Annotated in this window: 46 protein-coding genes and 1 riboswitch (2 of these 47 only partly in view); of the genes, 22 read left to right on the top strand and 24 right to left on the bottom strand. The window is 70.6% G+C overall.

From position 1 onward, the window contains the following. Positions 1 to 206 carry the 5' portion of a hypothetical protein gene (locus C8263_RS04455; RefSeq protein ID WP_107136905.1) on the bottom strand. It extends 115 nt beyond the left edge of the window, so the window shows 206 of its 321 coding nt (coding positions 1–206); its start codon is at positions 204 to 206; the stop codon falls past the left edge of the window. Between the two features lie 67 nt (positions 207 to 273). Beyond that, the gene (locus C8263_RS04450) at positions 274 to 753 is read right to left on the bottom strand and encodes a hypothetical protein (RefSeq protein ID WP_146160589.1); all 480 of its coding nucleotides are present in this window, start codon (positions 751 to 753) and stop codon (positions 274 to 276) included. 439 nt (positions 754 to 1,192) lie between these two features. On the opposite strand from C8263_RS04450, the gene C8263_RS04445 reads away from it, so the two are divergent. Genes C8263_RS04445 through C8263_RS04435 form a run of 3 tightly spaced genes read left to right on the top strand, consistent with a single transcriptional unit; the run spans position 1,193 to position 3,381 of the window. Next, positions 1,193 to 1,495, top strand: a complete 303-nt coding sequence (locus tag C8263_RS04445; protein ID WP_107136903.1) for a DUF2087 domain-containing protein — start codon at positions 1,193 to 1,195, stop codon at positions 1,493 to 1,495. Then, on the top strand, positions 1,488 to 2,846 hold the full coding sequence (radA, locus tag C8263_RS04440) for a DNA repair protein RadA (protein ID WP_107137031.1): 1,359 nt from the start codon (positions 1,488 to 1,490) through the stop codon (positions 2,844 to 2,846). Before C8263_RS04445 ends, radA begins: the two co-directional genes overlap by 8 nt. Continuing rightward, positions 2,836 to 3,381, top strand: a complete 546-nt coding sequence (locus C8263_RS04435; RefSeq protein ID WP_146160588.1) for a PH domain-containing protein — start codon at positions 2,836 to 2,838, stop codon at positions 3,379 to 3,381. The genes radA and C8263_RS04435 overlap by 11 nt, the downstream gene beginning before the upstream one ends. 409 nt (positions 3,382 to 3,790) lie before the next feature. On the opposite strand, the gene C8263_RS04430 is transcribed toward C8263_RS04435, so the two are convergent. Further along, entirely contained in the window at positions 3,791 to 13,624 is a 9,834-nt protein-coding gene (locus C8263_RS04430) for a translocation/assembly module TamB domain-containing protein (RefSeq protein ID WP_107136901.1), read from the bottom strand. A 161-nt stretch (positions 13,625 to 13,785) separates the two neighbouring features. Between C8263_RS04430 and C8263_RS04425 the strand changes: the two genes are divergently transcribed. Next, positions 13,786 to 14,049, top strand: a complete 264-nt coding sequence (locus C8263_RS04425) for an acylphosphatase (protein ID WP_107136900.1) — start codon at positions 13,786 to 13,788, stop codon at positions 14,047 to 14,049. 38 nt (positions 14,050 to 14,087) lie between these two features. Here the strand turns inward: C8263_RS04425 and C8263_RS04420 are convergent, their stop codons facing one another. The 3 genes from C8263_RS04420 to C8263_RS04410 all read right to left on the bottom strand — a co-directional run bounded on the left by C8263_RS04420 (position 14,088) and on the right by C8263_RS04410 (position 16,732). Then, positions 14,088 to 14,789, bottom strand: coding sequence for a nucleoside/nucleotide kinase family protein (locus C8263_RS04420; protein ID WP_107136899.1), 702 nt, complete (start codon positions 14,787 to 14,789; stop codon positions 14,088 to 14,090). 137 nt (positions 14,790 to 14,926) lie between these two features. Continuing rightward, on the bottom strand, positions 14,927 to 15,976 hold the full coding sequence (locus C8263_RS04415) for a serine hydrolase domain-containing protein (RefSeq protein WP_158263740.1): 1,050 nt from the start codon (positions 15,974 to 15,976) through the stop codon (positions 14,927 to 14,929). 318 nt (positions 15,977 to 16,294) lie between these two features. Then, positions 16,295 to 16,732 carry an OsmC family protein gene (locus C8263_RS04410; protein WP_107136897.1) on the bottom strand — a complete coding sequence of 146 codons (438 nt, stop codon included), beginning with the start codon at positions 16,730 to 16,732 and terminating at the stop codon, positions 16,295 to 16,297. 120 nt (positions 16,733 to 16,852) lie between these two features. Here C8263_RS04410 and C8263_RS04405 point away from each other — a divergent pair, with 120 nt between their 5' ends. From C8263_RS04405 to C8263_RS04395, 3 genes are all read left to right on the top strand, one after another. After that, positions 16,853 to 18,997 (top strand): S9 family peptidase, encoded by a 2,145-nt coding sequence (locus tag C8263_RS04405; RefSeq protein WP_107137030.1) that lies wholly within the window; start codon positions 16,853 to 16,855, stop codon positions 18,995 to 18,997. 9 nt (positions 18,998 to 19,006) lie between these two features. After that, a complete protein-coding gene (locus C8263_RS04400) occupies positions 19,007 to 19,846 on the top strand; it encodes an alpha/beta hydrolase (RefSeq protein WP_107136896.1) in 840 nt (279 codons plus the stop codon). Positions 19,847 to 20,194: 348 nt separating this feature from the next. Then, positions 20,195 to 20,992, top strand: a complete 798-nt coding sequence (locus C8263_RS04395) for a M12 family metallopeptidase (RefSeq protein WP_107136895.1) — start codon at positions 20,195 to 20,197, stop codon at positions 20,990 to 20,992. A 115-nt stretch (positions 20,993 to 21,107) separates the two neighbouring features. Here C8263_RS04395 and crtI read toward each other — a convergent pair whose 3' ends face one another. From crtI to C8263_RS04380, 3 genes are all read right to left on the bottom strand, one after another. Further along, positions 21,108 to 22,787 (bottom strand): phytoene desaturase family protein, encoded by a 1,680-nt coding sequence (gene crtI, locus C8263_RS04390; protein WP_107136894.1) that lies wholly within the window; start codon positions 22,785 to 22,787, stop codon positions 21,108 to 21,110. A 61-nt stretch (positions 22,788 to 22,848) separates the two neighbouring features. Then, on the bottom strand, positions 22,849 to 23,682 hold the full coding sequence (locus C8263_RS04385; protein WP_233218653.1) for a phytoene/squalene synthase family protein: 834 nt from the start codon (positions 23,680 to 23,682) through the stop codon (positions 22,849 to 22,851). Positions 23,683 to 23,810: 128 nt separating this feature from the next. Beyond that, positions 23,811 to 24,512 carry a class I SAM-dependent methyltransferase gene (locus C8263_RS04380; RefSeq protein WP_408608033.1) on the bottom strand — a complete coding sequence of 234 codons (702 nt, stop codon included), beginning with the start codon at positions 24,510 to 24,512 and terminating at the stop codon, positions 23,811 to 23,813. A gap of 62 nt (positions 24,513 to 24,574) precedes the next feature. Here C8263_RS04380 and C8263_RS04375 point away from each other — a divergent pair, with 62 nt between their 5' ends. From C8263_RS04375 to C8263_RS04365, 3 genes are all read left to right on the top strand, one after another. After that, positions 24,575 to 25,420, top strand: a complete 846-nt coding sequence (locus tag C8263_RS04375; protein ID WP_107136891.1) for a phage holin family protein — start codon at positions 24,575 to 24,577, stop codon at positions 25,418 to 25,420. Continuing rightward, on the top strand, positions 25,420 to 26,034 hold the full coding sequence (locus C8263_RS04370) for a hypothetical protein (RefSeq protein WP_107136890.1): 615 nt from the start codon (positions 25,420 to 25,422) through the stop codon (positions 26,032 to 26,034). The genes C8263_RS04375 and C8263_RS04370 overlap by 1 nt, the downstream gene beginning before the upstream one ends. A 125-nt stretch (positions 26,035 to 26,159) precedes the next feature. Then, a complete protein-coding gene (locus tag C8263_RS04365; RefSeq protein ID WP_107136889.1) occupies positions 26,160 to 26,555 on the top strand; it encodes a Fur family transcriptional regulator in 396 nt (131 codons plus the stop codon). A 73-nt stretch (positions 26,556 to 26,628) separates the two neighbouring features. Here the strand turns inward: C8263_RS04365 and C8263_RS04360 are convergent, their stop codons facing one another. Next, positions 26,629 to 27,219 (bottom strand): hypothetical protein, encoded by a 591-nt coding sequence (locus tag C8263_RS04360; protein WP_107136888.1) that lies wholly within the window; start codon positions 27,217 to 27,219, stop codon positions 26,629 to 26,631. Between the two features lie 187 nt (positions 27,220 to 27,406). Continuing rightward, a complete protein-coding gene (locus C8263_RS04355) occupies positions 27,407 to 29,479 on the bottom strand; it encodes a zinc metalloprotease (RefSeq protein WP_107136887.1) in 2,073 nt (690 codons plus the stop codon). A gap of 293 nt (positions 29,480 to 29,772) precedes the next feature. Beyond that, a riboswitch (SAM riboswitch) is annotated at positions 29,773 to 29,866 on the top strand. A gap of 141 nt (positions 29,867 to 30,007) precedes the next feature. Here C8263_RS04355 and C8263_RS04350 point away from each other — a divergent pair. The 3 genes from C8263_RS04350 to C8263_RS04340 all read left to right on the top strand — a co-directional run bounded on the left by C8263_RS04350 (position 30,008) and on the right by C8263_RS04340 (position 33,831). Then, positions 30,008 to 31,354, top strand: a complete 1,347-nt coding sequence (locus C8263_RS04350; protein WP_107136886.1) for an O-acetylhomoserine aminocarboxypropyltransferase/cysteine synthase family protein — start codon at positions 30,008 to 30,010, stop codon at positions 31,352 to 31,354. Then, positions 31,351 to 32,385 (top strand): homoserine O-acetyltransferase family protein, encoded by a 1,035-nt coding sequence (locus C8263_RS04345; RefSeq protein WP_107136885.1) that lies wholly within the window; start codon positions 31,351 to 31,353, stop codon positions 32,383 to 32,385. Before C8263_RS04350 ends, C8263_RS04345 begins: the two co-directional genes overlap by 4 nt. A 123-nt stretch (positions 32,386 to 32,508) precedes the next feature. Further along, positions 32,509 to 33,831, top strand: coding sequence for a glycosyltransferase family 2 protein (locus C8263_RS04340; protein ID WP_233218652.1), 1,323 nt, complete (start codon positions 32,509 to 32,511; stop codon positions 33,829 to 33,831). An 82-nt stretch (positions 33,832 to 33,913) separates the two neighbouring features. Here C8263_RS04340 and C8263_RS04335 read toward each other — a convergent pair whose 3' ends face one another. After that, positions 33,914 to 34,795 (bottom strand): bifunctional 5,10-methylenetetrahydrofolate dehydrogenase/5,10-methenyltetrahydrofolate cyclohydrolase, encoded by an 882-nt coding sequence (locus C8263_RS04335; protein WP_107136884.1) that lies wholly within the window; start codon positions 34,793 to 34,795, stop codon positions 33,914 to 33,916. 130 nt (positions 34,796 to 34,925) lie between these two features. Here C8263_RS04335 and C8263_RS04330 point away from each other — a divergent pair, with 130 nt between their 5' ends. Continuing rightward, entirely contained in the window at positions 34,926 to 35,582 is a 657-nt protein-coding gene (locus C8263_RS04330) for a TetR/AcrR family transcriptional regulator (protein ID WP_107136883.1), read from the top strand. 45 nt (positions 35,583 to 35,627) lie between these two features. Here the strand turns inward: C8263_RS04330 and C8263_RS04325 are convergent, their stop codons facing one another. Beyond that, positions 35,628 to 36,299, bottom strand: coding sequence for a hypothetical protein (locus C8263_RS04325; protein ID WP_107136882.1), 672 nt, complete (start codon positions 36,297 to 36,299; stop codon positions 35,628 to 35,630). A 156-nt stretch (positions 36,300 to 36,455) separates the two neighbouring features. Here C8263_RS04325 and proB point away from each other — a divergent pair, with 156 nt between their 5' ends. The 3 genes from proB to C8263_RS04310 are packed head-to-tail and all read left to right on the top strand — an operon-like array spanning position 36,456 to position 39,182. Next, entirely contained in the window at positions 36,456 to 37,547 is a 1,092-nt protein-coding gene (gene proB, locus C8263_RS04320; RefSeq protein ID WP_107137028.1) for a glutamate 5-kinase, read from the top strand. A 19-nt stretch (positions 37,548 to 37,566) separates the two neighbouring features. After that, positions 37,567 to 38,310, top strand: coding sequence for a glucodextranase DOMON-like domain-containing protein (locus C8263_RS04315; RefSeq protein WP_233218641.1), 744 nt, complete (start codon positions 37,567 to 37,569; stop codon positions 38,308 to 38,310). Further along, a complete protein-coding gene (locus C8263_RS04310) occupies positions 38,307 to 39,182 on the top strand; it encodes a DMT family transporter (protein ID WP_233218640.1) in 876 nt (291 codons plus the stop codon). Before C8263_RS04315 ends, C8263_RS04310 begins: the two co-directional genes overlap by 4 nt. A 480-nt stretch (positions 39,183 to 39,662) precedes the next feature. Here the strand turns inward: C8263_RS04310 and C8263_RS04305 are convergent, their stop codons facing one another. Then, positions 39,663 to 40,934: a DUF4127 family protein gene (locus tag C8263_RS04305; protein ID WP_107136880.1), complete on the bottom strand. Its 1,272-nt coding sequence runs from the start codon at positions 40,932 to 40,934 to the stop codon at positions 39,663 to 39,665. Positions 40,935 to 41,098: 164 nt separating this feature from the next. On the opposite strand from C8263_RS04305, the gene C8263_RS04300 reads away from it, so the two are divergent. The 3 genes from C8263_RS04300 (at position 41,099) to C8263_RS04290 (ending at position 44,304) form a co-directional block, all read left to right on the top strand. Next, positions 41,099 to 42,262, top strand: a complete 1,164-nt coding sequence (locus C8263_RS04300; protein WP_107136879.1) for an ABC transporter permease — start codon at positions 41,099 to 41,101, stop codon at positions 42,260 to 42,262. A gap of 16 nt (positions 42,263 to 42,278) precedes the next feature. Then, positions 42,279 to 42,971 (top strand): ABC transporter ATP-binding protein, encoded by a 693-nt coding sequence (locus tag C8263_RS04295; protein ID WP_107137026.1) that lies wholly within the window; start codon positions 42,279 to 42,281, stop codon positions 42,969 to 42,971. A 106-nt stretch (positions 42,972 to 43,077) separates the two neighbouring features. Further along, complete coding sequence (locus C8263_RS04290; protein ID WP_107136878.1) at positions 43,078 to 44,304, top strand: hypothetical protein; 1,227 nt, start codon at positions 43,078 to 43,080, stop codon at positions 44,302 to 44,304. 102 nt (positions 44,305 to 44,406) lie between these two features. On the opposite strand, the gene C8263_RS04285 is transcribed toward C8263_RS04290, so the two are convergent. Both C8263_RS04285 and C8263_RS04280 read right to left on the bottom strand, forming a co-directional pair. Further along, positions 44,407 to 44,826 (bottom strand): hypothetical protein, encoded by a 420-nt coding sequence (locus tag C8263_RS04285; RefSeq protein ID WP_107136877.1) that lies wholly within the window; start codon positions 44,824 to 44,826, stop codon positions 44,407 to 44,409. A gap of 60 nt (positions 44,827 to 44,886) precedes the next feature. Next, the gene (locus C8263_RS04280; RefSeq protein WP_107136876.1) at positions 44,887 to 46,836 is read right to left on the bottom strand and encodes a hypothetical protein; all 1,950 of its coding nucleotides are present in this window, start codon (positions 46,834 to 46,836) and stop codon (positions 44,887 to 44,889) included. Between the two features lie 50 nt (positions 46,837 to 46,886). On the opposite strand from C8263_RS04280, the gene alr reads away from it, so the two are divergent. Further along, on the top strand, positions 46,887 to 47,978 hold the full coding sequence (gene alr, locus C8263_RS04275; RefSeq protein WP_107136875.1) for an alanine racemase: 1,092 nt from the start codon (positions 46,887 to 46,889) through the stop codon (positions 47,976 to 47,978). Positions 47,979 to 48,098: 120 nt separating this feature from the next. On the opposite strand, the gene C8263_RS04270 is transcribed toward alr, so the two are convergent. From C8263_RS04270 to C8263_RS04235, 8 genes are all read right to left on the bottom strand, one after another. Further along, positions 48,099 to 49,232, bottom strand: a complete 1,134-nt coding sequence (locus C8263_RS04270; RefSeq protein WP_107137025.1) for a M50 family metallopeptidase — start codon at positions 49,230 to 49,232, stop codon at positions 48,099 to 48,101. Beyond that, entirely contained in the window at positions 49,229 to 50,416 is a 1,188-nt protein-coding gene (gene dxr / locus C8263_RS04265) for a 1-deoxy-D-xylulose-5-phosphate reductoisomerase (RefSeq protein ID WP_107136874.1), read from the bottom strand. Before dxr ends, C8263_RS04270 begins: the two co-directional genes overlap by 4 nt. Positions 50,417 to 50,525: 109 nt before the next feature. After that, a complete protein-coding gene (locus tag C8263_RS04260; RefSeq protein WP_199188304.1) occupies positions 50,526 to 51,356 on the bottom strand; it encodes a phosphatidate cytidylyltransferase in 831 nt (276 codons plus the stop codon). A gap of 220 nt (positions 51,357 to 51,576) precedes the next feature. Beyond that, on the bottom strand, positions 51,577 to 52,128 hold the full coding sequence (gene frr, locus C8263_RS04255) for a ribosome recycling factor (protein ID WP_107136873.1): 552 nt from the start codon (positions 52,126 to 52,128) through the stop codon (positions 51,577 to 51,579). A gap of 314 nt (positions 52,129 to 52,442) precedes the next feature. Next, on the bottom strand, positions 52,443 to 53,150 hold the full coding sequence (gene pyrH, locus C8263_RS04250; RefSeq protein WP_107136872.1) for a UMP kinase: 708 nt from the start codon (positions 53,148 to 53,150) through the stop codon (positions 52,443 to 52,445). 126 nt (positions 53,151 to 53,276) lie between these two features. Continuing rightward, positions 53,277 to 54,071 (bottom strand): translation elongation factor Ts, encoded by a 795-nt coding sequence (tsf, locus tag C8263_RS04245; protein ID WP_107136871.1) that lies wholly within the window; start codon positions 54,069 to 54,071, stop codon positions 53,277 to 53,279. Between the two features lie 93 nt (positions 54,072 to 54,164). Continuing rightward, complete coding sequence (rpsB, locus tag C8263_RS04240) at positions 54,165 to 54,920, bottom strand: 30S ribosomal protein S2 (protein ID WP_107137023.1); 756 nt, start codon at positions 54,918 to 54,920, stop codon at positions 54,165 to 54,167. Between the two features lie 152 nt (positions 54,921 to 55,072). Continuing rightward, entirely contained in the window at positions 55,073 to 55,876 is an 804-nt protein-coding gene (locus tag C8263_RS04235; RefSeq protein WP_107136870.1) for an aminoglycoside phosphotransferase family protein, read from the bottom strand. 64 nt (positions 55,877 to 55,940) lie between these two features. Between C8263_RS04235 and C8263_RS04230 the strand changes: the two genes are divergently transcribed. Continuing rightward, positions 55,941 to 56,589: the 5' portion of an undecaprenyl-diphosphate phosphatase gene (locus C8263_RS04230; RefSeq protein ID WP_107136869.1), read on the top strand. Its footprint extends 179 nt past the window's final position; the window shows 649 of its 828 coding nt (coding positions 1–649); its start codon is at positions 55,941 to 55,943; its stop codon lies beyond the right edge, outside the window.

Raw genomic sequence — 56,589 nt, 5'->3', positions numbered from 1 at the left:
AGGCAGGTGCGCAGCACATCCAGATCGGTGGGCAGCGTGCCGGTTTGCATGTCCTGCATCCGCGTGCTGTTGGCGATTTCTCCGCAGCGGACGGCGCTGTTCCAGTGGAGATAGCCCTCGAACGTCGAGGCGAAGGCCCGCCAGTCTTCCACGCGGTCCGGAAGATGCTCCGGGCGCAGGTCCGCTGAGGCAATAAGCACAGTCATGGTGTCGCCAGCCTCCTGCGGACCTGCCCCTGCCGTCTGCTCCCTGTGGTAGCTGCGGGCCGTAAGCTCACGGAATAAGGCCCTCAAGGTCCCGGTACGCCGTGGAGTTCACCCGCTGCCCGTCCGCCCCACGGTAGATGTGGCACTTCGAGTAAAAGGAAACAGGCCAGCCCCTGTACGTCCGGTGGTATCTGAGGGTCAGCGTGATCTCGTTGCGCTGAACACTGACCCTGTCCTTGAGCTGGCTCACGTCCGTGAATCCGGCCTCTACCAGCGCCGCGCGGATGGCTTCGAGCTGGCGTGACACGTTGCCTTGTGGGGCCCACACGACCCCACCGCCACTGTACTGGTGACCAATCCCGCCCGAGCAATGCCGCCACCGTCCTCCGGCCTCAAGCCTGGTGGCCCCGGTGGCCCTGGCTGCCAGAATCATGGTGTCCCGGGCGGTGTCGGCTGCGGCCTGCTCTGTGGCCTGTGCGGAGCGGCTGTCGCGCCCCCAGGAGCACCCCGTCAGCAGCGCCGTGAGGCCCAGCATCCCCAGGGGCATGCAAAGGCGCCTGACCCTGACCGGCTGCATGCCGGCATCATAGGGGGCACAGTCCTGGGTACATGTGGAGAGCCTGAAGCCCAGAGCGGCGTTCTGGCCCATTACCGGCCGTAGAAGTGGGCCGCTGCGACGGCCTGCCCCAGCTTTCATATGAGTTCTGAGCAATTCCGTACCACATGACGGCATTGTTCCGACCGGAGGGACTCGCAGCGCTGCCACAGAGACGGATGTCCGGACATTGGACCGCCCCCAGCCGAAGGCGGGGGACATCCCCCTTCTTCCCGGATGTGACGGAAATGGACGGCCGTCCGTCTCAGAGGGGTCCAGATTCCACTGGCCTCACGGCGTTTGGAGCCGCTGCGCCCTCTCATGGTTTCTGGCGGGCTCAGCAGTACCTGCCTCGCTGTTGCCCGGCGGCTGGACCGCTACCATAACCCCCATGACCAAAAGCATTCACGATTTCCAGGACGAACACGGGCGCATCACCGGCTGGCCCAGCGACCGCCGCCGCGCCCACCAGCTGGCCATTCTGGATTACCTGACCGGCCTGTTCGAACCCGGCGTGTCATACGACCCCGCTCAGGTGCAAGGCGTGCTGGCCGACCACAGCACCCTGGAAGACCCGGGCATTCTGCTGACCGAACTGGTGGAGGCCGACTATCTGGCCACCGACGGCCAGGTGTACTGGCGCGCCGATGGCCGCCCCGGCGCGCGGCCCGCCAGCCCAGGTGAGCGTGGCTAAGGTCCGCGCCAGTTACGTCTGCACCAGCTGCGGCTATCAGGCCGCCAAGCCCCTGGGCCGCTGCCCCAACTGTCAGGCCTGGAACTCATTTGAAGAGGAGGTGCCGACGGCCGTCCCCGGGAAGGGTGGGCGCGGCGGGGCCTACGGCGGCGTGGTGGGCGGCAAGCTGACCCCGCTGTCCACGGTGGGGCGCCGGGAAGAACCGCGCACCCCCAGCGGCATTCCCGAGCTGGACCGGGTGCTGGGCGGCGGGCTGGTGGCCGGCGGCGTGACCCTGATTGGCGGCGAGCCCGGCATAGGCAAGAGCACGCTGCTGCTGCAGGTGGCCGACCGGGTGGCCCGCACCAGCGGCCCCGTGCTGTACGTGGCCGGCGAGGAATCGCTGGAGCAGATCCGGTTGCGCGCCGACCGCCTGGGGGTCACGGCCGACATTCAGCTCACCCGCGACACCCGCGCCGAGCATGTGGCCGCCCTGATGGCCGAGCACAGGCCCGCGCTGTGCATCGTGGACTCCATTCAGACGGTGACGGTGGAGGGTGAGGGAGCGCCCGGCGGCGTGGCACAGGTGCGCGACGGCACCTCTCTGCTTACCCGCGCGGCCAAGGAAACCGGCACCGCCACCGTGCTGGTGGGCCACGTGACCAAGGACGGCACCGTGGCCGGGCCCAAGGTCATGGAGCACATCGTGGACACCACGGTGTTTCTGGAATCGGTGGGGGCCTACCGATTACTGCGCAGCGTGAAAAACCGCTTTGGGCAGGCCGGGGAACTGGGCGTGTTCGAGATGCGCGGCGAGGGCCTGATCGCCGTGGAAAACCCCAGCGCCGCCTTTCTGGCCGAGCGGCCGGTGGGGGTGCCCGGCAGCGTGGTGGCCTCCACGATTGACGGCCAGCGGCCCATGCTGCTGGAGGTGCAGGCCCTGGCCAGCAAGACCCCTTATCCGAATGCCCGGCGCGTGGTGGTGGGCCTGGACCCCCGGCGCGTGGATGTGGTGCTGGCGGTGCTGGAACGCCGCCTGGACCTGACGCTGGGTGGCCTGGACATCTACGTGAACCTCGCCGGCGGCCTGAAGGTGCCGGACCCGGGGCTGGACCTCGCGGTGGCGCTGGCAGTGTACTCGGCGGTGGTGGGACGCGCGCTGCCCGGCAACGTGGCCGTGTTTGGCGAGGTGGGGCTGGCGGGCGAGGTGCGCAGCACCCAGGCCGCCCTGCGCCGCGCCGAGGAAGCCCGCCGCGCCGGCTACGAGCGGCTGGTGGTGCCGCCGGGCGTGGACGGCAGCCCCGGCGTGAAAAGTGTGGAGGAAGCCGTGGGACAGGTCTGGGGCGGGGGCGAGCGCAGCCGTGAGCGCTGAACAGCGGTTCGCAGGTGGCCCAGAGGTCGCCGTTCCCCTGGCCCCGGCGCACTCGCCGCTGTGGTTCCGGGGACTGGTCTGGCTGGCGCCCGTGCTGCTGGCCGCCACGCCCTGGCTGCCGGACGGCGAGGGCGCGGCGCTGCCGCTGGCCGGTCAGGTTTTGCTGACCTTGCTGGGGCTGGGGCTGTTCCTGGCGTTTCTGCTGGTGCCCCGCCGCCTGGCCTACACGCTGACCAACACCGGGCTGCGGGTGCGCCGGGCTTCAGGCACCTTTGAGTGGCCGTACCGCGATTTGCGGGCCCAGGCCACGGGCGGCGGCCTGGGGTTGAAGGTGGGCGGGGTGGGCCTGCCCGGCTATTACAGCGGCAACTATGCCTGGAAAGGCGAGGGCCCCCGCGCAGTGCAGGCCCTGAGCAGCAATACAGGCCAGGGGGTGCTGCTGGACGTGCGCGGCGTGCCGTATTTCCTGACCCCGGCTGACCCGGAAAGCTTCCTGCAGGCGCTGACGGAGCGGGGCGTGACTGTTCGGGCCTGAACGCCTATCGCCGCGCCTGATCATTTATACGGACTGCCGTCCATTTCCGTCACATCCGGGAAGAAGGGGGATGTTCCCCGCCTTCGGCGCTGTTCCAGCCCAATTCCCGGAACTCCGTATTTGTTCCTGCTCCCTTTGGTCGGAAAAATTCCGGAAGCCGTATTAAGTAGCTCGCTGTTGATCTTTAGATCAACCGAGCGGAGCGAGTATCGAAAAAAGTACGTTGCACCGGGAGTGGAGACTTTGCGGTGCTCTCCTGCAAAGTCGTAACGTGAGGTGCAACGTACTTAGCGCCAGAACGGCAGGTGGCAAGACGCCCCGCTGAATCCGTTTCCTGGGACAGAACAACGCGCCGCTTCCCTTGGCCTGGAAGCGGCGCGTCTGACGTTCGCTGGTGCGGCGTGGGCCCCTACCGGCCCCCAATCCGGTATGTGACCCCGAAGCGCAGGCGGGTGCTCTGGTCGGTGGTCTGCACCCCCAGGCTGACGTTGGTGCGGGGGTTGACGTTGTAGCCGGCGGTGAAGCTGGGGCGAATGGACTGCAGGTCCAGCCCGCGCAGCGGCGTGGTGACCTTGAAGGTCAGGCGGCCGTCCGGGGTGCTGTATTCGGCGTTCAGCAGGCCCTGACCCGTCAGGTCCACCTGATACTGCAGGTACAGGTTGCGCGTCAGGTACGAGCCCAGCGTGATTGTGGCGCCCAGGCTGTCGCCCAGCAGCTGCGGCGTGAAGCGGAAGACATCCAGCCCGAACGCCTGCGCCACCGTGCGTTCCAGTTCGCCCAGCACAAACACGTTCAGGGCCGTTTGCAGCGCGCTGCTGCCCAGGGCCGCCAGATTATTGGGCAGAGTGGCCAGATTGGGTACGCCGGTGGCCACCAGCGCGTACAGCTCGGCCTCGCCGTAGGGCACGCCGGTGGCCGGGTCGGCGCACTCGGCGGTGATTTGCGTGCAGGCCAGCGTGGTGTCGAGGTCCAGCGCGGCCTCGCCGCCCGCGCGCGTTACGAATTCGCCGGCCAGTGTCAGCGTGATGGGCACCCGCTGCGTCACGGGTGTGTCGCCCCGGGCCGCGCGCCCGGTAACGGTGCCGCTGGCGGTGATGTTGAATTTCGGGTACACGCTGTCGCCGGTGAAGGTCACGGCCGAGTCGCCCAGTGTGAACTCGTTTTCGCGCAGGTAGATAAAGCCGCGCTGCGAGCGGATTTCGCCGCTCAGACGCGGGCGGTCGCCACTGCCCGAGAGCACCAGGCCGCCCGTGAATTCGGCGCGCACCAGATTTTCATCCACCCGGATGCCGTTGACCGCGCGAATGGGAATGTCCTCGAACACCACCCGCTCCAGGAAGGGGAGGGTGGGCGCCGCCGGCGCCGTCTCGGCCTGCGTGGGGCGGGGAAAGGTGGTGTATTCGGCGGGCAGGGGGCTGGCGTAGTTGTCGGTGGCGCGGCCCTCTCCCCCCGCCGCACTCTGGCCAGGGGCCGGAATGGTGGCCGGGGCATTCACGCGCCCCAGCACCAGCCGGGTAAAGTCCGCCGCGCCCTGCACCCGGATCACGCTGCCGTCATCGGCGGCGCGCAGGTCGGCGTTCAGCACGCTTTCGCGGCCGTAGATGGCGTTCAGGGGCAGGTTGTAGTTGCGGGCACTCAGGGTCAGGTCCACGCGGGGGCTCACCTCGCCGCCCAGGGTGAGGCTGCCGGGCCCCGCCGGGCCGGTGCTGGCGCTGCTCGCCGTGACTGTCCAGCGGTCATTGGGCTGCTGCTGCACGGTCACTGTGGCATTCGGCAGGGCACCCAGCGCCTGCGGCGCCAGCAGGCCCCGAAAAGTGGCCAGTGTGCCGCTCAGGCGCCCCAGGGTCAGCTGGCCACTCAGCTCCACCACCCCGTCGGCGCCCACGGTGCCGCCCGTCAGCACCTGCCCACCGGCGCGGAAGGCCCCACTGTCGGGCAGTTCGCCGCTGAAGTCGGGAATCTGCAGGCTCAGGCCCGCCAGGGTGCCGGTCAGGGTGCGGGCCCGCAGGGCGGCGCGCGGGCGGTCGTAGGTGCCGGCCGCCGAGAGGGTCACGGTGCCCTTCAGGCTGGGTTCCATGTCGGCCAGGCCCGGAATCAGGCGCAGGACCGGGGTAAAGGTGGTGTTCGTGAACTGCGCGGTCAGGTCCACCCGTTCGCGGGTGTAGCCGCCCCGCACGTCCCAGGTGCCGGCGCCCGAGAGCTGCACATTGATGCCGCGCAGTTCGCGCGCCGCGTAGTCCAGGGTGCCGGTGCCGGTCAGGGTCTCGGTCACGGCGGCTGTGCCCTCGCCGCTGCTGGCACTCACGCGGATGCGCTCGGCCACCACGTTCACCCGGCCCGCCAGGGGATCGGCCAGGGGAAAGCGGAAGCGGGCCACGCCCGTGACCACGCCCTCGCCGGGCACGGTGCCGGTGGCGGCCCCCAGCACGGCGCCCACGGGCAGGGCGCGCAGGGTGCCCTGCCCGAACACGTCGCCGCCGCTGAGACCCGCCGTGAAATCCGACTCGCCCAGGAAGCCGCGAATGCGCCAGTCGCCCGCCACCTGCGTGCCTTCCAGGCGGGCGGGCAGGGTGCGCGTGCCCAGAATCAGGTTGTCTGAGCGCAGCACAAAGGTGCCGCCACCGTCGCGCAGCGTGGCCTCGCCACTCACCCGGCCGCGCAGGGCGGGGGCCGCCACCACATCGCCCAGTTCCACGTCATCCACGGTGGCCCGCAGCGCGTAGCCCTCGCCGGTGGGGGCCAGGGCCAGCGGGCCGGCCAGGGCGGGCACCAGATCGGCCAGTCCGCCCGAAGCGGTCACGATGACCTGCCCCACGTCAGCGCGGCCGATCAGATCGGCGCGGAAGGTCTGCCCGGCCAGCGCCACGCTGCCACTGAGCGCCAGGGGCTGTCCGGCCACCGCCAGCGGCAGGCGGGCCGCCTCCAGCCGGCCCTGCACGCCGCTCGCGTCGGCGCGCAGGTTCACGTCCAGCGTGCCGCCCCCCTGGGCCACGCGCCCGGTCAGGGTGCCGGTCCAGGTCCGGGGGCCCTGGGCCGCCTGCAGGTTCAGGGTGCCGCTGCTCAGGGCCAGGGCCGCCTGCACGGCCGGCCGGCCGCCGGTCAGGGTCACCTCGGCGTTCAGGCGCCCGTCCAGAGGCAGGTCCACGTAGGGCAGGGTGTAGGGCGTGCTCAGGTCGGCCACGCTCAGGGTCAGGCGCCCATTGCCCGCGCCTGGGGTCAGGCGGCCGGTGGCGGTCACGGTACCGCCCACGCCGCGCACGCCCAGGCGGCCCAGGTTCAGGCCGGGCAGGTCGGCGTCCAGCTCGGTGCCGTTCCAGCGCACGCGCCCGGCCCGCTCTCCGTCGGACACGCTCAGGTCGGCGGCCTGCAGGCTGGCCACGCCGCTCGCCCGCCACTCGCCCCGGCGCACGCTGAGCTGCGCCTGTGGACTGGCCACGGTGCCGCCCGGCGTCACGCTCAGGGAGAGTTCGGGACGCGTCAGGCTGGCCGCGCCCAGCAGCGCCCAGGGGCCGGTGCCCTGGGGCCGCGCTTCCAGCACGCCGCTGGCCTGGGCGCCGGGGCCGTCCACCAGGCGCAGTTGCACGCCCCGGGCGTCGGCCACCACGCGCACGCCCGCCCCCAGCAGGCCCGCCTCACCTTCCACCAGGGGCCGCCCCAAGGGACCCCGCACCGTCAGCAAGGCCGGCCGGGTGAGCACGCCCGCTGGGCCGCCGGTCAGGCGCGCCGTGCCGTGCCAGCCGGTCAGGCGGTCGGCGCGCAGATCGGGGCTCAGGCGCAGGCCCTGGGGGCCGCTCAGGGCGCCGGTCAGGCTCAGCGCCTGGGCCCGCCACGTGGCGTTCAGGCGCCCGGCCAGCGTGCCTGCCGCGTCCAGCGTCAGGGCGGCGTCGCCGCCGAGGCCCGCCTGCCCCGAGACACTCAGGGTCGAGCCAGCTGCGCGGGCCTGCAGGCCACTGAGGGTCACCGTCTGGCTGCTCAGGGCCAGCACCGGGCGGCTGCCCTGTGACAGGGCGGCGCGCAGGTCGGACCCGACCAGGGTAACGGTGCCGCTCAGGTCGTCCAGGGCCACCCCCAGCGCCTGGGCGCCGCGCGAGGTCACCGTGCCCGCCACGCTGGGCGCGGCCAGGGTGCCGCCCAGGGTCAGGCGGGCGGTCAGTTCGCCCTCGCCGTTCACCAGGGGCAGCGGGGTGAGCGCAGCGGCGCCACTCAGGGTGGGCACGAAGCCCACGCCGCGCCCCAGGCTGAGGGTGCCGCTGCCCAATGCGCCGGCGTTCAGGGTGTAGCGGCCCTGGCCGCCACTGCCCGGGCCTTCGCCGCGCAGGGTCACGGGGCCGGGCAGGCCCGGCACGCGGGCGCTGACGGTGCCCGAGAGCGCCGGCCACACCCCCTGCAGGTTCACGTCGGCGCGCGCCTCGCCCCGGGTGAGGGTGCCCTGCACCCGGGCCCGCACCCGGCCGGCGCTCAGGTCCAGCTCGCGCGCCTCGGCGTACAGAGTGCCGCCCAGGGCGCCCCGGGGCGACAGGCGCGCGTTCACCACGGCCGCTCGCACCCGGCCCGCCACGGTGGCCTGCGCGCCCAGCCGCGCGCTGTCCAGGGCGACGGTGCCCCCCACAGCGGGGTCACGCACGGCGCCGCGCAGGGTCAGGGCAGCGTCCAGCGTGCCCCGGCCCAGCGAGGCGGCGCCGACCAATTCGGTGCTCAGGCGGCGCACGCTCACGGCCAGGCCACCCGGCAGAGCGCCGCGCGCCGTTACCACACCGTCACGCAGGCTGCCGCTCAGGTCAGCTTCCAGGGTGTCGCGGCCCGGTTCGTAGCGGGCCCGGCCATACAGGCTGAAGGAGCCCACGTTGCCCTGAACGCCGCGCAGCGCCAGATTCTGGGCATCCAGGGCCTCCAGCCCGCCCGCCAGGGTGCCCCGGGCGGCCAGGGTGCCGCCCAGGGTCAGGGCGTCCATGTCCAGCCCCGGGGGCAGCAGCCGCGCGGCGCGCAGGGGCTGGGCCTGCACCTTCAGGTCGTACCGGCCCGCCAGCAGCGTGGCCTGGGCCTGGGCGCGCGGGCCCTGCAGGGCAGCGCGCAGGTCGCCGCCGCGCCAGTCGGCGTTCAGGGTGCCGCTCAGGTCGCCGCCCTCGTCGGTCAGGCGGCCCGCGAAGGTGGCCGCCAGCGCCGACCACGACGGGCCGCCCAGCGTGGCCTGCCCAGTCGCGCGCAGTTGCCCGGGGCGGCCCCACAGCGCGCCCACGTCGAAGGCCGCAAGGTCGGCGCTGCCCCCGGGGCGCAGCGGCAATGAGGCGGGAAAACGGCCGCTCAGGCGGGCCTCGCGCGTGCCAGTGCCGAACAGGGCCGTGGCCCGCAATTCTCCCTGGCCGTCCAGCAGGGCGTCCAGGGGCCCGCCCGGCGTGTCGCCCACGACGCGCAGGGTACCGGTAAAGCCGCTGCGCGCATTCCAGCCCAGGGGCCCGCGCAGGCGCAGGTCGGTGTCCGGGGCGGCGTAGGCCGCGTTCAGGGTCAGGGCGGCGCGTTGCAGCCCGGCCAGGGCGCCGCTGCCCAGGCGCCCGCGCACCTCGCCGGCAAGTGCAGGCCCTGCCAGGGTCAGGCGGTAATCGGGGCCCAGCAGCCGCCCGCTCAGGCGGGTGCCGGCCGCGCGCAGGCCGCTCAGGTCGCCGCGCAGCGTGCCGCTCAGGCGCAGGTCGGGTTTCTGAACGCTTCCCCCAAGCTGCCCGGCGTAGGTGCCCGGCAGGCCGCTGGTCAGGTTGACCTTGGCACTCAGGGCCAGGGTGGGGAAGAGGGGCCCACTCAGGCGCGCACTGCCCTGCACCGGGGCAGCCGCGCCCAGGGTGGCCTGCGCGCCCCGGGTGCGCAGCACGCCGCCCGCGAAGCTCAGCGGGGCCGTGAAGGTCACGCCTGAGACCTCGCCCGTGGCCTGGGCGCGCACGTCGGCCAGGGTGCCGCCCAGGGTCAGGGTCGCCCGGCCCGGGATCCCGGCCAGTGGGCGCAGGTCAGCGGCGCTGGCCACGCCGCTCAGGCGCCACGCGGTGAGCCCCTCGCCGGCCCCCTGCAGGGCACTCAGGTTCAGGGCGGCGCCGGCCAGGGTGCCCTCGGCACTCACGCGGGCAGCCGGGCCGGTCAGCGCGGCCCCCACCACGGTCAGATTCACGGCGCGGCCCTCCAGCGTGCCGCCCACCCGCAGGGTCAGTGCGTCGCGGGCGCTGGGGCCAGCCCGGCCAGTCAGGGCAGCGCGCAGGCGGTCCAGGGTCAGCGTGGCATTTGCCTGCGGGTACAGGGGCCCGCGCAGGCGCAGGTCGCGGCCAGCCAGCGTGCTGCGCAGATCGGCCCAGACCTGCCCGGCGCGCAGGGTCACGCGCCCGCTGGCGCCCTGTCCGGCGGCGCGCAGATTCACGGTGGCCTGCCCGGCGGCGCGGTCCAGGCGGCCGTCAGGGACCGTCAGGGTCAGGGTGGCCCGGCCCTGGGCCCCGGGCAGCACGGGGGCCAGCACCCGGGCGTCCAGCGCGGCGCCACGCACGGTCAGGGTGCGGCCGTCCAGGCTCAGCGGCAGGCGCGAGCCGGGGTGGCTCAGTGTGCCGCGCGCCCGCAGGCCGCCGGTCCAGCCCACCTGCGCGTCCAGGGTCAGGGGGTCATTCAGGTAACGCGTGCCCTGCAGGGCCAGCCGCGCGCCGCCGGGCGAGAGGGTGGCCACCACGCGGCCGGGCACCAGTTCGCGCCGCACGGCGCCGGGCAGCCCTCCCGTAAAGGGCGCCAGCGCCGTGCTGAGCTGGCCGCCCAGGGCCGGCAGCAGGGTCACTTCCCCGCTTAGGGGGCCCTGGGGCCGCGCCAGCAGGCTCTCGCCGCGCCCCAGCAGCAGCGCGGTGCCGGTTCTGGCGCCCAGGGCGTAGCGCAGGCCCAGCGTCCCCGACCAGCGCCCCGAGGCGTAGGTCAGGTTGCCCAGGCGCAGCCGCGCGCCCGTCAGGCTGCCGCTCAGGGGCAGGGTCTGGGTGGGCAGGCGCAGCTGGGTGTCGCCGCTGCCGAACGCCTGCGGCTTCAGGGTCACGCGGCCGCGCAGGTTGGCCACGCCGCCGCTGGCCTGGGCGCTCAGATACGGCCCGGTCACGCTCAGCCGCAGGCCCGACAGGGTGGCGGGCAGACTCAGGCGCCCGCTGGCGCGCAGGGTGTGGCCCGCCACGGTGCCCGAGGCCTGCACGCCGCCCCCCGCCGCCTGCAGGGTGAACGGCCCGGCCTGCAGGCGGCCACTGAGCACGCCGCCCCGGGCCTGCAGGGTGCCCTGCAGACGCTGGCCGCCCAGGCTCAGCCCCCGGGCCTGCACCGCCAGATTCTCGAAGCCGCGCAGGGTCACGTCCGCCCGGCCGCCCTGGGCGTCGGTCACCACCACCCGGCCCTGGGGCGAGAGGCCGGTGCCCTGCACGTTGCCGTCCACATACAGGCCGCCGCCCAGCGGCCCGCTCACATCCACGTCGTAGCGCCCGGAAGGCAGCGAGGCTGTGCCCTGGGCCCGCAGGCCCTCGCCGTCGGTCACCAGCAGGTCCAGGCCGTTCCAGGGGCCGCGCAGCGCCACCGTGTACTGGTCCAGCACGCCGCGTGCGTTCACCGCGCCCCGGAACGCGCCGCCCGGGCCCAGGCCCCAGCTGGCCTGCCCCTGAACCCGCCCAGTCTGGCCAAAGGCGGTCAGGGTCTGGGTGCCGCTGACCTGGGTCAGGCCGCTGGCGCCGTCGTAGGCCAGGGTCAGGTCGCCCCAGCGTCCGGTCGCCTGCAGGCGCGGGGTGAGGGTGCCGCGCACGCGCACGGCCTGGGCCGGCACCGTCACGCCGCCAACGGAAAGTTCGCCGGTGCGGCCGCTGGCCTGGGCCCGCAGCGCCCCGTACGGGCCCTGCACCGCCACGTTCAGCGTCTGCCCCCGGGCACTCACCCGGCCAGTGACGGCCACGGCCGGAAACACCTGCCCGCTCAGGCGGGCCCGCGCGCCGCCCTGCAGCGCCAGCAGGCTGGCCTGCACCGTGCCGGCGCGGCGGGTCAGGGTACCCTGCACGGCGGCGCCCTGTGCCCGGGCGTCCACCTGGGCTGTGCCGCCCCCACCGCTCAGGTTCAGATCAAGGGTGCCACTCAGGTCCGGCACGCGCGCCAGGGGGCGCAGGGCCCCCAGATTCACGCGGCCGGTGGCGGTCACGTTGTCCCCCTGCACCACGCCGCGCGCTGTCTGTCCGCCCGAACGCAGGGTAAAGGCCACAGCGCCGCTGCCCTGCAGGTTCAGCGTGCCGCGCAGATTCGTGCCCTGCACCCGCACCGCCGTGCGGTAGGGGGCCTGCAGGGCGGTGTCGGCCAGCAGGGTCACGCCGCCCACCTCGCCGCGCAGCGTGGCAGCGGTGCCGCGCCCAAAGGCGCTGATGTCCACGCCGCGTCCCCGGGCGCGCAGGGAACCGAAGGCTTTCAGGGTGGTGGTCAGCGTCACGTCGCCGGTCACGCGCAGGTCGCCCGCCACCGCGAGGTCGCGCGCACGCACGGCAAAGCTGTCGCCCTGCCAGGTCAGCGTCTGTCGCCCCGAGGTCAGGGTGCCGCGCTGCTCCACGTAATTCAGGTTCAGCGGTCCGCTCAGGGGCTCCTGCAGGCCGGGCACGGCGGCACTCAGGGTGCCACTCACGTCGCCGCCAGTGAGGTCAATGCGCCCGCGCCCATCCAGGGTCAGGCCCGCGCCCTGCAGGTTCTGCAGGGCCCAGGTGCCCCGGAACTGCCGGTTCAGCCGCAACTGGGCGGCGCCCAGGTCGGCGCGCAGGCCCTGGCCATCCAGCACGGCGCTGCCCGACAGGGGAAAAGGGCCCGCCACGCCGTTGGTGACCGTGGCCCGCAGATTCCGGGGCGTGCCGCTCAGGGCAATCCGGGCGCGCGCGGCGCCGTAGGTGGGGTTCAGGCGGGCCTGCAGGCGCTGGCCCTTCGGGGCAAACGTGCCGGCCAGCGGCCCGCCCAGCCCCAGCCCCTGCACCCTCACGGCGTTCTGGGCGTCAATGCGGGCCGTGAGTTCCAGCGGTTTCTGGGCCAGCACCCCGGACACGGCCACGCGGCCCTCGCGGCCAATGGCCCAGCGGCCCTCCACCTGCTGATCGGCGCCGCCCAGACTGGTCCGGGCGCTAAAGGCCAGATCGTTCGTCTGCCCGGCGGTGTTGCCGTCCTTGTTCAGAAAGGTGTATTCCGCGCTGGCGTCGCGGAACTTCACGCCGGCCAGTTGCCCCGCCCCCTGCGCATAGGCCTTGACCCGCACGGTGCTCCAGCCCCCGGCCGTCACTCGCAGGCGCAGCGAGCCCTGGCCGGTGGTGCCCAGCGCCTGGGCCAGCCCGGCGACCGTGGGCGCAGCGTCGGCCGTCACGCGCCAGTTTCTGGCCGCCGTGTCCACGCGCCCCTGGGCCGTGACCGGGCCGTTCCAGCCCTGCCCGGCCAGTTGCAGCGTGACCACCTCGCCCCGGTGGCGGGCTGTGCCGCTCAGATTGGTCACGCGCACCACGGGGGCCTGGGGCACACGCAGCGCGCCGCCGGTCAGGCGCAGGTCACCGCGCACCGGGCCGCCGCCCAGCAGGTAGCGGCCTACAATGCGCCCCGCCGTCACCCCGGGCCAGTAGTGGTTCAGGACCCGGGCGTCGGCGTCCAGGTCCACCGCGTAGGTGGTGCCGGCCGCGCCCTCGCCCAGGCGCACCACAGCGTTCAGGTCGCCGTCACGGGTGGCGCCGCGCACCTGCAGGCTGCCCTGGTTCTGGCTGAGGGTGAACTGGCCGTCGGGCACATTCACGCCGCTGCCGTCCACCGTCAGGCGGGTGCGGGCCACCTCCACGCGCCCCAGCACCACGCGCCAGCCGCCCTGGGGACCGGCCGGGCCGCCCACAAGGTCTTTCAGGCGCAGCGCCACTGCCGCGTCGGCCACGCGCACGTTCAGGCGCAGGGTCCGGTTCAGAGCGTTTACCCCGGCCACCTGCACGTCCAGCGTGCCGGCCTGGGCCTGCACCCCGGGCACCTGAAAGCGCGCGCCGTCCAGCCGGGGGGCCCACAGCGGGCCGCTGACCCGGTCAGCACTCAGGCCGGCTTCGGCCCCAAAGCGGGCCAGCAGTGCGCCGCCCAGCAGCGTGGGCAGCAGCGCCAGCACCAGCAGCGCGGCCCCCAGCAGGCCCAGCACCCACGGCCACCAGGGGCGGCGCCGGGCGGGCGGCGGGGGCACCGGGTCCGGGCCCACGCCCTGCGGGAGGTCGCTGGTCATGGTGTGGGGGGGGCTCCGGGGCCTGCCCTGTGCTGTCTTAATGCTCCTGGCCGCATTCTCAGCATTCTACGGCGGGGGGCGTGAACGCCGCACCCGCCCGGTCCTCATGCAACCGTCAGAGAACAGCGCACCCGGGCGGCGCGCCGGGTAGGATGCAGCCCATGCGTCTGACTGCCCTCGTTTCTGGCACTGTGCAGGGCGTCGGCTACCGGCGCTACGTGCAGCGCCACGCCCGCGACCTGAATCTGGCGGGCTACGCCGAGAACCTGAGTGACGGCCGGGTGGAGGTGGTGGCCGAGGGCCCCCAGCCCGAGCTTGACCGCCTGCTGCACTGGCTGCGCCGGGGCCCGCCCCACGCCCGCATTACCGACGTACAGACCCAGGCCAGCGAGGCCACCGGCCTCCAGGACTTCCACCTGTACTGAGGGCCAGGGGGAGAGGCCCCCAGCACGGTGTCTGCCGGTCACGCCTCCTGGTGGCCGCTCCGGGCAAAATGAACAATCCGCCGCGCGGCCTCATCCGGGTGCAGTTCGGCGGTGTTCAGCACGAGCGCGTCCGGGGGAGGGGCCAGGGTGCCGCCGCGTTCCAGCAGGGCGCGCAGCAGTTCGGGGTCGCGCAGCTTCAGGCGCTCGGTGCGTTCGGGGCGGCCCATGCGGGCTTCCAGTTCGGGCTGCGGGCAGGCCAGCCACACCGGCACAAAGACCACGCCCCGTTCGGCGGCCAGGGCGCGCAGCTGGGCCACCACCTCGTGCCCGCGCTCCTCGCCGCTCAGGTGGTTGGTCAGAATATGCGATACGGATTCCGTCCATTTCCGTAACATCCGGAAAAGAGCCGGATGTTCCTCCAATTCCCGGAAATCCGCCGTCTTTCCTGCTCCCTCTGGTCGGAAAAGTTCCGTAACACGTTGCGGAACTTTTCGGAACCCGTATGAGAGGTGGCGCGGCGCCAGCCGCAGCGCGGCCAGCCCTGCCTGGCGCACCACCTCGGCCAGCTCAAACAGTTCGTCGGGCAGGGGGCTGACGCCGTCGGCGCCGTAGGCCCGGAAAATGGGGTCGTTGAACAGGTGGTTGTCCAGCAGGGCGGCCCCGGTCCGCGCCGACAGGGCCAGCCCCACCGTGCGTTTGCCGGCGCCCGGTGGGCCCACGAGGTAATACAGATGACTCATGTGGGCCAGTCTGCCGTGCCGGGGCTGCGCCCGCCTGCCGCATGTGCCGGCGGGCTGACGTCGTGCGGCCTGCGGGGGCACCGGAGGAGCCCGCCTCGGCCGTGTGGGCGCTGGTCAGAACCCCCCTCTGGCCCTCCTCAGGGCGCGGTCAGCAGGCGCAGAAACTCGTCGTCGTTCCAGGGCCCGCCCCGGCCAAAGCGCACCACCACGGCGTCCAGGCTGGGCAGCACGTACAGGCGCTGGTTGCCCAGCCCGGCGGCCATCACCACGTCGTCCGGCTGCGAGGGCATCAGGCGCTCGGCGCCCGCCTTCAGGGCCGCCACCGGCACGCTGTCGCGGGGGTCCAGGGTGCCCCGCAGCGGCAGGTTCAGCCACAGGCCCAGGCCATAGGCGTTCAGCGCCGCGCTGCCCTGGCGGCAGCTGCTCAGCCCGGCCGCACTCAGCAGCTGCCGGCCCTCCCACTCCCCGCCGCGCCGCAGCAGCTCGCCAAAGCGCGCCCAGCTCCGGGCGTCCAGCCGCGCGCCGCCCGCCAGGCTGGCGTTGCCGGCGTTGTCGCGGGCCCAGGTGGGGTGAATGTTCAGGGCGTCCAGCACCCGCCGCTGCAGCTCGACTTCCGGCGCGCGGCCGGTCTTGCGGCTCACCCAGGCACTGAACGCTGCCAGATGCGCGTTGCCGTAGCTAAAGCGCGCACCCGGGGTGGCCCGCAGCGGAGCGCGCAGCGCGGCGGCGTTCAGGTCGGCATTCTGGCCGGGCACTGGCTGGCCCACATTGCCCGGCAGGCCACTGGAAAAATTCAGCAGCTGGCGCAGCGTGATCTCGCGCCGCGCGTCGCCGGCCCATTCGGTCAGGGTGTCGGCGGCCCGCTCGTCCAGGCGCAGCACGCCCGCGTCCTGCAGCGCCACGGCCAGCGCGCAGGCAAAGGTCTTGCTGCCGCTGGCCAGCGCGTGGGGGGTGTCCAGGGCAAAGCCGTGCTGTCCCTGGGCCAGCACCTCCCGGCCGCCCTGCAGCACCACCAGCGCGTCGCCCCGGTGCTCGGCGGAATAGGCGGCGGCCCGCGCCAGGCTGGCCGGTGCCGCGGTGGGCGCAGGCCGGGTGGGTGCAGCCTGCGCGAACACCTGGGAGGCGGCCAGGGCCTGAGCCGCCTGGGCCGAAACCCACAGCAGGCCCACCAACACAGAGGGGCGCATGGCGTTCAGCATAGACCGCCCGCAGGCTCCCCGGCCCCCTTCAACAGCAGAGGGGTGGGGGTCCCCCGGATTGTCCCAGAGAAAGCCCCCACCCCACGGCCCCGCGTTCAGACCGGGGCCGAGTCCAGAATCACCGCTGATACGGACTGCCGTCCAGTTCCGTACCATCCGGGAAGAAGGGGGATGTTCCCCGCCTTCGGCGCTGTTCCAGCCCAATTCCCGGAACTCCGCATTTGTTCCTTCTCTGCTGCGCAGCTCTTCGAGTCCCTCCGGTCGAAAAAATTCCGTAATGTGTTCCGGAATTTTTCGGAATCCGTATTATTCCAGAATCGCCTCGTGAACGATCTCCACGTTGCCGGCCATCACGCTGCTCAGGGGGCATTTCTCGGCAGCGTCGCGCACGTGGGCCTCGAAATCCGCCTGATCGCTGCCGCTGATCTTGCCGCGCACTGTCAGGCGCATGGTGCTCACCTTGAACCCGGGGCCGTCCTTGACCATCTCGCAGGTGGCCTGGGTGTCCAGCGCTTCAACCGTGTGGCCGTGGTTGGCCAGCAGCGCCGAGAGCTGCATGGTGAAGCAGCCTGCGTGGGCGGCGGCCAGCAGCTCCTCGGGGTTGGTGCCCTTGCCGTTCTCGAAGCGGGTGCCAAACGAGTACTGGGCGCCTTCGAGCACGCCGCTGCCGGTGCTGACCGTGCCCTTGCCGCTTCTCAGGTCGCCTTCCCAGTGGGCCGAAGCCTTCCGTGCAATATCTGCCATACCGCCCAGTGTGCGCCCTGGGGGGGCAGGCGCTTTTGTGCCGGGGCTTGAGCTGCGCTTAAGAAATCCGGCCTCCACCTGCGGCCACCCGGGCGCGGCCGGGCCCCTATGCTGGGCGCCATGCCCACCCCGCCGCGCGCGCCCCGCAAGCTCCACCTGCACACCCTCCACGGCCACGAGCGCCCGGACAGCTACCACTGGCTCAGGAGCCAGGGCAAGGCCGACCCCGAGGTGCTGGCGTATCTGCAGGCGGAAAACGACCACCTGGCCGGGGTGATGGCGCCGCTGCGCGCCGAGCAGCAGGCGATTTACCAGGAACTGCTCTCGCACGTGCAGGAGCGCGACGAGCAGCCGGAGGTGGTGCGCGGGGCCCACGCCTACTTCACCCGCACGGAAACGGGGCAGGCGCACCCCCTGTATCTGCGCCGGCCCCTGGCGGGCGGCGAGCCCCAGCTGCTGCTGGACCTGAACGTCCTGAAAGCCGAAGAGGGCCTGGACAATGTCTGGGTGTATGCCACGGCGCCCAGCCCCGACGGCCGTTTCTGGGCTTACCTGCTGGACACCACCGGCCAGGAGGTCTTCGAGCTGCGGGTGCTGGACACCGAGACCGGCGGGCTGGCCCAGCCCCCCCTGCGCGGCCTGAACGGCTGGGTGCCGGCCTGGAGCGCCGACGGCCGCGCGCTGCACTACGCCACCGACGACGCCACCCAGCGCTCGTATCGCCTCTGGCGCCACCAGCTGGGCCAGCCGCAGACCAGCGACACCCTGCTGTTTCAGGAAGACGACCCCACCTTCCGGGTGGGTGCCTGGGTGAGCGAGAACGGCCAGACCCTGCTGATTTGCAGCGCCAGCACCCGCGCCCAGGAGTGGTGGGCCCTGTCCGCCCACGACACCCAGGGCCAGCCCACGCGGCTGCTGGCCCGCGAACGCGGGACCGAGGTGCCGGTCCTGACTGACGGGGGCGACCACTGGCTGGCCCTGACCAACCACGGCGGCGCCGAGGAATTCAAGCTGGTGCGCTGGTCCAGGCGGGCGGACGGCGCCCCCCTGGCCTGGGCCGACGCGGCCGACGTGCTGCCCTACGACGAGGGGCGCCACCTGCAAAGTGGCTGTCTGTTCCAGGGGCACCTGCTGCTGGCCGGGCGCGAGGACGGCTTTACCGCACTGTGGGTGTTGCCCCGTCAGGGAGGCGGCTATGGCCCCGCCCAGCGCGTGCCCTTTCCCGAGGCCAGCGTAACCGTGGGCATCGGCCCGAACTACGTCTATGACAGCGCGGTGGCCCGCATCACCTACACCAGCCTGACCCGGCCCCTGGAACACCTGAACCTGAACCTGAAAACGCTCGAAACCACCCTGGTCAAGGCCGCGCCAGTGCCGAACTACGACCCGGCCCTGTACGTCAGCGAACAGGTGTGGGCCACGGCGCCCGGCGGCGAGCGCATTCCAGTCAGCCTCCTGCGCCGCCGGGACACGCCGCTGCCCGCGCCCACGCTGCTGTACGGCTACGGCAGCTACGGCCTGAGTGTCAACCCCACCTTCGTGGCGGGCCGGTTGCCGCTGGTGGACCGGGGCTGGGTGTGGGCCATTGCCCACATCCGGGGCGGCTCGGAGCGGGGCCGGCGCTGGTACGACGGGGGCCGCCTGGGGCAGAAGATGAACACGTTTACCGACTTCATCGCGGCGGGCGAGGCGCTGCGGGCGCAGGGCGTTTCGCGCGAACTGGTCGCCATGGGCCGCAGCGCCGGCGGCCTGCTGATGGGCAGCGTGGTGAATCTGCGCCCGGACCTGTGGACGGCGGCCTTGGTGGGCGTGCCGTTCGTGGACGTGCTGAGCACCATGCTGGACGACACCATTCCCCTCACCACCGCCGAATACGACGAGTGGGGCAACCCGAACCGCCCGGAGGACTACGCCGTCATGGCGGCCTACAGCCCCTACGACAACCTGAAAGCGGCGCGCTATCCCCACCTGTTTGTCAGTACCGGCCTGAACGACCCACGCGTGGCCTACTGGGAGCCGGCCAAGTACGCCGCGCGCGTGCGCGACCTCGCGGCGCCGGACAGCGGCACGGTGGTCCTGAAAACCATCATGGGCGCGGGCCACGGGGGCTCCAGCAGCCGGTACGAGGCCCTGAACGAACTGGCCGAGGAATACGCCTTTGTGCTGGCGGCAGTGGCCGGCCAGTTGCCGGCAACGGCTGCGTCAGTCCACCCCGGTGAGGGGTTGCAGGGTGGTGAGGCGCGCGCCCACCCCAGCCGGGCTTAGACTCGGGGCATGCAAAGTCAGATCTGGACGGTGCCCGGAGCGCCGGTGGAGGGCTACGTGTGGCCGGCCCAGACGGCGCGCGGCGCGGTGCTGCTGGCGCACGGCTTCGGGGAATACGCCGGGCGCTACGTGGCGCGCTACCACGCCCTGATTCCCACGCTGGTGGGGGCCGGGTTCACGGTCTATGCCTACGACCAGCGCGGTCATGGGCGTTCGGGTGGGCGCCGGGCGGTGGTGGACCTGTTTCAGCTCGTCGAGGATCACTTCAAGGCCAGAGAAGCCCTGCGCGGCCTGTCAGCGCCGCTGTTCTTGCTGGGGCACTCCATGGGCGGGCTGGTGACGGCCGCCAGCGTGGCGCGTGATCCGCGTGGGGTGGCCGGCGTGGTGCTCACCAGCCCCGCGCTGCTGGTGGGCGAGAACGAGCGGCCCTGGCTCAAGCGGCTGGCGCCCGTGGTGGCGCGCGTGGCCCCGGGCCTGAAAACCGCCGCGCTGCCCACGGGCGGCCTGTCGCGCCTGCCCGACGAGGTGGCCGCCTACGAGGCCGACGAAACGATGTACCACGGCGCCGTGCCCGCCCTGACCGGCGCGAGCATGCTGCGCCTGAGCCAGAGCCTGTGGCCGCACTACCCGCGCTGGCAGGTCCCCACCCTGGTGCTACACGGCAGCGAGGATCAGCTCACCGATCCACGCGGCAGTCAGCGCTTCATTCAGGCCCTGGGTGCCCAGGACAAGACCCTGCACCACGAGCCGGGCGGCTACCACGAACTGCTCAACGATGAACCCCGTGAAGACATCCGGCGCCTGATCGTGGCGTGGCTGCAGGCGCGCACCGGAGAGGGGCAGGGCTGATTTCAGTCCGGGGCCCCTGGCGGTGAGTGGAGCCACAGGGGTCCACAGGGATGCAGGGCGCAGGTCAAAGAGAGCAAGGCCCGTGCACTTGTTCCCGCCCCGGCGCTGCAGACTCTTTGCCAGAGGCAACGGTGTGCGGCCCTGGGCCTCTGGCACTCTGTAGCGCTGACCCGCCTTACATTTGCTCTATTCTGCTGTCAGCTTCCGGTCAGATGAGAGGAGTTGCGGGTTGTGGCATTCAAAAAACATTGTTCTGCACGATGTCCAAACAACTTGAGGTGCAGGGCACTTTACAAGCGGCTCAGGAGGCTCTAACCTCGGGGAATCACACAACGGAGGTGCTGTTCTATGCTGAGATCCACGCCGGTTCTGCTGCTGTCCCTTTTCCTTGCCGCCTGCTCCACAGCGCCGAACCTCGCGCCCGAGGCCCGCACCACCCCCAGGACCCAGCCTGCCACGCTGATCATGCCTGACGGCACCCGGCAGCAGGTCATGGGCTTCGAGCAGGACGGTTACCTGATGCTCGAAGAGGACATCATCCTGGCTGACCTGAGCGAAGCCGCCCCGCAGGGCACCTATGTGGTGGACACCCGCTACCGCTGGACGGGCCGCACCATTCCCTACACCTTCGCCAGCAACGTGCCCCAGGCCATTCGGGACCGCGTGACGGCGGCGGCGGCCAACATCCGCAGCAACACCAACGTGATTGTCACGCCGCGCACCAACCAGGCCAACTACGTGCAGATCACGTACAACACCGGCACCAGCTGCGCCTCCAGCCTGGGCATGGTGGGCGGGCGCCAGACCATCACCCTGGCCGACCGCTGCACGACCGGCACCATCATTCACGAGTTCGGCCACGCCATGGGCCTGTTCCACGAGCAGACCCGCCCCGACCGCGACAGCTACGTGCAGATTCAGTGGAGCAACATCCCCACCGACTGGCACAGCCAGTACCAGATTCGCAGCGGCTCGCGCGGCTACGGCGCCTACGACTTCGATTCGATCATGCACTACCCCGCCTACTTTGACGGCAAGCTGGCCATCAAGCCGCTGAACAGCAGCGTGGACCTGAACCGCATGGGCCAGCGCAACGGCTTTTCTACCATTGACAAGAGCACGGTCAACTTCATGTACCCCCGCTGAGCACAGCAAACAGCACCAGCCGCCTGGACTTCGGTTCAGGCGGCTGGTGCTGTTTGCAGCACAGTCAAAGAGGCCGGAACATCCTGTCCGGCCTCGCCCTGGATTGCCTTTCCGTTCAGTCGGCGGCGCCGCTCACGCCCTCGCCCAGCAGATCGGGGTGCAGGCCGAAATCCTGGGCGATCAGGCGGGCCGTCATCTTGGCCGACATCATCACGCTGGGGGTGCCGCCGCCGGGCTGCGCGCCCGCCCCCACCAGATACAGGTTCTTCACGTCCTCGCTGCGGTTGTGCGGGCGGAAAAACGCACTCTGGGTCAGGCGGGGCTCTGGCCCGAAGGCGTTGCCCAGGTGGCTGTCCAGCGTACTTTCAAAGTAGTCGGGGGTAATAAATTCCTGGTGCGTCAGGCGCTCACGCAGCCCCGGGATATACCCGCGTTCGTCCAGAAAGGTCAGCACCCGGTCCACCAGCTTCGGGCCCTCCACGCTCCAGTCAATACCGCTGCCGTTGTGCGGCACGGGCACCAGGGTATAGGCCGCGTGGTGGCCCTCCGGGGCCAGGCTGGGGTCGGTCAGGGTGGGCACGTGCAGGTACTGGCTGAAATCCTGGCTCAGCACCTTGCGCCCAAAAATTTCGGTCAGCAGTTCCTCGTAGCGGGGCCCCAGGATGATGTTGTGGTGGCGCAGCCCCAGGTCCGTGCCGTCGTGGCGGAAGCCGAAGTAAATGACGATCAGGCTCATGCTCTGGCGCGCGGCCTTCACGCGCAGGTCGCTGTTCACCAGCCGGGCGGCGGCCGGCACCCGCCTGAGGTAGGTGTTGGCCCAGTCGCCGTTGCTCACCACCAGATCGGCGTGCAGCTCCTCACCACTCTCCAGGCGCACGCCCCGCGCCACGCGGCGGCCCAGCGGCGCGCGCACCGGGCGGCCCCGGTCATCGGTGACGAGTACCTCATCCACCCCGGCCCCGTAGCGCATCTGCCCGCCCAGTTCTTCGAACTTCTGTACAAAGGCCCGCACCAGCGCGCCGGTGCCGCCCATCACGTAATGAATGCCCCAGGTTTTCTCGACAAAGTGAATCATGGCGTAGATGGCCGGCACCGACAGCGGATTGCCCCCCACCAGTAGCGTTTCAAAGGAAAACACCTGCCGCAGCTTGGGGCTCTGGAAATACTTGCTGGTAAAGGAAAACAGCGTGCGCACGGCGTCCAGTTTCAGCAGGTCCGGCACCACGCGCCACATGCTGCCCATGTCCCCGAAGTGCGTGTAGCCCAGCTCCAGAAAACCGCGCTCGAAGATCGCCTGCGCGTCGGCATGAAAGCGTTCGTAACCGTCCAGGTCCCCGGGGGCCAGGGCCAGAATCTGGCGCCGGGTGTTCTCGGGGTCGCCGTCATAGTCGAAGAAGGTGCCGTCGTCAAAGTAAATCCGGTAAAAGGGCAGGATGGGCACCAGCCGCACGTACTCGCGGGTGCGCGGGCCGCCGCTCTCGCCCTGGGTCACCCGCGCGCCCGGGGCCAGCACCTGCGCCGGGTAATCGGGGGTGCTCAGGCCAGCGGCGCCGCGCTGCAGTGCGAACAGCTCCTCGATAAAGTGCGGCACGGTAATGACCGTGGGGCCCATGTCGAACACGTAGCCGTCCGGGGTGCGTTTCTGGTAGGCGCGCCCGCCGGGGGCGTCCAGGCGTTCCAGAATCGTGGTGTCAAAGCCCATGCTCTGCAGGCGAATGCCCAGGCTCAGGCCGCCAAAGCCGGCGCCGATAATCAGGGCCGTCTTGCGGCGGGGGTGGGTGGGGGAGAGGGTCATGGTTGGGGGCCTCCCGCTGGGGCGCAGGCCCCAGACGACAGAAAATGAAGAAAGAAGGAAATCAGGACAGCGGGGCGGGCGCGGCGCGCAGTTCCCACCACGCCCGGGGCAGCAGCAGCAGCTTGCGCGTGCCGCTCACGTGGGCCCGCCGCCCGAAGTTGTCAAAGCCGCCGCGCGCCAGATCATCCAGAATGCCCTCGTAGGCGCGGGCGGCGGCGGCCACCGCCAGCCGGGCGCTGCCGTGCAGGCAGGGAATGCCGGTGCGGCCCTCGGCGTACCACGACCGGGCCAGTTCGGACAGGTGGCGCATCAGCGCGCGGTACTCGGGCGTGACCTCGCCGCGTTCCAGGTCGGCGCGGCTCACGCCATATTCGGCCAGCAGGCCGGCCGGCAGGTACACGCGGCCCCGGGTCAGGTCCTCGCCCACATCGCGCAGGATATTGGTCAGCTGCATGGCCTGCCCCAGCTTCAGGGCGTGGTCCAGCGTGCGCTCGCCGCCCTCAAAGCCGCTGATGGGCGCAATCATGAAACCCACCACCCCCGCCACCCGGCGGCAGTACAGGGTCAGGTCCGCCATATCGTGGTAGGCGCGGGCCTCCAGGTCCATGCGCAGCCCCTCGTGCAGCTCGGCAAAGGCGGACAGCGGAATGGGGTAGGTCTGGGCGGCCCAGGCCAGCGCCACGTCGGTGGGATGGGCCCCGGGCTGCCCGGCAAAGGCCGCCTGAATGCGTGTCCACCACCGCTCCAGACCTGCGCGGGCCGCCTCACCACTGGCCTCGTCCACAATGTCGTCGCCGTCGCGGCAGGCGGCGTACACCGCCCACACGGCCCGGCGCTGCTGGACCGGAAAAAAGCGCGAGCCCAGGTAGAAGGTCTTGCTGTGCGTGCGTGTCACGTCCCGGCAGTGCGCGACCGCCCGGTCGAGGTGCGGGGCACGAAAGGAAGAGAGGGTGGCATCAGTCACGTTGGCAGTCCTTGAACACCGAGTGTAGGGGGCGGGCACGCACAGAACGTCACGCATTCTTACAGAGTTCTTGTGGCGGCCCCGGGTGCGGCGCTGCTTCCCTTCGCAGAGCGCTCAACCTCATAGCGCTCGAACCGCACCGCGCCGGTGTTCAGGCCGTGGGTCAGGCGCAGCCCTGGCAGGGCGCGCGCCACCCAGGCGGGATCGGGAAACGTCAGGCCGCCCAGGGCCGCCCGCTCCAGCGCCGCCTGCAGCGGGCCCCCTGTGCGGCGCAGGTACATCAGCCACAGCTGCCCACCGGGGCGCAGCAGCCGCGCCAGTTCGCTCAGCAGGCGCGCGGGGTCGTGCGTTTCGTTCAGGGTGGCCCCCACCGTGACGCCGTCAAACCCGGCGGCCGGCAGCCCACTGCGTTCCAGATTCAGCTGCCGCCACTCAATGCCCAGCCCCCGCTGGCGCCGCCCGGCTTCTTGCAGCATGGGTGCGCTCAGGTCGGCGGCCAGGACCTGCGCGCCGGCGCGGGCCAGCACCCCGGCGTAAAAGCCGCTGCTGGTGCCGGCGTCCAGCCAGCGCTGCCCCGGCCCCGGGCGGCACAGGGCCGTCATCAGGTCAGCCTCGCGCGCCAGGGTCAGGCCACGGGCGCCCAGCAGGCGCAGGGACCCGGCGCGCCAAGCGTGATAGCCCCGCGCAGTGGGCGCCCACAGATTTGAGCGCTGGGCCAGGGTCAGGTTCAGATTTTCTTGGTGCTGGGGCGGGCCGGGCATCCGGTTCATTATGCTGGGGGCGTCTGGCCCTGTCCGTGTGCAGGGCCGCGTTGGAGGGAAGCATGGAAGAACGCAAGAGTCTGGGTGGCGCGCTGGTGGATGTGTTTGATGCCGGCATGACCCTCGTAAAGGCGGAATTGAGCGCCGTGGCCCGCAAGGCCGGGCAGGTGGCCAAGGCCAAGGGGATAGGCGCCGTGTTGCTGCTGGCCTCGACCGGGCCGCTCATCATGGGGCTGGTCTTTCTTATCCTGGCCGTGTTCTACGGCCTGATGCGGCTGGGGCTGGGACCCTGGGCCGCCGCACTGCTGATCGCGCTTCTGAGCTTTGCCGTGACCGGCGCGCTGATCATGATGGGCCTGAAGAAACTAAGCGCCGAGGTGCCGAACGACGAGCCCCGGTTCCGGAGGGACCGCATGGACGACCAGCTGGCCGATCACGAAGAGCGTCCTGCTCCCACTGCGCCCCGCCCAGCGGGTTCGCAGGGTGCCGGGCTGCAGACGAACCGCCCCACGGCCAATGCGCGCATGGGCAACGTGCCCGCCAGCCGCGACAACGCCGAGCGCGACGCCTACAACCCCAACGGCCCGCGCGTGGAGCTGCGCCGCGACCCCACCGAGTACGCGGCGGGTGAAACCCGCGTGATGGGTGAGCAGGGCGGCGTGGCCACGGTGCGCGTGGAACACGGCACGGTGACGGTCCCGGTGTACGAAAGCAAGCCGGGCGGTGAGCCGCAGGAGTACAGCAGCGGCCTGAACAAGAAGATTGATGGCAGCGAGGTGGGCAAGCACAGCCACGGTCATCACCACGACCCCAACCTGCAGGAGCCCGTGGTGCTCAAGGACGCCCCCGGCATTCCCGTGAGCACCGAGCCTACCTTCCGGGGCGACATGAAGCGGGGTGGCCGCTGATGACCACAGAACGCGTGTACATCACCGAACGCGAGGAAGCCCGCGAGCGCCTGAAGGCCAGCGTGGACGCCCTGACCCGCGAGGCCAGCCTGCAGGTCAAGATGCAGCAGGAGCCGCTGAAGATGCTGGGCGGCGCCTCGGCGGTGGGGGCGGTGCTGGGGCTGGTGATCGGGCGGCAGCTGCGCCGCAGCCGCAAGGTCTACGTGGACGCCCAGAGCCCGGTCAAGCACCAGAAGGCGCTGGTCAAGGCCCAGCAGAAGGGCAAGGGCGGCGGGGGCGTGGGCGGCGCCCTGGTGGCCACCGTGGGCACCCTGGCCTTCAAGACCCTCACCGACAAGGTGATTGCCCCGCGCCTGGAAACCCTGGCCGACAGCCTGATGACCCGCGCCGGGCAGGCACAGGGCGCTGCCTCGCCGGTCAGCAAGGCGCCGGCCAGCGCGGCCACCGCCACCCGCAGCTACGCGCAGCAGGCCCCGGCCGAGCGCAGCGCCCCCCCCGCCATGCCCCCCCAGGCCCACGCCGGGCAGGTGCCCACGCCGCCCAGTCAGGTGCAGGCCAAGGCCGAGGGCAGCGCCATTGCTCCCGAGGAGATGGCCAACCCCAACCAGCGCTGAGTGCGCCCTTTCCTGGCCGCCCCGAACGTGGGCGGCTTTTTGATTGTGGTGCCGGCGGGGTGCTAGCCTGCCGGGCAGATGAGCCGGGGCCACACCTTCTTTCTGTCCGGTCTGCCGGGGTCGGCGTGAGCGCCGCGCGCAGCACCCGGCAGCGTGACGTGATTGCCCGCGTGCTGCACGACGCCGAAGGGCCGCTGGCTGTGGGGGACGTGCTGGCACGCGCCCGCACCGACCTGCCGGCCCTGGGCGTGGCGACCGTGTACCGCACCCTGAAGCTGCTGACCGAACAGGGCCGCATTCACCCCGTGACGCTGGACGGTGAAACCCGTTACGAACCCAGCGGCAAGGGCCACCACCACCACTTCAGCTGCACGGGCTGCGGCCGGGTGTTTACCCTGCACACCTGCCCCGTGGCCCTGCCCAGCGGCACGGTGTATCCCGGCGGTTTTGTGGTCGAGGCGCATGAGGTGACCCTGTACGGCCGCTGCCCGGAGTGCGTGCAGGGCCAGCGCGCCGGGTAGCGGCTGAAGCGGGCGCCGGCTGGCGGCACTGCTCCACCCCGCCGACAGGGGCCGCCCCGGGCCCCTGCGTCCGCTACTTCAGCAGTTCCAGCAGGCTGCTCAGAATATCGGTGTTGGCGGCGTTGCTGCGGTAGGGATTCAGGTCATCCTGACGGCCCAGGCGGTCCACGACCGAGCGCCCGCCCGGCACCAGCAGGTACAGCACCGCCTGCACGCCGCTGACCGGCCCGGCCGTGCCCGCAATCCGGGTCTGCGAGGCCAGCATGCGCGCGCGGTCCTCACGGCTTTGCATGTTGCCCTCCACGGCCCGGCGCTGCTCCGGGGTCAGGGCGGCCAGCAGGTTGGTCACGGTTTGCCCCGCCGTATCGGGCCGCAGGGTGGCGCCCGACGACAGCGGCGCCAGCAGGATGCGCAGTTTCAGTGCCGTGTTGGGCGTGAGTTTCACCGTGCCGGCGCGCAGCACCTCTCGCAGACTGAGGTTGAGCAGCATCAGCCGCAGGACGGGGCGCTCGTTCAGCGCCGCCTGAACCTGGGCCGCCGAGACGCCCGCCGGACTGGTGGGGGCGCCGGGCCGGGGGGGCAGGGAAGGTGCCGGCTGCGCAGCCGCCGAAACGGGCAGCAGCCAGGAGGCCAGAAGCAGGGCCAGTGCGCGGGGGGATGCCATGCGGGCACTGTAGCCACCCCACCCGGGCAGGACCGGCGACCGGCTTACCATCTGATGACCAGCTGATAGAACAGGCAGAACGGTGAGGGCCGGTGCCCCAGTTCACTGGTCCCCGGACCCATGAAAAGGGCCCCAGCCGGGACAAGGCTGGGGCCACCGATAGGCGCTGTGTCTGCTGGACCTGCTCTTACTTCTGCAGGCGCAGCTGGCGCTGCAGCGGGGTTTCTTCGGGGAAGATCACCAGACCCTGCTGGGCCTGGAAGGTCTTGCTGACCCGGGGCTTGGCAGCGGCGCTCTGGGCCTGCAGGCCGTTGAGGTTCTCGTACCACTTGTAGCCCTGCACGCTGACGCCTGCGGTCTGGGCAGCCCCCAGCACGGCGCGGTAGCCCTGGTGGGCCAGCTGCGCGGCGCCCAGGTAGTCCAGGGCGTCGTACTTGGTCTTGGCCTGCGTGAACAGGCTGTCGGCGTTCACGGCGGCTGGGCCCACGCCACTGGCCTTCCCGGCGCGGCGGGTGAGTTCCAGAATGGCGTTGGTGTTGTTCAGGTAGGCAGCCGTCAGGTAGCGGTACTGGCTGTCCAGGTTGAACTGCCCGAAGGTGCGCGACAGGTCGTTGTAGGACATGATCGTGGCGCTCTGGTCCCCGGTGTTCACGAAGAAGAAGTCGCCGCTGGGTCCATACGACAGGTTCTGCTCGCTGTCATAGCCGTCGTGCGGGTGCGACAGGCTGAGGTGGTGGCCGACCTCGTGAACGGTGGTGTCGGTAAAGCCGTAGCCCGCGTCAATCAGATCCGGGGTCAGGAACGAGTAGACGAAGCTCTGGGTGCCCGTCTCGCCGTCGTCGTAGGCGATGCCCAGCAGGCCGCCCTGGCTGTTCTGGGCGTCGTTGAACAGGTAGATGGGCAGGCGGTACTGCTTGGCCGGCGTGGTCAGGTAGTCCTTGCGCAGTTCGCGCACACCGTACTGGAACAGCGCCTCGCCGCTGAAGTCGGCGTAGTTGGGCGAGCAGATGTCGTCGGCTTCCACCGGGAAGAAGCACTTGTAGACATCGGCCAGGTTGCCGTCCAGGGGCGTTTCCTTGATGACCGTGCTGAACTTGGCAAACGGCTGCAGCACCGAAACGCGGTCCTGAAGCAGCTGCGGCTTAAGCACCGTGGCCGGGGCAGCGGCGCCCGCGCCCTGCTCCACATGGGTGTCCAGCAGGATTTCCTCGGGCATCTGCGGGGGCGTCAGGGCCGCGCGGTAGATGGGGCTGGGCGTGAACAGCAGGTTGATGGCGGTGTAGCGCGCCACGAGGGCCAGATCGGGGCTGACCTTGCGGCCGTAACCGATGCTGGCCTTGCGGGTGCCGTATTCCCAGATGGGCGGCATGCGGTAGTCGGGTGCGCCGTCGCCGTCCGTGTCGGGGTTGGTCACGTCAAAGGCGCGGGTCCAGGGATCGGGGTTGGCGGACAGGTCGTAGAACCAGACGCGCTGCGCCGCGCTGCCCTGGCGGGTGCTGCCACCCCAGGCGATCAGGCGGCGGCTGCCACGCGCGCCGAAAGTGGTGCCCGTGTCGGTGTCAGCGGCCGCAGCGCGGGTGTAGCTGTGGAATTTGAAGTCGGGGCGGTCAAACCAGTTCACGAAGTAGATGGTGTACTCGCCCGGCTTGGCGCCCACGCGCGACACATTGTCGGCCAGCCAGTTTTCCGTCTCCAGCGCGTCAATCTCCAGGTTGCCGGTAATGGGGCGGTTGATGTTCCCTGCAGGCGCCGTGCAGGCGGGGTCTTCCACATTGGGGTCCGTCTGGCAGTTGTAGCTACGCTGCTGCACCGTCAGGTTCTTCTCGGTGCCCTTGCTGGTCAGGAAGCGGAAGAAATCATTTTCAAACGCCTCATTGGCAAACACGTAGTTGTAATCGAAATCGAAGGTGTTGCCTGTCTTCTCCAGGCGGCCGTAGGCGCTGGGAATGCGGTTGACCGCGTCGTAGGTCTTGGGCAGGGTCTGCGCGAAGTCCTGGGTGCTGATCTGGCGGGCCGTGGCCACCTGACCGGGCAGGGTCTGGCGGTAGCCCACGAACACGATGTTCACCTTGAGCTTGGTGCGCACGGTGTCTTCCTGGCCGGGTTTCAGGGTCTGCAGGCGGCCAAAGTCGGTCTGGGTGCCTGGGGCCGGCGTGGGCGTGGGTGTCGGGGTGGGCGTGGGTTCGGGGGCAGGCGAGGGGGTGCAGGCCGCCAGCAGGGCAAGGCTGAGCACGGCGGTGGCCAGGGACAGGTTACGCATGGGACTCCTCTGAGGGGCGGATCAAACAGAAAAAGGGTGTTCTGGGCGCCTGGTCTGGGGGAGAGCAGGAGAGGGGCAGGCGCGCCACTCATGAAATGTTCCGACGCTGTTCATCCTAGCGCGTGGGCCGTCCCGGGGAAAGCGCAGGTGCGCGGGGCGAAGCAGTTGTTCCTCACGCCGTTGCGCCCTTTCGCCCCGGCCCTGTCTGGACGCCCACCCCGGGCGCCGGGCAGGGCCGCTTGACCCGCGCCTGCCTGCGCCCTTACCCTGTCAGGCAGCTCCCGCGTGGAGCGACCCACTTCAGAGCGCCCGAGAGACCTGGCTCGTAGACGGCGCGGCAACCGGACCTCATCGCGTCACGGTGCCAAGGCCAGCCCGCAGGCGGGTCGACGATGACCGCCCGGCGGGACCAAGAGGGAAGGTCACGCGGACGATTTCACGCTCAGCGCCCCTTCTCACCGTTCCAGAGCAGGGGCGCGCGCCATTTGGGTGTGCCTCCACCGTTCCCACCCCCAGGAGGCGTTCGTTATGGCGCACCAGTTTGAAACGTTGCAGGTTCACGCCGGCCAGAAACCCGATCCCACCACCGGCGCGCAGCAGGTGCCGATTTACTCCACGAACAGTTACGTGTTCCAGTCGCCGGAGCACGCCGCTGACCTGTTTGGCCTGCGGGCCTTTGGCAACATTTACAGCCGCATTCAGAACCCCACGACCGCGGTGCTGGAAGAGCGCGTAGCGGCCCTTGAAGGCGGCGTGGGGGCCCTGGCCGTGGCCAGCGGGCACGCCGCGCAGTTCCTGGCCATCACGAACATCGCCCAGGCCGGGGACAACATTGTCTCCACGCCCAACCTGTATGGCGGCACGGTCAACCAGTTCCGCGTGACCCTGCAGCGCCTGGGCATCGAGGTGCGCTTTACGGGCCGCGAGGAGCGTCCGGAAGAGTTCGCCGCTCTGATTGACGGGCGCACCCGCGCGGTGTACCTGGAGACCATCGGCAACCCGGCGCTGAACATTCCCGACTTTGAGGCCATTGCCGCCGCCGCGCACGCCCAGGGGGTGGCGGTGATCGTGGACAACACCTTCGGCGCGGGGGGCTACTACTGCCAGCCGCTGCGGCACGGCGCGAACGTGGTGCTGCACTCGGCCAGCAAATGGATTGGTGGGCACGGCAACGGCATTGGCGGCCTGATCGTCGACGGCGGCAACTTCGACTGGGGCAACGGCCGCTACCCCCTCTTCACCGAGCCGAGCCCCAGCTACCACGGCCTGAACTTCTGGGAAACGTTCGGCGCGGGCAACGCGCTGGGGCTGCCGAACGTGGCCTTTATCGTGCGCGCGCGTACCGAGGGCCTGCGCGACCTGGGGCCTACCCTGGCGCCGCAGCAGGCGTGGCAATTCTTGCAGGGCCTGGAAACCCTGAGCCTGCGCGCCGAGCGCCACGCCCACAATGCCCAGGCGCTGGCGGGCTGGCTGGCTGCCCACCCCGACGTGGCGCGCGTGACCTACCCTGGCCTGAGCAACCACCCCCACTACGACCGCGCCCAGCATTACCTGCCGCGCGGCGCGGGCGGAGTACTGACCTTTGAACTGCGCGGCGGGCGCGCGGCTGGCGAGGCGTTTATCCGTTCGGTGGCCCTGGCCCAGCACGTGGCGAATGTGGGCGACACCCGTACCCTGGTGATTCACCCGGCCAGCACCACCCACAGCCAGCTGGACGAGACCGCGCAGCGCTCGGCCGGGGTCACGCCGGGGCTGGTGCGGGTGTCGGTGGGCATTGAGCATATTGACGATATCCGCGAGGACTTTGCCCAGGCGCTGGCTGCCGCGCTGGTGGAGGGTGAGCCCCTGGAGGCCGCCCCTGGCGAGGAGGCGTGACCGCCCTGCCCCACCCTGCCCCCCTGCGGCCCCCACCCCCGGAGGACACCCCGGCGCGATGTTCCCCGGCCCCCCGGCGCCAGACCGCCCACCTGTTCCGTGCCGCGCCGCTGCTGCTGGACTGCGGCCTGCCGGTCAGCGACCTGCGCGTGGCCTACCACACCTACGGCGAGGCGCGCCAGGAGGCCACGCTGGTGTTGCACGCCCTGACGGGCACCAGCGCCGTGCATGAGTGGTGGCCGGACTTTCTGGGCGAGGGCCGGCCCCTGGACCCCACGCGCGACTACATTGTCTGTGCCAACGTACTGGGCGGCTGCGCGGGCAGCACCGGCCCCGGCGAGTTGCCCGGGTGGCGCGGGGGCGACGCGCCGCTGACCCTGCGCGACATGGCGCGGGCCGGGCGGGCCCTGCTGGAACACCTGGGCGTGCGCCGGGTGCGGGTGGTGGGCGCCAGCATGGGCGGCATGCTGGCCTACGCGTGGCTGCTGGAATGCCCCGATCTGGTGGAGCGCGCGGTCATCATCGGCGCGCCCGCACGGCACTCGCCCTGGGCCATTGGCCTGAACACGGCCGCGCGCGGGGCCATCCGCGCCGCGCCCGGCGGCGAGGGCCTGAAGGTGGCGCGCATGGTGGCCACGCTCTCCTACCGCAGCCCGGACAGCTTTGCCCAGACCCAGAGCGGCCTGCGCGCACCGGGCGTGCCCGCCATCACCTCTTACCTGCACCACCAGGGCGAGAAGCTGCAGGCCCGCTTCTGCGAGCGCTCGTATCTGGCACTCACCGGGGCCATGGACGCCTTTCAGCCCACCGATGCCGAACTGCGGACCATTCAGGCGCCGGTGCTGGTGGTGGGCATCTCCAGTGACGGGCTGTACCCGGCGGCCGAGGTGGCGGCCGGCGCCGGGCACCTGCCGCGCGGCACCTACTGGGAGCTGCGCAGCGTGCATGGCCACGACGCCTTTCTGATGGACCCGGGCGGCCTGCCCGGGCAAGTGGCGGCGTTTCTGGACCAGTCCGGCCCCCCGCCGTAGATCCCCGGCGCCCGGTGGGGGCATCTCATGTTTCCCCTGGCGTTCTCAGGGTGAAGCGGGCATAGTAACAGGGTTGCAGCGGCGGCCCCCGGCTGTCCGCCGCCCGAGGTGACCTTGAGATACGTGCTGATCGCCATTGACCTCATTGGCCTGCTTCTCTTTACCCTGTATGCCACCCAGCAGCTCCTGAGCGCCGCGCAGCGCCGCCTGCGCCCGCCCGAGCGCGAGGACGGCGTGCGCCTGACCTTCCTGATTCCCGCGCTGAACGAGGCCCAGGTGATCGGCGCGACCCTGGCCAATCTGCGCGCCACGGTGCCCGGTGCCCGGCTGGTGGTCATTGACGACGCCAGCGACGACGACACGGCGGCCATTGTGGCCCGCGTGGCCCGGCAGGACCCCCTGGTGACCCTGCTGCGCCGCCAGCCTCCCGAAGCCCGCCAGAACAAGGGCCGCGCCATGAACTGGGCCGTGCGCCAGTTGCTGCGCAGCTCCTTCTTCCCGGACCCGGCCCAGGATGTCCTGGTGGTGCTGGACGCCGATGGGCGGGTGGGCGCCGACTTTCCCCGGCAGGTGCGCGGCGCCTTTGCCGACCCCAATGTGATGGCCGCGCAGGGCTGGATGCGTTTTCGCCAGACCGGGGCCCCGGCGGGCGCACGCGGCGCCCTGGGCCGCACCCTGCTGCTGCAACAGGACATCGAGGCGTTTATCACCGGTCACATCCAGCGCTACCGGCACCGGGGCGGCACCGCCTCGCTGACCGGCAATGGCCAGTGCATGCGCGCCAGCTACGTGGCCGATCAGCTGGCCCGGGGCGTGGACCCCTGGCCCGAGGTGCTGCTGGAAGACTTTGCCAGCGCCGTGGAAATTCGCCTGCACGACCCTGCCCACCGCGTGGCGGCCCTGACCGCCCACGTAAGCCAGCAGGGCCTGATTGAGGTGCCCGGGTTTATCCGGCAGCGGGTGCGCTGGACGCAGGGTGCCATGGAATGCCTGGCCTACCTGCCCCGGCTGTGGCGCCGCCCGGGGCCGCTGGTGACCCGGCTGGATTTCAGTTACTTCATCCTGGGCCCGTGGCTCAACGCCCTGCTGATTCTGAGCATCGCCAGCCAGGGCCTGCGCCGCATGTTTGGCTGGGAGGGCCTGCCGCTGTCCCCGGCCGCCGGGCTGGTGCTGACGGTGTTGCCCCTGCTGTTCCAGCTGAACTGGGCGGCGCGCTACTGCCTGGAGCGCCGCCTGCCCTGGACCATGGTGCCGGTGATTCTGCTGGGCTTGCCGGTGTATTCCTTCGTGCTGCTCACCAGCCTGCCGCTGGCGTATTTCAACCACTTCACCGGGCGCCGGGGCTGGTACAAGAGCGTGCGCCACGATGACAGCGAGCCCGAGGCCCCCGAGGACACCGCCCAGGCGGCCTATGCCGCCCAGGACCCAGACCTGTCGTTCCGCTGAGCGGAGAGGAGAAGCAGAAAAACAGAAAGGGCGCGCCCGGCCAGCGGCGCGTCCTTTCCCATTGGGCGTGGGCCCCTGGTCCCTACTCCACCGGTTCGCCGCGCTGCAATTTGACCGCGCGCACCAGGTTCTGGTACATCAGGGCGCTGGTGAGGGGGCCCACGCCGCCGGGCACCGGGGTCTGGGCCTGCACCGGCAGATCGGCCTGGGCGTCGCCCACCACGCCGCCGGGCTGCACGTTGATGCCTGCGTCAATCACCACATGGTGGCCCTGCACGTGCTGGGCGCGCAGCAGCCCCGCGCGGCCCACGGCCACCACCACGGCGTCCTGGGGGGCCAGCACCGCGCCCAGATCGCGGGTGTGTTCGTTACACAGCGTCACCGTTACGCCCCGGTTATTCAGCATGAAGGTCAGCGGGCGGCCCACGGTGCGCCCCGGGCCAATCACCGCCACCCGGCGCCCACGCAGGTCGTCACCCAGGGCCGAGCGCAGCAGAAAGCGCACCGAGCGCGGTGTGGGCGGCAGCAGCGCCTCGCTTTCGCGCCCGGCGGCAATCAGGGCGAGGTTGGCCGGGCTCAGGCCCTCAATATCCTTGCGGGCTGGAAGGCGCAGCAGGGCGGCGTCGGCGTCCAGGCCGGGGGCCAGGGGCAATTCCAGGACGACGCCATGCACCGTATCGTCGGCCGAGAGGTCATCCAGGGTGCGGTGCAGCGCGGCCTGGGTGGGGGCGTCGCCCAGGTCGCGCACGCTGAACTGCACGCCCAGCCGCTGGGCCCGCCGGGCCTTGCTGTCCACGTACACCCGGGAGGCCGGATCGCCCGAGGCCAGCACACTCACCAGATGCGGCTCGAAGGCCCAGGCCCGCAGCGCGGCGCGCACGCCGGCTGTCACCTCGTCGGCCAGGGCCTTTCCGGCCAGGGGGTGAGAGGCGGGGGTGGGCTGGGCAGGGTCAGGTCTGGGCATGGGCGCGTCCGTTCAGGCAGGAGTGTACCCCGCCGGGCGCCGGCCCCGGCGCGAGGCTGCATCCCCCCCCTGGGGATAGCGTGAACTGGTTCACAGCGCAGCTGACCGCAGGCCACTATGGTTTTGTTCGATGTCAAGCACTTCTGCCCGCCCCGCCCGCGCCCGTAGCGCGGAAGAGAAACACCAACGCCGCGACGATATTCTCCGCGCGGCCGAGCGCCTGTGGACCACCACCAGCTACGCCGAACTGAGCATGAACCAGGTGGCGCGCGAGGCCGGCCTGGCCAAGGGCACCCTGTACCTGTACTTCGACACCAAGGAAGAACTGTTCCTGGCGCTGCTCAGTGAACACCTGCACCGCTGGATCAGTGCCACCGCCGACCTGTTTCTCGAGCGCCAGCCCCGCACCCCCGAGGGCGTGGCGGCCGTGCTGCTGCACCACGCCGAGCACCTGACGCCGCTGCGCCGCCTGCTGGTGCTGCTGGGCACGGTGCTGGAGCGCAACGTGCGCCCCGAACTGGCCCTGGAATTCCGCCGCGACCTGGACCAGCAACTGCGCCGGCTGGTGGGCCACATGCCCTATGCCCCGGATACGGCCATGCGCGTGCTGCGCCACCTGTACGCCATGACCATCGGCTGGCAGCAGCTCAGCGAGTCGCTGCCGGGGACCGATCCGGTGACGGCCCAGCTGCGCGCTCCGCAGGACACGGACCTGTACGGTGAATTTGAACTGGCCCTGCGCGCCATTGTGGGTCAGCTGGCGGCGGGCACCCTGGTCGCCAGCTGACCCGGCCGCCCACCCCCCGCCCTGGCGGAGCGCAGCGGCCACCCCCTACCAGCCAAACTTCCCGGCCCCCGCCTGCCAGTGCAGGCGCAGGGGCCGGGTTGCTGTGTTCAGGTTGACCCCGGCCGCCGCGCAGGCCCGCGCCGCGCTGGCCGGCAGCACCGGCAGCACATAGAGCGCGGTGCCCTGGCGGGCGGGCCGGTAGGCCACCCCCAGCGTGACCCCGCGCAGGCAGGGCACCGCGCTGCCAGGGAAAAAAGCCGCGTCCCGGATCAGGGGAATCAGGGCCTGCTCGGTGGTGGGGCGCAGGCCCCCCGGGCCCAGCCACGCAAAGGCGCTGCGCTCCTGGCACTGGCCCTGCACGCACCACTGCCGGCTCAGCACCAGCAGCGCCTCCTGGCCGCGCAGGTAGGTGGCGGCGCGCACGGTGGTGAACACGTTGCCGGCCGGGCCAAAGCTGTGCCCGCGCCAGTCCAGAAAGTGCGCGGGTTCGTCGGTCAGGCGGCTGGAAAAGAGGTTCTGGGTGGCGCGCCAGTCCAGGGCCTCGCGCCGGGCCAGGGCCAGCAGCGACAGGTCCTCGGGGGGCGGGGCAAAGGTTCGCATGAACGCTTCCAGCGCCTGCACGGGGCCCAGGTCGCGCGCGGCGCTGGCCTGAGCCCCGTTCAGCGGGGCCCACGCCCCCGGCCCACCCAGCAGCGTCAGCAGGGCGGCGCCCATCATCACCCCGGGCCAGCGGCGGCGCGTTCGGTCTCCTCGTCTTGAGCCTGTTGCCATAGCGTTCTCATTCTGATGCAGGGCGCTGCCCGCCTTCGCGCAAAATCCGGCATCTGCACAGCGCGCTGCGTGCGCCGGGCCCAGCCCCGTATGCTGGCGCCTGTGCGCGTTGTCCTGAAACTGGGTACGAGTGTGCTGACCGCCGGCACCGACCGCCTGCACCGCCCCCGGCTGGTGGACCTGATGCGGGGGCTGGCCGCCGTGCGCGCCGCCGGGCATGAGGCGGTGCTGGTGACCAGCGGCGCGGTGCTGGCCGGCTGGGAAGCGCTGAACTTTCCTCCCAGAAGCCGCACCCTGGCCGAAAAGCAGCTGCTGGCGGCCGTGGGCCAGGGCCGCCTGATGCACCTGTACGCGCAGCTGGCCGACCTGTACGGCCTGCCGGTGGCGCAGGTACTGCTGACCGCCGACGATTTCCGCAACCGCACCCGGTACCTCAACGCCCGCACCACGCTGACCGGCTGCCTGTCGCGCGGGGTGCTGCCCATCATCAACGAGAACGACGCCGTGGCCCTGGAGCAGCTGAAAGTGGGCGACAACGACACCCTGTCGGCCTTTGTGGCCAACCTCGTGGAGGCCGACCTGCTGGTGATCCTGACCGACGCCCCGGGCCTGTACACTGCCGACCCGCGCCTGGACCCCCACGCCACCCTGATCCCGGTGGTGGAACGGGTGACCCCGGAAGTCTGGGCGCTGGCGGGGGGCGCGGGTTCGCACCGGGGCACGGGCGGCATGCACACCAAGATTCAGGCGGCCGAGGTGGCCACCCGGGCCGGCACCCCCGTGGTGATTGCCCCCGGCGACGCCCCGGACGCCCTGCGCCGCATCGTGGCGGGCGAGGCGCTGGGCACCCGGTTTCAGGCGCACGGTTCCCGGCTGGAGGCCCGGGGACGCTGGATTCTGGCCGAGGTGGCCACCGGCAGCCTGCGGCTGGACGCGGGCGCCGCGCAGGCGGTGCAGGAGCGGGGTGCGAGCCTGCTGCCCGCCGGCATCACGGCGGTGGAGGGCCGCTTTGAGCGCGGCCACACGGTGCGCCTGCTGGGCCCCGACGGCACCGAGCTGGGGCGGGGGCTGGCCCGCTACGCCTCGGGGGACCTGGGCCGGCTGCTGGGCCGCCACTCGCGCGAGATTGAGGCCGCGCTGGGATACACCCACGGCCCCGAAGCGGTGCACCGCGACGATCTGGTGCGCCTGTAGCGCGCCTATACTGCCGGGCGTGCTGGCCCTGCTCGCCCCGACCACCACCCTGTCTGACCCCGCCGGCGACGCACGCGGGGACGGCGGGTACGTGCTGCCCACCCGCCCTGCCCTGAGCCCGGACATGCTGGACCTGCGCGCCTTTTCTGCCCAGCCGCAGGGGGAGGGCATGCGCTTTACCGTCAGTTTCACGGCGCTGGGCAATCCCTGGAACCTGCCTTCGGGCTACAGCGCAGGGGTGACCGATATTTTTGTGAAAGGCCCCCTGGGCGGGCAACAGGTGCTGGCCGACACGGGTCTGCGGGTGCGCGGGCAGGGCGGCTGGGCCTACCACCTGCGGGTGACCGGCAACGGCGCCACCCTGGTGCGGGCCGACAGCCAGGGCGCCCTGACCCGCCTGCCGGCCCCCGGGGTGCAGGTGTCCGGCACCAGTCTGGTGATCGACGCGGCGGTGCCCCCCGGCACCCACGGCTACTGGGTCACCAACAGCGTCTTTACGCCGCTTTCGGCCAGTGGCGTGCTGCGCCCGGTCACCCAGAGCGGCCCCACGCTGCTGCAGGCGGGACGCGCGCAGGCCCCCACCCCGGTGGACGTGCTGGCCCCGGCCGGCGACGCGCAGGTGTACAGCGCCCTGACCCTGGCCCCGGTGGGTGAAACTCGCGACTGGGTGAGCCTGACCCTGATTGGCCTGGGGGTAGGGGGCCTGCTGCTGACGGTGCTGGCCACCGTGACCGTCTGGCGGCGGTTGGCCGGGCGGCCGTGAGCCCCGCCCGGCGTGCGCCGCTGCTGATTCTGGCCGCAGCGGTGCTGTGGGGCCTGCTGGGCATTCTGGGCAAGCAGGCCCAGGCGGGGGGACTGGCGCCGCTGGAGGTGGCCTTCTGGCGCGCGGCGCTGGCGGGGGCCCTGTTTGCCGCACATGCCGGTTTCACGCGCGCCCGCTGGCCGCGTGGGCGCGACCTGCTGGTGACGGCGGCTTTTGGGCTGGTGGGCGTGGCGGTGTTCTACGGGGCCTACCAGCTGGCCGTGCAGGCCGGGGGCGCCAGCCTCGCCAGCGTGCTGCTGTACACCGCCCCGGCGTTCGTGGCCCTGCTGGGCTGGGGGGTGCTGCGTGAGCGCCTGGGTGCGCGCGAGGGGCTGGCCATTGCGGGCACCCTGGCCGGCATTGCCCTGATCAGCCTGGGCGGCGGCCAGGGCGTGACGGTCAGCGGCCCGGCCCTGGCCTGGGGGTTAATCGCCGGCTTCACCTACAGCCTGTACTACCTGTACGGCAAGGCATTTTTTACCCGCTACGACCCGGCGGCGCTGCTGGCGGTGGCCCTGCCGGTGGGGGCGCTGGCCCTGCTGCCTTTCGTAACTTTTACGGCCAAGACGCCGCCAGTGTGGAGCAGCCTGGGGGCCATTGCTGTACTGTCCACCTATCTGGCGTATCTGGCCTACAGCGCGGGCCTGCGGCACCTGAGCGCCACGCGCGCCAGCGTGATTGCCAGCCTGGAACCGGTGGTGGCCGCGGCCCTGGCTGCCGCGCTGTTTGGCGAGCGGCTGGCCGCCCTGGCCCTGCTGGGCGCGGCCCTGGTGATCGGCGCCGCCCTGCTCCTGAGTCTGAGCCCGGACGAAACCCATCCGCGGGCAGAGTAGGAGAAAAGGTGGGCAGGGCGCGGGGCCGGCACGGGCGCCGGTCCTTGCTGGCGGGTCGCCCCGGAAGGAGCGCCGGCCGAACACCCTGAGCCCCTCTGCCCCGGCAAGCAGGGGCACGGCTTGCTCTCTGGGTCAGAGGGGCGCCCGCGGTGAGGCGTTCATACGGGACTCAGGTGAGCCGAAGGCGAGGGATGAGCAGAGCGGAGCAGAGCAAAGAAGGGTTTCCGGCGATAGAGCAGCACCCCTGCGCGCTTCCCAGGAGGCTTTGGCATCATACGGATTCCGTCTGTAACGCCCACAATCCGGAACAGAACCGGATTGCCAACTCCACGCCCGGAACCCGTTGTTCTCCTCCTCGCACTGCTCGGATTTCATCCGGCAGAATGCTGGATTCAATCAGAGTCCGTCTCAGAGGCGTCCCGGATCACACCGCACTTCTCCGGTCGTTGCTGGGCCCGGGAGCACCGCCTTTCGCCCTCTCTACTTCCTGTCTTCCTGCTGTTCCAGCGTGAAATCCCATTCAAAGGAGCGGCCCCAGGGCAATTCGGCGTCGTCCAGGGTGTAGGTGTTGCCCATGCGAAGCGGGAAAAAACCCTCGGCCGCCTGCTTCAGCGCGGCCTGCCCTTCAGGGGTACTGAGCTGCGCTTCAGGAATCAGGGCGCGCAGGCGGGCGCGCACCTGGGCAGAATAGATCACGTCGTTGGCAAATTCGCGCGCCAGCAGGGCGTCCTGGCGAAGAGGATCGGCGCCGCGCAGGCTGAGTTTGGCGTGGGCCAGCGCCGAACCCAGGTTGTTGCCCGGGGTGCCCCAGGCCGCCAGGGCGCGCAGGTTGGCGTGCTGGCGCAGGGTGCGCAGGTCGCCCCAGAAGCGGGTGTTGCCCAGGTTCACCTGCGCCACGTCGGCCACCGCCACAGGACCCTGACGCAGCAGGGCGCTCACCCGCAGGGCCGCCCGGCGCGGGTCGCCGCCGCTATACACGTACAGGGTCAGGTCGGCCCGGCCGCCTTCCACCACCGTGAACCCGGCGCCCTGCGCGTGGTTCAGCGCGCTCTGGGTCAGGGGAATGCCCTCGTACTTCATGACCGCCTGAGCGGCTGCGGGGTCGCTGTACTCCAGGCGCACGGTGGCCGCTTCCGGGGCCAGGGCGCGGGCGGCCAGCAGGCTCAACACCTCGTCGGCGCCGGGGTAGACGCGCACGTTGGCTGGGGCCTCCTGGGCCAGCGCAGCGCCCTCACCTGGGGCCGGGCTGCCGGGCAGGGCGTCGTCCCAGGTCACGTGCAGTTCTTTCAGGCGGCCCTCGCGCGCCCAGCCCATCACCGCGCGCACCACGGCCAGATTACGCGCGCGGTTGGTCGCGTCCGGCTCGCGCGGCAGGGTGATAAAGGCGTACACCGGCTGCCCGGTGCGCCCCTGCCAGGTGCGCAGGGGGGTCAGCCGCGCCAGGGCCGCTTCGGCGCTCAGCGGGCTGGTGCGCGACTGCACCAGGCCGCCGTAGGCCAGCGCGTCCAGCGCAGCAATCAGCGGGCCCGTTGTTGGCTGGGCCTGCAGCCACGCCTCCAGGGCCGCCGGGTCGGCCCCCGTGGTGGCATTGCCCAGCAGCCCGGCGGGCGGCACCTGCACCGGGGCCCCGCGCAGGCCGGCGATCAGGGCCGGCAGCACCCGGGTGGCGGGGCGGGAATCCAGCGGCAGCAGGGTCTGGGCGTGGGCCGCCGGAAAGGACAGCAGCAGGGCCAGGGGCAACAACGCGCGCATGGCTGCCACCCTACGGGGCCCCCATGAGCGCGCCTTGCGGCTGGGGTGTGGGTGCGGCCTGTCCGGGTTCATGAGGCCCGTGCGGTTAGCTGGAGGGGAAAGGGCCCCTTTTCCCGCTGGCCCGTGCCGCCATGTCCCGCCCGGCACGGCGTAGCCTGGGGGCCATGACGGCAGCTGACCTCTGGAGACTCGCGTGGCGGGGGCTGACCCGGCGCCGGGTGCGGACCCTGCTCACGGCGCTGGGCATCACGGTGGCGGTGGCCAGCATGGTGATTTTTCTGTCGCTGGGCGAGGGAATCCGCAAGGTGTTCGTCTCGGAACTGGGCGGCATCGGCCCGGATATTCAGGTCAGCCTCACCCCGCTCTCGCAGGGCATGTCGCTGCATCCCAACCTGCCCCAGAGCACCGTTCAGGACCTGCAGCGGCTGGCCCCGGAACTGGGGATTCAAAGCGTCACCCCGGTCATCATGGCGGTGCGCGGCAGCCTGGACCCCACCCAGAGCGCGGTGCTCTACGGCCTGCCCGCCGGGGGCCTGGGCATTGGCGCGGTGTTTCCCAGCGCCGCCGTGGCCCGGGGCCGCACCCTGCAGGCGGGCGACAACGCGGCCGGCGCGGCGGTGGTGGGCGCCAAGGCCGCGCAGAACCTGCGGCTGGACCTGGGCAGCCGCCTGAACCTCAACCGCCGCTCCAGCGTGAAGGTGGTGGGCGTGCTGGCCCCTGAATCGGGGCTGGTGGACAACTTCATCTTCCTGCCACTGGACACGCTGCAGCGGGCCGAGGGCGCCCAGGACCGCGTGTCGCTGGTGGCGGTCAAGCTGCAAAACCCCCGTGAGGCCCGGGCGGTGGCCACCCAGATTGCCCAGAAGCTGGACCTGGAAGCCGCCACCCAGTCCGACTTCCTGAGCTTCATTGAGCGGGCCCTGCGCATCAGCGACGCGGTGCGCTTTGGCATTTCCCTGATTGCCCTGATCGTGGGCGGGCTGGCGGTGGCGAACACCGTCATGATGGGCGTCTTCGAGCGCACCCGGGAATTTGCCACCCTGCGTGCCATCGGGGCCCGGCCGGCTTTCGTGCGCGCGCTGGTGCTGACCGAATCACTGCTGCTCTCGCTGGTCGGTGGGGTGTTTGGGGTGCTGCTGGGGCTGCTGGGCATCGCCGTGGTGAACGTGTACACGCAGGGGCTGGCGGGTATTGACGCGGCCGCCCTGACCCCGCGCCTCGTGGCGCTGGCGCTGGGCATCTCCTTTCTGCTGGGGCTGCTGTCGGGTCTGCTGCCCGCGCGCAGTGCCAGCCGCCTGAACATCACTGAAGCGCTGGGGCGGGTCTGAGATGAACGGGTCTGAGATGACGGTGCATCCCTCCGCCCACCCCCTGACCCTGCGCGTTCAGGACCTCGCACGCGTGTACCCCAGCGGCGACGGTCAGGTGCAGGCCCTGGCGCCCCTGACCCACACCTTTGCCCCCGGCCTGACAGCGGTGGTGGGGCCCTCGGGCAGCGGCAAAAGTACCCTCCTGAACCTGCTGGCGGGTTTTGACACGCCCACCACCGGGCAGGTGACGGTGGGGGGCACCACCCTGACCACCCTGTCCGAGGCGGCCCGGGCCGATTTCCGGCTGGCCCACTACGGCTTTGTGTTCCAGAACCACAACCTTGTGGGCATTCTGAGCGCGCAGGAAAATGTGGAGTTTCCGCTGGCCCTGGCCGGGCGCCCACCCCGGGAGCGGCGCGAGCGCGCCCGCGAACTGCTGGCCCTGGTGGGCCTGGAGCGCCGCGCTGGGCACCTGCCCGGGCAGCTCTCGGGCGGCGAGGCGCAGCGGGTGGCCATTGCCCGCGCCCTGGTCGGCAACCCGGAGGTCCTGCTGGCCGACGAGCCCACCGGCAACCTGGACACCCGTACCGGCGAGCGTGTGCTGGAGCTGCTGCGCGGCGCGGCGCAGGCTGGGCGCACCGTGGTGCTGATCACCCATGACCGCGATATCGCCGCCCAGGCCGACCACCACCTGAACGTGCGCGACGGCGTGGTGACCCCGGGGTAGATTCAGCGGGAGCCCGGAGCGTGTGGGGAATGCAGGAGAACTTGCGGCTCAAACGTGCCGCTGGCCCCTGAGTTCACTGCGCCCTGAAGGCCACGGAGGCCCCCTCATGTTCACCGAGCTGTTCCGCCAGTCTCTGGCCTTGATCGCTGCTGCGCCTGGGTCCCTGTGGCCCGGATTCACACCGGCCCAGGTGCCCTATCTGACGTACGACGGCCACGACACCCGCCTCTGGAACGCTGACCCCGGCGAGCCGGGCTGGCAGGTCGCGGGGGACGGCTGGCTTTTTCCTGGACGTCACCCCTGTGTCACGGCCAATTCGGCAGCGTCTCTGGCGAACGGCACCGGGGTGGCCACCCTGCTGGGCCGCAGCTTTGCCGAGGCGCCCACGCCCAGGATGCTGGCGGCCCTGGCCGTGCATGAGGCGTTTCACGTATATCAGCAGCGCGCGGCGCCGGAGGTGTGGCAGGCCAATGAACTGGACGCATTGACCTACCCCACAGCCGACCCGGCGGTGCTCTCAAGTCGGGCGATGGAAACGGCGGCGCTGCAGCGGGCCCTGGCTGCCACCGGCGAGGCGTGGCAGATGGAAGCCGGGCGCGCTCTGGCCTGGCGCCGGGCGCGCTTTGCACACCTCGCCCCCGAGCACGTGACCTATGAGCGGGCCATGGAACGGCGCGAGGGGCTGGCCCACTTCGTAGAACTGCGGTTTTTGGGCGAGTCGCCTGTCTTGCCTGCCGCCGACTGGTCTGCCGGGGCGGTGCGGGCACGAACCTACGTGACAGGCGCCGCCTACGCCACGCTGCTGGACCGGCTGGGGCCCGGCTGGCCGGCAGCGGTGCTCAACCGGGTGGCCCTCGACGAGCTGCTGGCAGCGCAGGTGCCCGCCAGGCAACTAGATCCGGTCACGCCAGCGGTGAGGGCCTGGGTGCAGGCTGAGGTGGAACGCGTCGCCAACCACCGGGCCGAGGCCCGGCAGTCCTTTGCGCGTGCCGAGGGGCCACGGGTGGTGGTTCAGTCCACAACTCCTCTGAGCCTGCAAGGATTTGATCCGCTCAACATGATTGTGCTGGGCGACGGCCTTGTGCTGCACCAGCGCTTCTTGCGCTTTGGTCACGACAGCGTACAGGCAGAGGTCTTTGGCCGCGCATGCCTGACGCTCAGCGCGGGTGACCATCCCCTGATGTCGGGCTTGGGGGAAGTGGTGATGCTGAGCGGCGCGGACCTTCGCGTGTCCCAGGAGGGCCGGCTGCTGCAAGGAGAGGGACTGACCCTGCGCAGCCAGCAGGCGCCGGTAGAGGCTGTGGAGGGCGGATTTCGCCTGAAGCTGGCCTGACCGGGGGCCTATATCCAGCCTGGAAAACAGGGAGAACCGGCGCTGGGATTCAGCCTTTCCTCTCTGGTCCTGGCCGGGCACAGGGTCGCGCTGCGCCCAGCGTCAGGGCGCCTGACCCACGCGGGTCTGGGGGCCGCGCAGCCACAGCACCCGGCCCCGGTCATCACGCAGGCGCACAACCACCTGCACGGGCTCGCCGGCCTGCAGCCCCGCCGCGTTGCGCCCCCACACCGCCGCCTGGGTGCCCGCGCCGCGAATGGGGGCTTTCCACAGGCCCTCGCCGCCCACCACGAACACGCCGTCCAGCTGCACCGGGGGCAGGGGACGGCGCGCCGAATTCAGCTGCACGCGCACGCCAAACCCCTGGGCACTGGCGGCCGGCACCGCCCCCACCGTCACCATCTGGCCGTTCACGTTCAGAGCAGTGGGGGCGCTCAGCAGGTCGCCCACCTGCGGCGGGCCGGGCTGCGCGCCACAGGCCGCAAGCCACAGGCCCAGCAAGGCTGGCACAAATCGCTTCATGACCCCCAGCCTACCTGAGAACGGTTTGGAAGGCGTGAACCTTTCGGTGGAGACCGGGGGCTACCAGCCCAGGTCCGGCGCAGTCACCACGCGGTCGGCCGGCTGGTCGGTGAACAGGGTGTAGCTGAGGGTATAGGTGCCGGGAATCACGCGGGTCAGCACAATCGCGTCGCCCTCGAAACGCGGATTGGTGTTGGCCAGACTGGGCCCCTGGACCTGCAGCGGCCCGCGCACGGCCGGCTGCGCGCCGCCGGTGGGCAGGGGGTCAGTCAGGCGCACATTTTCCAGGGTGCTGTCCACCGTCAGCACCAGCGTCACCTGATAGCCCTGCGCGGCGGCCTCCACACTCTTGTGCAGGCTGGCCCGCGCGCCGCCTTCCACGGTGCGGGTCACGTTGGCGCCGCCGGGGTTGCGCACCCGCGCCTGCCCGGTCACGCGCAGGCCAGCCGGGTCCAGCGTGGCCTCGGCCGTGTCAGTGCGGCACACGCGCACGGGCACCTTCAGGCGCAGCGGCTGTGCGGCGTTGAACTCCCCGGCCACCTCCAGCGGGTAATCACTGGTCCAGCCGCCCGGCAGGGTCAGGTTCAGGCGGCCTGGCAGGCGGTAGGGAAACTCCGTCTTGGCCAGGGCGGTCAGCTGCGTCACGTCGCACACGTTCAGGATGTCCGGGGCCGTTACCAGCGTGAGATCGGTGCGCACGCGGTACTCAATCGTCACGCGGCCCGCCGCGCCGTCGCTCACGCGCCCGGGCAGGGGCGGCGTCACCGCGCTGCCGGGAATGGGTGTGGGGGTCACCGGGTAATCGCCGGGCGCCAGGGGCACGGTGGCCGGGGTGGTCAGGGTCCGCCCCGCCACCTCAAAAGGCACGCCGCTCAGCGGCAGGCGCTGGCCGCCGTACAGCGCGACCGCCTCCACCTGCAGCTGCCCCTCCGGCGCGCGGGCCACAAAGCGCACCTTGGTAAAGCCCGGCTGATAGCGAATCTCGGTGGAGGAGACCCGGTTGCCCGTGCCGGTCACCAGCGCGGCGTCCACCGGCAGGTAGCCGGCGGGCAGCACCGGGCGCACCACGCTGTCGCCCACCAGGGTGTACGAGGCTCCCGGAATGGGGCGCCCCTGGGGGTCCACCACCTCCACCAGCAACTGGTTGTTCATCTTCACGGTCTCGGGCAGGGTAAAACCGCCCACGCTGGCGCGCACCGCCTGCTCGCCCAGCCGGAAGCTGTAGCGAATGGCGTTGCTGTACTGCTTGGTGGTGGGCAGCACCCGGATATACAGCCCCCACTCGCCCACCAGCGCCGGGGTGATGACAAAGCTGTCCGTGACCGTGCGGCCGTTCTCGCTGGGCGTGAGATTCACGCGGGCGCCGCCGGGCTGCACGGCCCACAGCTCGGCTTCCTGGGGGCCGTCCACGTCGTAGTTCAGCAGGTTCAGGGTCTTGCCTGCCCAGTCGGCGGTCACGTTCAGCCGTGCGGCCAGCAGCTGGCCCTCGGCGTCGGTGCTGCGGGCGTTCACGCTGAAGTCGCTGGTTTCCAGGGCAAAGGGCGCGGCCACGCGCAGGGCAAACGAGTTCTTGCCGTCGCCCCTGCTGGTCACCTTCAGGGTGTAGGTGCCGGCAGGCAGGCCTCCCGAGAACAGGCTCTCCCAGGTGTGCTCGCGCCCCAGGCCGAAGCGCCGCTCGGTAACGGTGCCGCCTGGACCGCTGAGGGTGAAGGTGGTTTCAAACGGCTCGTTTTTCTTGTACAGCTCGTCGCCAAAGTAGCCCTCACTCCGGCGGCCATCCACGTAGTCCGCGAGGTTAAAGCCCGGCGAGTACACCTCCAGGCCCAGGGGTCGCCCGGCATTCTGGGCCGACACGCGAATTTCATAGGTTTCCTGTGCCTGGGGCCATTTTTCTCCCACCGACACCAGCGGCAGGATGCCCCCGGTCTGGGCGGCGGCGGCGGGGCTCAGCAGGGCCCCGGCAAGGGCCAGGGCGGCGGTCAGGGCGCGGGCAGGGCAGAGGGTGGGCATGGGCTGCCGCCCAGCATACTGCCGGCTTCTGGCGCTAGCATTCAGCCCAGATGCGCCCTGCCTCCCCGCCTCTCCTGGCCGCCCGCGCCCGCGCCCTGCTGGGCGCCGGGGCCCTGCGCGCCAACCTGCGCGCCCTCTCGGCCCGGGCCGGCGCGCCGCTGCTGCTGCCAGTCAAGGCCAATGCCTACGGGCACGGTCTGAGCGAGGTGGCCCGCGTGGCCGCCCCGCACCCGGCCCTCTGGGGGCTGGCGGTGGCCACCCCGCAGGAGGCCGCCGCCCTGGCCGCCCTGGGGCTGGGCCGCCCCGTGGTGCTGCTGACCCCGCCCATGCCCCATGAGGTGGGCCCCCTGGCTGACCTAGGCGTGCGCCTGCCCGTGGCCTCGCTGGCCGAGGCCGAGGCCCTACCCGGTCATGCCCGCGCGCACCTGAAGGTGGACACCGGTATGAACCGCCTGGGCGCGCGGCCCGAGGACGCCGTGGCCGTGGGCCGCCGCCTGGCCCAGCGGGGGCTGCTGGAGGGGGTGTACACCCACTTTGCCACTGCCGACGAACCCGACCCCAGTTTTGCCCACGAGCAACTGCGCCGCTTTCAGGGGGTGCTCTCGGCCCTGCCCGTCACCCCGGAACCGCTGCTGGTGCACGCCGCCAATGGGGGCGCGGTGCTGAGCTTCGGGGCGCTGCCCGGCATGGGACTGGCCCGCCCCGGACTGGCCGCCTACGGCTTTGCACCCGCCCACCTGCGCGCCGCCGTCCCCCTGACCCCGGTCATGACCCTGCAGGCCCGCGTCACGCACCTGCACACCGCGCGCGCCGGCGAAACGGTCAGCTACGGCGGCCTGTGGCGCGCGGCGCAGGACACCCGGGTGGCCACTGTGGGCCTGGGCTACGGCGACGGCTACCCCAGGGGCGCCACCGGGCAGGCCCAGGTGCTGGTGGCTGGCGAGCGCCGCCCGGTCCTGGGCCGCATCTGCATGGACCAGCTGATGGTGGACGTGAGCGGCCTGAACGTGCAGGTGGGCGACTGGGTGACCCTGTGGGGCCCCCAGGACATCACGGTGACCGATGTGGCCGCCTGGGGCGGCACTGTGGAATACGAGGTGCTGACGGGGGTGGGGATGCGGGTGGAGCGGGAAGTGGAATAGGAGGCGGGAAGCGGGAGGCAGTGCGCGGGAACAAGAGGGGAACGCGCGGTGAGGGATCGGCGCTGAGAGGTTGACAGGCGTGGGCCGTGGCAATATCCATTTCTCTGCCTCCTGCCTTCCCTAAAAAAACCGCGTTACGTCCCGCACCACCACAAACACCATCAGGGCCATCACCAGGGCAAAGCCGGCAAAGGTGATGGCCTGCTCCTGCCCAAAGCTCAGGGGTCGGCCGCGCAGGGCGCCCACCAGCACCAGGACAATGCGCCCGCCGTCCAGGCCTGGAATGGGCAGCAGGTTGAAAAATGCCAGCGAGAGGTTCAGCAAAATGGCCACCTGCACCAGGGCCCAGGGGCTCAGGGCCGCCGCCCGGCTGACAATCTCAGCGGTGCCAATGGGCCCGCTCACGTTCTCATCGCGCGAGAGGTCCAGCGTAAAGAAGCGCTGGAACAGGCCCGCAAAGGAGCGCAGCACCTGCGGCAGCGCCTCGGCAGTAACGCGCAGCGAGTTGCTGAATGCTGCGGGCACGCTTAGGCGGCGGTATTCGATGAGGGGGCCATACTGAATCCCCAGCCTCTGCTGGGTACCGCCAACGCGGGCCTCCCAATCGAAGGTGATTTGGCGTGCCACGCCCGCCTGCTCTACCGTCAATGTCCGCCGACCGTCGGTTGCCAGGGCGCGCTGCACGCGTTGCCAGCCAGGAAGGGTCTGGCCGTCCTGGGTGAACGTCTGCGGGAGCGGCTGCCCGTCGACAGCTGTGATGACGTCACCGGCCCGTAAGCCCAGTTGCTGGGCGCGCGAACCCGAGACGATGCCCGAGATGTATGCCCGGTCCTGGCGCGCGGTTTCGGGCACCCCCTGGGCGCTGAAGTTGAGGGTCATCAGCGCCACGGCCAGCAGCAGGTTCACCAGCGGTCCAGCCAGCAAAATGGCCACCTTGCCCCACGCGGGCAGCGCGGCAAAGCCCCGGGTGGGCTGCCGGTAGCCGCCCTGGCCGTCGTCTTCCGGGGCCATGCCGTCAATTTCCACGTAGCCGCCGATGGGCAGCAGGCTCAGGCGCCATTCGGTCCCGCGCCAGGCCCGGCGCAGCAGCACCGGCCCCATGCCAATGCTGAAAGACTGCACCGCCACGCCCTGGCGCCGCGCCAGCGCGTAGTGCGCCAGTTCGTGAATGAAGGTGGCCACGCCAATGATCAGCAGCGTCCACAGCAGCCCCAGCGGGGTCAGGGCGGCGGCAATGCCTTCCAGCACGTTCACGCGCGCACCCCGACCCCACACAGTTCCCGGGCCCGGGTGCGCGCCCACGCGTCGGTGTCGGCCAGGGCGGCCCAGGTCAGGGTGCCCGCCGGGGTTTCATCCAGCACCCGCTCAATCAGGCGGGGAATGTCCAGAAAGCCAATCTGCCCGGCCAGAAAGGCGTCCACCGCCACTTCATCGGCGGCGTTCAGGGCCACGGGGTTCAGGCCGCCGGCCTCGCCCGCGCGGTAGGCCAGGGCCAGGCAGGGAAACCGGCCCAGGTCGGGCGCGCTAAACGACCACTCGCCGCGCATGTGCCAGCCCAGGTGGCTGCCCACCTCGCGCCCGCGCCGCGCGCCGCGCACGTCGCCGGGGCGGGTCATGCCGGTGGGGGCGGCGTCAATGGCGTAGGCGATGGGCAGGCGCATGTCGGTGGGGCCAAACTGCGCCTTCAGGCTGCCGTCCCGGAAACGCACCGCCGCGTGAATCAGGCTCTGCGGGTGAATGACCACGCCCACCTGCGACAGCGGCAGGCCGTACAGGCTGGCGCACTCCATGACCTCCAGGCCCTTGTTCATCAGGGTGGCGCTGTCAATGGTGACCTTGGGGCCCATGCGCCACGACGGGTGCCTCAGGGCCTGCTCGGGGGTCACGCCGCCCAGGTCGGCCGGGCCCTCGCGGAAGGGGCCCCCGGAGGCGGTCAGGATCACCTCGGCCACGTCGTCCGGGTGCTCGCCCGTCAGGCACTGAAAGACGCCGGTGTGCTCCGAATCAATGGGCACCACGCGCCCGCCGCCTTTCGCCGCAGCCTCCCACATCAGATGGGCGGCCGTGACCATCGCTTCCTTGGTCGCCAGGGCCACCGCTTGCCCGGCTTCCAGTGCGGCGCGGGTGGGGCCCAGCCCAATCAGACCGCTCATGGCGTTCACCACCACGTCGGTCTCCAGCACGGCCAGCGCGCTCGGGTCGGCCACCACCGTCCGCCCGGCAAAGCGCTCGCGGGCCTGGGCATACACGGCCTCGTCCACGCTGATCACCGCCGGGCCAAATTCGCGCACCTGCTCGGCCAGCAGGTCCAGATTCTTTCCGGCGGCCAGCGCCGTGACCCGCCAGCCCCGTTCCCGCGCGATGTCCAGTGTCTGCGTGCCGATGCTGCCGGTGCTGCCCAGCACGGTGATGCGGTTGTTCTGCCCCAGCTGCGTCATTGCCGCCATGCTAGTGGAAGACCCGCTCCAAAGCTGTGGGCAAAGGCCCCGGAACGGCCAACCGGGCCGCCCACACAGGCCGCCCGGTCTGTTGTCGCGCCGTCCGCCTCTACCGCGTAAAGACGCTGATGTTCAGAAACAGGTACGTGGCGGGCACGGCAAAGAGCAGGCTGTCCACCCGGTCCAGAAAGCCGCCGTGGCCGGGCAGGCTGGTGCCGCTGTCCTTGGTTTTCAGGGCGCGTTTGAGCAGGCTCTCGGCAAGGTCGCCCAGCTGGCTGGCGCTGGCCACCAGAATGGAATACAGCAGCGCCTCGAACGGGGTCCAGATGTGCGTGACCGTGGTCAGACCCAGCACCATCAGAAAACTGAAAATCAGGCCGCCAATCGAGCCCTCCACCGTTTTGCCGGGGCTGACTTCCGGGGCCAGCTTGCGCCGCCCGAAGAAATGGCCCACGAAATAGCCGCCAATATCGGCTGCGAAGGTGGCCAGCAGCGGCAGAGCAAAGTACAGCAGGCCATCTTGCCCGTCGGGGCTGTAGCGCAGCAGCAGAAAATAGCCCAGCAGCCAGGGAATGTACAGCAGCCCGAACAGCGAGTACACCACGCGCTCCAGGGGCCGCTCGCCGGGGCGGATCACCTCTACCACCAGAAAGTAGCCGGCCGCCACCGTCAGCACCGCCTCGCGCCAAGAGCCGCCGGGCCACGGCGTGCCCGGCCACATGGGCAGGCTGGCCACCAGCAGCGCCACGGCGAAAACCACCAGGCTCATGCGCCGCACGTCAATGTCGTTGCGGTCCAGCATGCGGATGTACTCGCGCAGCGCCATGACCGCCACCACGATCAGCGCGGGCAGCAGCGCCCCCCAGCCGATCCACACCACCACACTGAGGATGGCAAAGCCCACCACGCTGGTGAGAATGCGCGAGCTCAGCGACTCCATGGTGGCCCCTCCAGAGAGGATGTGGGACGTGGGGTGTAGGAGGGAGGCACGGCCCCCCACTTCACACCCCACGCCCGACAACCGGCGCGCAGCGACCAAACAAGTGCAGATGAACCGCGAGGTTCATCCGAGCGAAGCGTGTGACAAATCAAGCGGTTGGCGGAAGATGGAGGAACATCTGGTACTGGGCCAGATGTTCCGAAATCGAACGCCAGGCGCCTCACCCTAGGATTTCCTGCTCCTTCTTCTGGAACGTTGTTTCCACCCGGGCCACGTACTCGTCGGTGAGTTTCTGCACCTCGGCCTCGCCGCGTTTGATGTCGTCGTCGCCCATGCCTTCGACCTTCTTCACTTCATCCAGCGCGTGCTTGCGGATGTTGCGAATGGCAATGCGGGCGTCCTCGGCGTAGTTCTTGGCGTTCTTCACAAGGTCGCGGCGGCGCTCCTCGGTCAGCATGGGCAGCGAGATAAAGATGGTGTCGCCCTTGTTGTTGGGGTTCAGGCCCAGATCGCTGTCGCGGATGGCCTTTTCAATGGGGTTCAGTGCGCCCCGGTCCCAGGGCGTAATCACCAGCGTGCGGGCGTCGGGCGTGGTGATGCTGGCCACCTGATCAATGGGCATGGTGGAGCCGTAGTAGTCCACCAGCACCTTTTTCAGAATGCCGGGGTTGGCACGGCCCGTGCGCAGCACCGAGAGGTTGTTTTCCAGCGCTTCAATCGCCTTGCCCATCTTCTCTCGGGCGTCGGCCTGAATGGATTTCATGTCAGCCATGTGGGGAAGTCTCCTTTCTGGGGAAAGTGGGGTCAGTGTAAAGGATGGGAGGCGGGTGGCAGGGCGCGGGGCGCAGGGAGTCGCATTGTGGATGCCTTGAGGGTAAGGCCCCGGCCCGACCCGCCCGCCGCTTGCCTTTCCTGCCGCCTGCGCCCCGCTTCCTGCGCCTGAAGTACGCTGCACCGGGAGTGGAGCCTGTTCGGTGCTCTCCTGCAAAGTCGCAACGTGAGAGGCAACGTACTTTTTTCGGGACTCGCTCTGCGGCGCAGCTGTTCCAGCCCGCTCGGTTGATCTAAAGATCAACAGCGAGCGACTTAACTCTGGATCAGTGTGCCCACGCGCTCGCCCTGCAACAGGCGGCGCAGGTTGTCTTCCTGGAACAGGTCGAACACCACGATGGGCAGCCCACGGTCCATGCACAGGGTCAGGGCGGTGGCGTCCATCACTTCCAGGCGCTGCTCCACCACTTCCAGGTGCGTGGCCTGCGCGATGAACTTGGCGTCCGGGTTCTTGCGCGGATCGCTGTCGTACACGCCGTCCACCTTGTTCTTGGCCATCAGCACCACCTCGGCGCCAATTTCCAGGGCGCGCAGGGTGCTGGTGGTGTCGGTGGTGAAAAAGGGCGCGCCGTTGCCGCCGCCAAAAATCACCACGCGGTCTTTTTCCAGGTGGCGAATGGCGCGGCGGCGAATGTAGGGCTCGGCCACCGCCGCCATCTGAATGGCGCTCATGACGCGGGTGGGGCGCCCGGCCGTTTCCATGGCGTCTTGCAGGGCCATGGCGTTCATCACGGTGCCCAGCATCCCGATGTAATCGGCGGTGGCCGGGTCCATGCCCTTGCCGTTGCGTTCGCCGCGCCAGAAGTTGCCGCCGCCAATCACGACCGCCAGTTCCACGCCCGTGCCGTCCAGCGCCGCCGTGAGGCGCCGGGCCAGTGCCGCCGTGGTCTCGGGGCTGATGCCAAAACCGGATTCCCCGGCCAGAAACTCGCCCGAAAGCTTGAGTAAGACGCGCTTGAACATGTGTACCTCGCTGAGGAGGGGAAACGAAACGCCGGCAGCCAGAACACGCGGCCGCCGGGAACAGAGAAAACAGTTGCGGGGCCGCGTCAGGAAAAAGGCCCCTTTTGAGGGGCCCTGTTCACGATTTTATGCGCCGATCTCGAAGCGCACGAAGCGCTTGACCTTGGCCTCGCCCAGGTACTTGGCCACCGTCAGGCTGTTGTCCTTCACGAAGGCCTGCTCGGGCAGCACCTTCTCGGAGTAGAACTTGCCGATCTGGCCCTCGACGATCTTCTCGACGATCTGCTGGGGCTTGCCCTCGTTCAGCGCCTTGTTCGTCAGGATCTCGCGCTCCTTCTCGATGTCGGAGCTGTTCACCTCATCGCGGCTCAGGAACTGGGGGCGCTCGGCGGCCACGTGCAGGGCCACGTCCTTGGCCTGGGCCTCGCTGCCGCCGTCCACGTCCACCAGCACGCCAATCTTGCCGTTGCTGTGCACGTAGCCAGCCACGGTGCTGCCTTCCAGGTAGGCCACGCGGTTGAGCACGATGTTCTCGCCAATCTTGCCGGCGGTGGCGGCCACCAGGGTGGCCACGGTTTCGCCGTTCACGCTGAAGTTCTTGAACTCTTCAATGTCGCTGGTCTTCGCGTCCAGCGCGGCCTGGGCCAGCTGCTCCACCACGGCCTGGAAGTCAGAGTTGCGGGCCACAAAGTCGGTCTCGCTGTTCACTTCCACGATGGCGGCGCGGTTGCCGTCCACCTTGAAGCGCACGATGCCTTCCTTGGCCTCGCGGTCACCCTTCTTCACCGCCTTGGCAATGCCGCGCTCGCGCAGCAGGGCAATGGCCTTGTCCTCGTCGTTGCCGGCGTCGGCCAGGGCCTTTTTCACGTCCATCATGCCTGCGCCCGTCAGTTCACGGAGTTTCTTGATCGATTCCAGCATGGGTGTTCCTCCTGGGAAAGAAAGTGGAGAGGGCTTGGAAAGGGGGCGGTCCGGGCAAAGCACCTTCGCCGGACAGCCCCCTGCCGCTCAGGTTTAGGCTTCGGCGCTCTCGGCCGCGCCGCCGTCGGTCTGCTCGGCGGCGCCCTCGGCCGCGCCCACGTCCTCGCCGCCGCCGCGCGCCTCGACCAGCAGGTCGCCGATGCGGTGGGTGATCAGCTGGATGGAGCGGATGGCGTCGTCGTTGCCGGGCACGATGTAGTCAATGACATCGGGATCAGAGTCGGTGTCGGCCAGGGCAATCACGGGAATCCCCAGGCGGTTGGCTTCCTGCACGGCGATGACTTCCTTGGTGGGGTCCACCACGAAGATCGCGTCGGGCAGGCGGCTCATCTTGCGGATGCCACCCACGAAGCGCTGCAGGCGCTCGCGCTCGGCGGCCAGCTTGATGCGCTCGGCCTTCAGGCGGTCGTTGATGCGGCCCGATTCGAACATGTCGTCCAGTTCGTTCAGGCGGTCAATGCGGGTGCGCATGGTCTTGAAGTTGGTGAGCATGCCGCCCAGCCAGCGGCTGGTGACAAAGGGCATGCCGGTGCGGCGGGCTTCCAGTTCCACGATTTCCTGGGCCTGTTTCTTGGTGCCCACGAACAGGATGACGCCGCCGCGCTCGGCCAGCTCCTTGATGAAGTCGAAGGAGCGGTCCACCTGCTTCAGGGTCTTTTGCAGGTCAATGATGAAAATGCCGTTGCGCTCGGCAAAGATGAAGCGCTTGAACTTGGGGTTCCAGCGCTTGGTTTCGTGACCGAAGTGAACTCCGGCTTCGAGCAACTGCTTCATGGAGATGTACGACATGAAAACTCCGGAGCGTTGGTCGGGAAAAAGTTTGCCGTCCTCGTGCCAGCCCAGCGTCAAGCGCGCTGTTCAGGGCCAGGGCCACGCGCGACGCTCGAGCGCGCAGGGCCGTCGGATCACGGGGGCACCCAAACGAAGAGTATAGACCACTTTCAGGTCTCTGAGGAGAGGGCCAGGGCCTGCTGCGCGATCTCCAGCGTGGCCTGGGCCTCTGCGGCCTGTCCATCTTCCCGGTGCCACGCCGCCGATAAGCCCGCGTAGGCCGCCACCCAGGCCAGCAGCCGGGCCCGGTTCACGCCGGCCGCCCCCGCCACCACGCCCGCCTGCCGCGCCAGCCGACCGGGTTGCCGGGCCACCGCCAGCGAGGGGTTACACAGGAGGTTGGCAAAGTCGAAGGTTCGCTCGCCCAGCAGCCCCTTGGGGTCAATGACCAGCCAGCCGCGCGCCGCGCTGTGCAGGACATTGCCGTGGTGCAGGTCGCCGTGCAGCGGGCGCACGTCCTGGGGCGAGCCCAGGAGGGTCTGGGCCACGTGCCAGCACTGGGCAAAAAGACCGCCCTGAGCCGAGGCTTCAAAGAGCGCCTCAAACCAGCAGTCCAGTGGGAGAAGTGGCGGCGGATCAGGGCGGGGGAGATGCACCTGCGCAGCGGCCCGGCACAGTATCCGGCTGGCGTCATCGTCCTGGCCCGCCGCCACCACCATCGCCACCAACTCGTGTTCGCCTTCAATCCGTTCCAGCACAACCGCGCGCCCACCGTGGTGGTACACCTCGGCTGTGCCCTGGCCCGAGAGCCAGACCATCAGGAGGTTTCCCCGCTTCTCCTCCTCATTCCTCGCCACCTTCAGCATGGCTTTTTTGCCCTGCCAGCGCACCGGACACAGGTCGCTGCTGGGGGTGGAAAAGGCTTCGCCGTCCTGTTCCAGTGCCCAACGTCGGAGATAGGTCTGTGCCCTCATTCCCTCAGTCTGCGCCGAATGGGGGACGCCCCTGCCCACCTGTCAGGCCGTACACTGGCGCCTTATGGACTGGTTGTACGCCATCGTTTACGGCATCGTCGAGGGGATCACCGAATTCCTGCCCATCAGCTCCACCGGGCACCTGATCCTGACCGGCAACCTGATGGGCGTGCCCTGGACCAAGGAGGTCAAGGACGCCTTTGAAGTGGTCATTCAGGGCGGGGCGATTCTGAGCGTGCTGGTGTACTACTGGCGCGATTTCCTGAAGATCCGGCACATCGGCCGCGACCAGACCGAGCGGACCCTGTGGCTAGGCGTGCTGGTGGCGTGTATTCCGGCGGTGGTGCTGGGGCTGCTGTTCGGTGACGCCATCAAGGCCACCCTGTTCCGGCCCAGCGTGGTGGCCTGGGCCCTGATTGTGGGCGGCGTGCTGATGTGGCTGATTGAGAGCCGCAAGGTCACCCCCACGGTGGACGCCATTGAAAAGATCGGGGTGCGCCGCTCGTTCCTGATTGGCGCGCTGCAGTGCCTCGCGCTGCTGTGGCCGGGCTTCTCGCGCAGCGCCAGTTCCATTCTGGGCGGCATGGTGCTGGGCCTGGACCGCGCCACCGCCACCCGCTTCAGCTTTTACCTGGGGGTGCCCACCCTGGGCGGCGCCGCCCTGCTGAACCTGATTCAGGAACGCGAGCTGATTTTCCGTGAAATTGGGCTGG

The organism is Deinococcus arcticus, from assembly GCF_003028415.1.
GTDB lineage: Bacteria > Deinococcota > Deinococci > Deinococcales > Deinococcaceae > Deinococcus > Deinococcus arcticus.
The sequence above is the reverse complement of the archived record's forward strand: the minus strand, read 5'-3'. Positions and strand labels throughout refer to the sequence as shown.

Bases quoted from the DNA above. Each gene is read 5' to 3' on its own strand.
- C8263_RS04450 (WP_146160589.1), bottom strand. From the start codon at position 753: ATGCCCCTGGGGATGCTGGGCCTCACGGCGCTGCTGACGGGGTGCTCC.
- C8263_RS04445 (WP_107136903.1), top strand. From the start codon at position 1,193: ATGACCAAAAGCATTCACGATTTCCAGGACGAACACGGGCGCATCACC.
- C8263_RS04430 (WP_107136901.1), bottom strand. From the start codon at position 13,624: ATGACCAGCGACCTCCCGCAGGGCGTGGGCCCGGACCCGGTGCCCCCG.
- C8263_RS04425 (WP_107136900.1), top strand. From the start codon at position 13,786: ATGCGTCTGACTGCCCTCGTTTCTGGCACTGTGCAGGGCGTCGGCTAC.
- C8263_RS04420 (WP_107136899.1), bottom strand. From the start codon at position 14,789: ATGAGTCATCTGTATTACCTCGTGGGCCCACCGGGCGCCGGCAAACGC.
- C8263_RS04415 (WP_158263740.1), bottom strand. From the start codon at position 15,976: ATGCGCCCCTCTGTGTTGGTGGGCCTGCTGTGGGTTTCGGCCCAGGCG.
- C8263_RS04410 (WP_107136897.1), bottom strand. From the start codon at position 16,732: ATGGCAGATATTGCACGGAAGGCTTCGGCCCACTGGGAAGGCGACCTG.
- C8263_RS04405 (WP_107137030.1), top strand. From the start codon at position 16,853: ATGCCCACCCCGCCGCGCGCGCCCCGCAAGCTCCACCTGCACACCCTC.
- C8263_RS04400 (WP_107136896.1), top strand. From the start codon at position 19,007: ATGCAAAGTCAGATCTGGACGGTGCCCGGAGCGCCGGTGGAGGGCTAC.
- C8263_RS04395 (WP_107136895.1), top strand. From the start codon at position 20,195: ATGCTGAGATCCACGCCGGTTCTGCTGCTGTCCCTTTTCCTTGCCGCC.
- crtI (WP_107136894.1), bottom strand. From the start codon at position 22,787: ATGACCCTCTCCCCCACCCACCCCCGCCGCAAGACGGCCCTGATTATC.
- C8263_RS04380 (WP_408608033.1), bottom strand. From the start codon at position 24,512: ATGCCCGGCCCGCCCCAGCACCAAGAAAATCTGAACCTGACCCTGGCC.
- C8263_RS04375 (WP_107136891.1), top strand. From the start codon at position 24,575: ATGGAAGAACGCAAGAGTCTGGGTGGCGCGCTGGTGGATGTGTTTGAT.
- C8263_RS04370 (WP_107136890.1), top strand. From the start codon at position 25,420: ATGACCACAGAACGCGTGTACATCACCGAACGCGAGGAAGCCCGCGAG.
- C8263_RS04360 (WP_107136888.1), bottom strand. From the start codon at position 27,219: ATGGCATCCCCCCGCGCACTGGCCCTGCTTCTGGCCTCCTGGCTGCTG.
- C8263_RS04355 (WP_107136887.1), bottom strand. From the start codon at position 29,479: ATGCGTAACCTGTCCCTGGCCACCGCCGTGCTCAGCCTTGCCCTGCTG.
- C8263_RS04350 (WP_107136886.1), top strand. From the start codon at position 30,008: ATGGCGCACCAGTTTGAAACGTTGCAGGTTCACGCCGGCCAGAAACCC.
- C8263_RS04335 (WP_107136884.1), bottom strand. From the start codon at position 34,795: ATGCCCAGACCTGACCCTGCCCAGCCCACCCCCGCCTCTCACCCCCTG.
- C8263_RS04330 (WP_107136883.1), top strand. From the start codon at position 34,926: ATGTCAAGCACTTCTGCCCGCCCCGCCCGCGCCCGTAGCGCGGAAGAG.
- C8263_RS04325 (WP_107136882.1), bottom strand. From the start codon at position 36,299: ATGATGGGCGCCGCCCTGCTGACGCTGCTGGGTGGGCCGGGGGCGTGG.
- C8263_RS04305 (WP_107136880.1), bottom strand. From the start codon at position 40,934: ATGCGCGCGTTGTTGCCCCTGGCCCTGCTGCTGTCCTTTCCGGCGGCC.
- C8263_RS04300 (WP_107136879.1), top strand. From the start codon at position 41,099: ATGACGGCAGCTGACCTCTGGAGACTCGCGTGGCGGGGGCTGACCCGG.
- C8263_RS04295 (WP_107137026.1), top strand. From the start codon at position 42,279: ATGACGGTGCATCCCTCCGCCCACCCCCTGACCCTGCGCGTTCAGGAC.
- C8263_RS04290 (WP_107136878.1), top strand. From the start codon at position 43,078: ATGTTCACCGAGCTGTTCCGCCAGTCTCTGGCCTTGATCGCTGCTGCG.
- C8263_RS04285 (WP_107136877.1), bottom strand. From the start codon at position 44,826: ATGAAGCGATTTGTGCCAGCCTTGCTGGGCCTGTGGCTTGCGGCCTGT.
- C8263_RS04280 (WP_107136876.1), bottom strand. From the start codon at position 46,836: ATGCCCACCCTCTGCCCTGCCCGCGCCCTGACCGCCGCCCTGGCCCTT.
- alr (WP_107136875.1), top strand. From the start codon at position 46,887: ATGCGCCCTGCCTCCCCGCCTCTCCTGGCCGCCCGCGCCCGCGCCCTG.
- dxr (WP_107136874.1), bottom strand. From the start codon at position 50,416: ATGACGCAGCTGGGGCAGAACAACCGCATCACCGTGCTGGGCAGCACC.
- C8263_RS04260 (WP_199188304.1), bottom strand. From the start codon at position 51,356: ATGGAGTCGCTGAGCTCGCGCATTCTCACCAGCGTGGTGGGCTTTGCC.
- frr (WP_107136873.1), bottom strand. From the start codon at position 52,128: ATGGCTGACATGAAATCCATTCAGGCCGACGCCCGAGAGAAGATGGGC.
- pyrH (WP_107136872.1), bottom strand. From the start codon at position 53,150: ATGTTCAAGCGCGTCTTACTCAAGCTTTCGGGCGAGTTTCTGGCCGGG.
- tsf (WP_107136871.1), bottom strand. From the start codon at position 54,071: ATGCTGGAATCGATCAAGAAACTCCGTGAACTGACGGGCGCAGGCATG.
- rpsB (WP_107137023.1), bottom strand. From the start codon at position 54,920: ATGTCGTACATCTCCATGAAGCAGTTGCTCGAAGCCGGAGTTCACTTC.
- C8263_RS04235 (WP_107136870.1), bottom strand. From the start codon at position 55,876: ATGAGGGCACAGACCTATCTCCGACGTTGGGCACTGGAACAGGACGGC.